This is a genomic window from Streptosporangium sp. NPDC002721 (assembly GCF_042888905.1).
Taxonomy (GTDB): Bacteria; Actinomycetota; Actinomycetes; order Streptosporangiales; family Streptosporangiaceae; genus Streptosporangium.
The window spans coordinates 203,787-260,129 of record NZ_JBIAQI010000003.1; the positions used below are offsets into that span (position 1 = coordinate 203,787).

Below are 56,343 nucleotides of genomic sequence, written 5' to 3' on the forward strand. Positions count from 1 at the left end.
GCCGTGCGGGTGTAGCTGCAGCTCTCTCACTCACCCTCCCCTGCCCCCCCCCCCCCCGCGGGGGCCCCCCCCCCCGGGCGGGGGGGGGGGCCCCACGTCATGAGAAGTCAGGTCAGGCGCAGGGACATCACGAGGTAGCGGAAGGAGGGGGCGGCGTCGCCGGGGACCTCCGTGATGAGGGCCGGGCGGCTCGGCGACTCCATGTTGAGCCGGACGAGCTCGGTCTCGACCCCGCTCAGGCCGTCGAGCAGGAACTGCGACTGGAAGGCGATCTGGATGTCGCCGCCGGACAGCTCGGCGTCGACGACCTCGGTGCCCCGGCCGATGTCACCGCCGCCCGCCTGGATGAGGACCTGCCCCTGGACGAAGGAGAGCCGGATCGCGGTGTTGCGCTCGGCGACCAGTGCCACCCGCTTGATCGCGTCGATGAACGGCGCCACCGGCAGGTCGGCCCGGATCGACCAGTCGTCGGTCAGCCGCGAGCGGTAGTCGATGAACTGCTCGTCGAGCAGGCGGACCGTGGTGGCCCGGCCGACACTCTCGAAACCGGCCACGCCGTCGCCCAGCGCCACCGACACCTCGCCGCCGCGCAGCGACCTGGCCACGTCGACGAGCACCCGCGCGGGCACCATCGCGGCGGCCGTGGCACCGGCCTCCTCGGGACGCCAGCCGAACTCCCTGGCCGCGATGCGGTAGCGGTCGGTGGCGGCCATGGTCACGTCGTCGCCGGAGATGTCGACCCGGATGCCGGTCAGCATGGGCAGGCTCTCGTCGCGGCTGGCCGCCGGGGCCACCTGATTGACCGCGCTCGCGAAGACCACACCGCCGACCGCGCCGACCTTCGGCGGCATCTCGGGGAGGGACGGGAAGTCCTCGACCGGCATGGTCAGCAGGCCGAACTCCGCGCTTCCGCATGTCAGGACCGCCTCGGAACCGCTGGTGAGCACCTCCACCACCTCGCCGGGCAGGCTGCGGGTGATCTCCGCGAGGATCCGGCCCGGGATCAGCACCCGGCCGGGCTCGGCCACGACCGCGTCGACCGAGACGCGGGCGGAGACGTCGTAGTCGAAGGCCGACAGCACGAGGTCTCCGTCGTCGGCCTCCAGGAGCAGCCCGGAGAGCACGGGGATGGCCGGCCGGTTCGGCAGCACCCGGGCCACCCAGGCCACCGCGTCGGCCAGGACATCACGGTTAACCCGGAACTTCACCTGATCATCCCTTCGTCCCGAACGGCACCCCACGCGCGGAAGCCGTACTCCAACAGCACGTTATCCGCTGAGACCGACAGAACCGTTACGCGGCCGGGAAAAGGGCGCGATGAGCGCCAGCCGCGAGCGGCGTCGGGCGCCTGTCAGCCGCGGGCGGCGTTGAGGTAGGTCAGGACGGCGAGCACGCGGCGGTTGTCGTCGTCTGAGGGGGCGAGGTCGAGCTTGCCGAAGATGCTGGCCGTGTGCTTGCCGACCGCGCTCTCGCTGAGGAACAGGCGCTGGGAGATGGCCGCGTTGGAGCGGCCCTCGGCCATCAGCTCCAGCACCTCACGCTCGCGCGGGGTCAGCGCGCCGAGCGGCTGGTGCCGTGCGGTGCTGACCAGCAACTTGGCGATCACCTCGGGGTCCATCGCGGTGCCGCCCCCGGCGACCCGGCGGACCGCGTCGACGAACTGCTCGGCGTTGAAGACCCGGTCCTTGAGGAGATAGCCGATCGCCCCCGTGCCGTCGGCCAGGAGCTCTCGTGCGTACAGCTGCTCGACGTGCTGGGAGAGCACGAGCACCGGGAGGCCGGGAACGGCCCGGCGCGCCGCCAGCGCCGCCTGGAGCCCCTCGTCGGTGAACGTCGGCGGGAGGCGTACGTCGACCACCGCCACGTCGGGCCGCAGGCCGGTCAGCGCCTCCAGCAGCTCGGGCCCCGACTCCACGGCGGCCACCACCTCGAAGCCGTGTGCCTGGAGCAGGTGGACCAGGCCGTCGCGCAGGAGGTACAGGTCTTCGGCGATGACGACTCTCGGGCTCACCGGCCCAACCATAGGCGGGTCGGCAGGACCTCCGCCAGCCGCTGCTGGCGGGCGTGCATGACGGGGATGAGCATGCCCGCGGCGTACATGGACAGGCCCAGGAGGATGTTGAAGACGATCAGCGGCCACTGCAGGAGCTCGGGCAGGTAGAGGGCGAGGAACCAGCTGCGGTTCTCGACGTCGATGATCTTCATGACCATCGTCACCAGTCCCTGCGGGAAGAGCGGGAGCCAGCCGATCCCCCAGCAGATCCCGACGATGGCGGCCTTGCCGCGCGGCAGGGACGGCGTGCAGTCCGGGCTCTTCTCCCTCAGGGCGTTGGGCAGGTCGAACGTGGCGGTGGTCGGCCCGCCCCGCGGGCTGTTGACGGCGAGCACCCCGTCGAAGGCCGCGAGCCTGCGCTCGATACCGTGCAGGCCGCTGCCCAGGGACGGGTCGGCGCCGCCCGAGCCGTCGTCGGTGACCACCACGCGCAGCGCGTGGTCGCTGCTGCTGATGTCGATCCACACCCGCTCGGCGCCGCCGTGGCGGGCCGCGTTGGTGAGGAGCTCGCTGATCGAGAAGTAGGCGGCCGACTCCACGGGCGAGTCGGGGCGGGTGTCCAGGTCCACGGTGACCGTGACCTTCAGCGGGCTGTCCAGCGCCAGGGCGCGCACGGCGTCGCCGAGGCCGCGCTCGGCCAGGACCGGCGGGTGGATGCCCTTGACGAGGTCTCGCAGCTCGACGAGCGCCGTGGAGGATGCCTCCCTGACCTTGCCGAGCAGCGCCTTGGCCGCCGCCGGGTCCCTGTCCATCAGCTCCTCGACCGCGCCGAGCGTCATACCCATCGCGACGAGCCTCGCCTGCGCCCCGTCGTGCAGGTCGCGCTCGATCCGCCGCAGCTCGGAGGCCTGCGAGTCGACCGTCGCCAGGCGCGCCTGGTCGAGGCGCTGGACCCGTGCCGCGAGCACGGACCTGGCCGTGGGGGACAGCAGCAGGTGGTTCCACCACGCGTACGCCCGCAGCAGGCGCGGCGTCGCGGCCAGCGCGGCGGCCGAGGCGCATCCCAGGGCCAGGGACAGCGGCAGCGGGGCGGTGGACCACGCCGCCAGGACGGCGCATCCGGCCAGGGTGAGGGGCAGCAGCGGGAGGGTGAAGACGACCACCGGGTTGAGGAAGAGCCAGAGCCCGTCCCGCCAGGTCGCGGGGTCGCCGACGATCCACTTCCAGCGGTTGTTCCAGTCGGGCCACTTCGGCGTCTTGTAGAGCTGGCGCTCGTGGCGGTACCAGCCGTCGGGCTGGGGCCGGGTCGGCAGCGGCGGGGGCAGGTAGGGCGCCGGCACGGCGGTCCCGAACCACGTGTCGTTCAACCTCCGGGCGAGCCCGGTGCGGTGCCGGATCAGCAGGGCCGTGGGGGGGAACATGAAGACCATCCCCAGGCCGAACGCCAGCACGAACCCGACCAGGGTCACCACCACCAGGACGACGTCCACCAGCGCCGCCGCGCCCAGGGCCAGCGCCCTTCCCACCGCCACCGCGTATGTCCTCATGGCCCAAGTGTCGACGATCCGGCCGGGCGTGCCCAGTGGTGGCGGACGCCGCGGAGGGGTGGAGGTAGCCACACCCCCGCAGGGTGCCTGGCCCGTTCCCGTCGGGGATGTAGACGGATTCTCCGCGTGCGGCGCGGCTCGTAGCGTCGTTGAGCATGAAGGTCATCGAGGTCAGCAACCTCCGCAAGCAGTACCGCGACCAACTGGCGGTGGACGACGTCTCGTTCACCGTCGAAGAGGGCGAGATCTTCGGCGTTCTCGGCCCCAACGGCGCCGGCAAGACGACCACCGTGGAGTGCGTCGCCGGTCTGCGCGTCCCCGACTCCGGCACCGTCAGCGTGCTCGGAGGCCTGCACCGCACCGAGCTCAAGGAGCGGCTGGGAGTCCAGCTGCAGAGCTCCACGCTGCCGGAGAAGCTCAAGGTGTGGGAGGCGCTCGACCTGTACGCCTCCTTCTACCGCAAGCCGGCGAACTGGGTGGAGCTGCTGGAGCGGGTCGGGCTCTCCGACAAGCGCGACACCCCCTACGGCAAGCTCTCCGGCGGCCAGCAGCAGCGGCTCTCGATCGCGCTGGCGCTGATCGGCTCCCCTCGCGTGGCGATCCTGGACGAGCTCACCACCGGCCTGGACCCCCAGGCCCGCCGCGACACCTGGGACCTCATCGAGCGGATCCGCGAGGACGGCGTGACGATCCTGCTCGTCACCCACTTCATGGAGGAGGCCGAGCGGCTCTGCGACCGGCTCGCCCTGATCGACTCCGGCCGGGTGGTCGCGATGGACAGCCCGTCCGGCCTGATCGCCAAGGTCGGCGGGCAGCAGACCATCAGGTTCCGGCCGTCCGGGCCGCTCGACGACTCCCGGCTCAAGGCCCTGCCCGAGGTGACCGGGGTGAGCCGCAGCGGCGGGCAGGTCGCGGTCACCGGTACCGGCAACCTGCTCCTCGCGATCACGACCGTCCTGTCCGCCGCGGGTGTCGTGCCCACCGACCTGCGCGTGGAGCAGGCCACCCTCGACGACGCCTTCCTCAGCCTCACCGGAAAGAAGATCTCATCATGAACAAGATGCTCCTGATCGAGGCCAAGCTCTTCCTGCGGGACCCGGGCGGCCCGATCTTCTCGATAATGCTGCCGCTCGTCCTCCTGCTCGCGCTCGGGCAGATCCCCAGCTACCAGGAGAAGGTCCCGGAGCTGGGCGGGGAACGGGTCATCGACACCCAGCTGCCCGCCATGATGGTGATCCTGGCGGTGGTGACGATGGCGCTGACCGTCCTGCCCGCGACGCTGGTGACCTACCGGGAGAGCGGCGTGCTGCGCCGGATGTCCACCACCCCGGTCAACCCGGTCCGGCTGCTCGTCGCCCAGATCGTCAACAACCTCGCGGTGGCGATCGTCGGCACCCTCCTCCTGGTCGGCCTGGGCTATCTCGTCCTCGGCGCGGTCCCGCCCAGGAGCCCGCTCGCCTTCGCGGGGGTGTTCGTGCTCGGCACGGCCTCGCTGCTGGGCCTGGGGCTGCTGATCGCCGCGGTGGCGCCCAACGCGAAGGTGGCGCCGGGCATCGGCTCGCTGCTGATGTTCCCGCTGATGTTCATGGCAGGGATGTGGATCCCCCGGGACCTCATGCCCGAGCTGGTGCGGCGGATCGGTGACTTCCTGCCGATGGCGCCGTTCGCCGACGCGCTCCGCGACACGTGGGCGGGGCACGCGCCGCAGCCGCTGCACCTGGTGGTGATGGCGGTGACCGTGCTGGTCACGGTCGGACTGGCGGCGCGGGTCTTCCGTTGGGAGTAGCCGGTGCGGCCTCCGATCCGCCGGGGCCCGTCCCTCACGAGGGGCAGGGACGGGCCCCGGCTCTTTCGGCTGTCCGGGGACCGTCCCCGGGCCTCCTCCCGACCCGCATCGCTCCCGCCCGGTTCACCACCTGGCGGGATGTCTGTTTCCCGCCCGGCTCACCACCTGGCGGGATGTCTGTTTCCCGCCCGGCTCACCACCTGAGTACCGGCATCACTCCTGCCCGGTTCACCGCCCGGCCCGAGGTCCGTGGCCCGGCCCGTTCGGCTCTCCCGCTCACACCGGCCCGCTTCGCCCGGTGCGTTCCCGCCCTCCGTCCCGGATGCCCGGCGGCGGGAAGCCTGATATGTCACTCTTGATTGATGCTGATCCTGGCGCACGTGAGTGACGTCCATATCGACGGTTCCCCCCGCAGCATCGACAGGACCCGATCCGTCATGCGGCACCTGGAGAACCTGTCCGGTCCCCTGGACGCGGTCGTGGTGACCGGCGACATCGCCGACAACGGCCTGATCGAGGAGTACGAGATCGCGCGCGAGCTGCTGACCACGCGCTATCCGACGATCATCTGCCCGGGTAACCACGACGCCCGCTCGGCGTTCCGCAAGGCGCTGCTCGACCTCGACGAGGACGGTGACGGGCCGGTCAACCAGGTCCTCAGGCTCGACGGGCTCACCGTCGCGCTGTGCGACTCCAGCGTCCCCGGGCGGCCGGAGGGCTTCCTGGAGGACGAGACGGTCACCTGGCTGAACGGCGTGCTCACCGAGGCCCCGGACACCCCGGCCATCGTCGGCATGCACCACCCGCCGGTGTCGCTGGGCACCCCGTACGTGGACTCGATCCGGCTGCGGAACCCGGAGCGGCTGGAGACGCTCGTGCGGCGGCACCCGCAGGTGGTGGCCGTCATCACCGGTCACGCCCACACCGCGGCGAGCACCACCTTCGCGGGCCTGCCGCTGTCGGTCGCCCCGGGGGTCGTCTCCACGTTGCGGCTCCCCCGCGAGCTCGACGTCCCGGTTCCCGTCGACTACGACCTGCCGCCGCAGATCGCCCTGCACGTCTTCGACGGCGGCCGCCTCGTCACCCACGTCCGCCCGGTCCCGTGACATCGCCGCGGCCCGCCCTCACGGCGTGCCGCGGCCCGGGCGGCACGCCTCGCGAGACCGGTCACCCGAGGTCCGCACGACGACCGATGCCGCTCTCCCGAGGTCCGCACGACGACCGATGCCGCTCTCCCGTACTCCGCACGACGACCGGTCCCGCGCCCCCGTACGACAACCGGTACCGCACCCCCGTTCCCGCTGTGTCCGGCCGGGGACGCCATGGTGGCTCGCCGGTTCGAGGAGTGTTCCATGCCCGGAATTAGACTGATTTTCCTCTTATGAGAAGCTAGTCCGGCTGATAATCGAAAATCCACGCGATCTGGTGAACCCTCCAGGATCCGGCGCCGTACTGCTTGCCGACACCGGAAAAATGTTCGGCGGCCGACCCCCGGAGGGCACAGCGTGATCGTGAACGCCTCGCGGCGGCCCGCTCCAGCGGGCACCGCTGTGATCGCGGAACCGCCACCCGGCATCCGCGCCCACGACGAGGCGGGCGACACCGTCCCGCGCACCGGTCACGACCGCTCGGTGCGAACCGCGGGACGCGCGTGATGACGCGGCAGGGCGCCTGCCCTTCCCCGCCGGCCGATTTTCCCGGAGAGAACCCCGACGTGAACGCCTCTTCCCGGCCCGGTGACCGGCCGAGCCGGTCCCGCCGCCTGCGACCGGTCGACACCCCCGACGACGAGCTGATCGTCGCGGAGCTGTACCGGGCGTACCACCGGCCGCTGCTCTCCTTCGTCGTACGGCTCACCCGTGGCGACGTGCAGTGGGCCGAGGACGTGGTGCAGGAGACCATGGTCCGCGCGTGGCGCAGCGCGGACCGGTTCGACGCCGACGCGTCGTCCCTGATGCCCTGGCTGGCGACGGTCGCCAGGCATATCGTGATCGACGACCGGCGTCGCAGGGACGCGCGTCCCCACGAGGCGGGTGAGGCACCGCTGGAGAGTGTGACCATGCCCGATCAGATGGAAGACCTCTTGCGACAGGTCGTCGTGTCGGACGCGCTCAGCTCGCTGTCCCCCGCCCACCGCGAGATCCTCAACGAGACGGTCCTGCGCGACCGGTCGGTGAACGACGCCGCCGAGGCGCTCGGCATCCCGGTGGGTACGGTGAAGTCGAGGGCGTACTACGCTCTCCGGGCCCTCCGCGTCGCCCTGGAGGAGAGAGGGGTGACGGCATGACCTCGCGGGTGGAGCACACCGACGTGGGCGCGTACGCCCTGGGCATCCTCGAGGAGCCCGACCGGACGGCTTTCGCGGCCCACCTGGCCACGTGCCCGGCCTGCACCGCAGAGCTCCAGGAGCTGTCCGGGGTGGCGGGCGCGCTCGCCGGCATCGCGCCCCTGGGGAACGAGCGCGACGACACCGGCGGCGGCGACCGGGGCCCCGCCGAGGTGGTCAGCCTGCTGCGCCGCCGCAAGGCGGCCGATCGGCGCGCCCGCAGGGGCACGTTCGTGATCGGCGCCGCCGCGGCCGTCACCCTGGTCGCCGGTGGAATCGCGGCGGGCACCGCGATCTCCGGCGAGAGCGGGACCGTCCCCGTCGGCCACTCCGCGCACGGCCCCGCCGAGGACGCCTACCGGTCCGGCACTCCGCTCGCGGGCACGGGCGCCTCCGGTGTCACCGGCGGCCTGGTGCTGGAGACGAAGGGCTGGGGCACCCACGCCGCCCTGGAGCTCAAGGGCGTCAAGGGGCCGCTGGAGTGCGAGCTGATCGCCGTCTCCCCGGCGGGCGAGCGGCGCGTGGTCACCGGATGGGCGGTGCCCGAGAAGGGCTACGGGGTTCCCGGCTCCCCCGAACCGCTCTACGTGCACGGCGGGGTCGCGTGGGAGCCGGCCGGGATAGACCACTTCGAGGTGCGCACGACCGGCGGCGACACGCTGCTCACCGTCATGGTCTGAGCGAGGCATCCTAGCCCTCCCACGGAGCGGGAAAGCCCTTCGGGAGCCGTTTTCCCGTGTGTATTTTTACGTACTTGAAAATTGAACCTTCTGTGGCCGTGGCTCCGTACAACCGGCTGAAGAACACAGCAGCTCCCTCACAGCTACGAGAGGTTCACGATGTCCAAGCGCACCCTCACCGTCTCCGGCGTGGCCGTCACCGCGGCCCTGCTCTCCGCGGCCCTCGCCCCGGTCGCACAGGCGGGCACAGGCACGGTCACGCGGTCCGATACCGCGAGCACAGCGGACGCCTACTTCGCGGGCACCCTGGTCGGGAAGAACGAGGTGCCGGTCAGCGGCGGTCCCGCCGTCGGCGACAAGGACGGCAAGGCCATCGCCATCGTCCGCATCCGCGGCAACGAGGTCTCCTACGCCGTACGGTGGCAGGGGACGGACACCCCCACCGCCTTCCACATCCACCAGGGCAAGGCCGGCAAGAACGGCGACGTGAAGGTCGGCTTCTTCATGGAGGCCCTGCCCGGCGGCAGCAAGGCCATCCTCGGCAGCGTCAGGATCAACGACCGTGGCCTGCTGTCCGGGATCAAGAAGAACCCGAAGAACTGGTACCTCAACCTGCACACCGCCGAGTTCCCGGGTGGCGCGGTGCGCGCCCAGATGCACCGGATCAGCCCGACCAACCTGGCCAACGTGCTGGCCAGCGGCGTCCACCCCATCTACCACTCCAACGCCGACGGCCGCCAGGAGGTCCCGGCCCCCGGCAAGAAGGTCGGCGACCCGAACGGCCGCGCCGAGTGGCTGGTCGGCATCAAGGGCTCCAAGGTCTACTACGCCACCATCTGGGAGAAGCTCGCCGCTCCCACCAACGGGCACATCCACCGTGGCAAGAAGGGCAAGAACGGCGATGTCGTGATCGACTTCTTCGCCGACGCGAACGGCCTGCCCAAGGGCGTCACCGGCATCGCCGGCACCGCGTCGGTGAAGTCCGACATCGCCCGGGGCATCAAGAAGAACCCGAAGAACTGGTACACCAACCTGCACACCACCGAGTTCGGCGGCGGCGCGGTGCGCGGCCAGCTCTACCGGTCCGGCAGCGGCTGGTAAACCGGCGTCCGGGGATCACGCGGCGGCTGTGAACGTCCGGACGCGGAGGGGATCCACGGCGGCCACCGGCCACCCGTGACCCCGGAGACGACGGCGCCCGCCACCTGGAACACCACTCCGGGTGGCGGGCGCCGTCGCGTGTGACGGCCGGGTGGAGGCGTCCGGGCCCGTTCAGAGCGTCTGGACGGGTCTGGGTTCCTCCGCCGCGCGGAGGTCGTAGCGCTCGCGAGCGGCCATGATCTCGGGCACGTGCTCCTCCGACCAGCTCTTGATGCCCTTCATCAGCGTGACCACGCTGTGTCCCAGCGCGCTGAGCTCGTACTCCACCCGGGGCGGAATCGTCGGGTAGACGGTGCGGGTCACCATCCCGTCGCGTTCCATGTTCCGCAAGGTCTGGGTGAGGCTCTTCTGGGTGATCCCGTCCACCCTGCGGCGGAGCACGCCGAACCGGACCGGGCCGTCCCGCAGGGCGTCCACCAGCAGGCAGGTCCACTTGTTGGCGATCGCCTCCAGAACCTTCCGCGAGCCGCACTCCCGCAGGTACGCGTTGGCTGCGCCGTGCTCTCGCAGGCCAGAAGTAGTTTCCATAGGGTACCTATATCTCCAAAAGGTGCCTTCTTCCAGAGAGATACCGGTGTCGCCGACGATTGGTCCCGAAGAGCTTCCCCTCCGAGGAGATCACGATGCGCGTCATCACCCAGTCCGCCGTCGGCGCCCCTTCCGTACTCGGTGTCGCCGAGGTCGACCGGCCGGAACCGGACCACGGGCAGGTCCTGATCAGGGTCGGGGCCGCCGGGGTCAACCCGGTCGACGGGGCGGTCCGCTCCGGCCTCCTCCCGTTGCTCGGCCCGCCGCCCTTCACCCTCGGCTGGGACGTCGCGGGCACGGTCGAGTCCACCGGGCCCGGCGTGTCCGCGTTCGCCCCCGGCGACGAGGTGCTGGGTCTGCTCGCCTTCCCCGGCGCCGGCAACGCCTACGCCGACTACGTGCTCGCCTCACCCAACGAGATCGTCCACAGACCCGCCGCGCTGACCGTGGAGCAGGCGGGAGGGCTCCCGCTGGCCGGGCTGACCGCCTGGCAGGCGCTGGTCGGCATCGCCCGCCTCGCCGAGGGGCAGCGGGTCCTCGTCCACGCCGCCGGAGGCGGGGTCGGCCACCTCGCCGTCCAGCTCGCCGCGTCTCTCGGGGCCCACGTCACCGGTACCGCCCGGAGCGCCAAGCACGACCTCCTGCGCGAGCTCGGCGCGCACACCCTGGTCGACCACACCGCCGCCGACTTCGTCACGGAGACCGAGCCGGTGGACGTGGTGCTCGACCTGGTGGGCGGCGAGTACGGGGAACGTTCCGCCGCGGCGCTCAGGCCCGGCGGCCTGCTCGTCGGGGCGCTGGGAGGCAACCTCGGCATCACGCGAAAACGCGCGGCCGAGCTGGGCGTACGGCTGGCGGTGGTGAGCGTGCGCCCCTCGGCGGCCGACCTGTCGCGGCTGACGGCCCTGGCGGAGGCGGGCCGCCTCAGGGTGCACCTGGACCAGGTGCTGCCGCTGGCCGAGGTGGCCAAGGCACACGAGCTCCTGTCGACCCGCCGCACCACCGGGAAGATCGTTCTGATCCCCTGATCCGCCGGGGCTCCTTGGAAGGCGGGTGCCGGTTCCACCGTGCGGCCTCCTGAGGGATCCTCTTCGAAGGGTCCCCCGGGTCAGGTGGTGTAGGGGCGGGCGGTCCTGCCCTCGCGCAGCGTCCGCGCCCACCAGGTCAGCTGGTCGAGCAGGATCGCGGCCGCGCCGTCACAGCTCTGCGGGCTGGTCGGCGCCCCCTCCTCGTCGAAGTGCTTCCAGGCGCCGTGGAAGCTGACGGTGTCGCGAACGGTGACCGCGTGCAGCTCGGCGAAGACCAGACGGAGCTGCTCGACCGCCCGCAGGCCGCCGGAGATGCCACCGTAGGAGATGAAACCGACCGGCTTGGCGTGCCACTGCCGGTTGTGCCAGTCGATGGCGTTCTTCAACGAGGCGGGGAAGCTGTGGTTGTACTCGGGCGTCACGACGGCGAACGCGTCGGCCCTGGCCAGGCGCGGTGTCAGGACCCCCAGGGCTCGCGACGCCTCCGCGTCCGGCGCGGCCCCGAAACGGGGCAACGCCATCGGCAGGGGAGTCTCGGCCAGGTCGACGACGTCGACGTCCAGGCTCCCGTGCCGGCGGGCCCGGCCCGCGAACCACTCCGCCACGGTCGGGCCGAACCGGCCTTCCCGGACGCTGCCGACGATCACCGCTAGCCGGATCGGCTCTTCGGGCATGACGGTCCTCCGCTGGTCACAGTGGGCTTGTCCGCGCCCTCGCGGCGCCGTGTGAACAGGTTCGTACCTCAACCATGGTTCACGTCAAGCCGGGAGAACACACCTGGGGAAACCGGTGGGGGATCGGTGCCTCGGACCGCCGGGGCGCCCTGGCGGGCGGGCCCGCGTGACGCACCCGACGGCCGGGCACACGGGCCGCGTCGTCGGCCACGACAACGGCGACGCGGGACCCCATGCGTGCGACCTAGTGAGGGGCCATGTCGACGAAACGGCTGTAGTGGCCCTGGAAGGCCACGGTGACCGTGGCGGTGGGGCCGTTACGGTGCTTGGCCACGATCAGGTCGGCCTCGCCCGCCCTGGGCGACTCGCGCTCGTAGGCGTCCTCCCGGTGCAACAGGATGACCATGTCGGCATCCTGCTCGATACTTCCGGATTCGCGCAGGTCGCTGACCATGGGCCGCTTGTCCGTCCGCTGCTCGGGACCACGGTTGAGCTGGGAGATCGCGATCACCGGGACCTCCAGCTCCTTGGCGAGGAGCTTGATGGCCCGGGAGATCTCGGAGACCTCGTTCTGGCGGCTCTCGGTCTTCTTCGGCGAGGACATCAGCTGCAGGTAGTCGATGATGACGAACCGCAGGTCGTTGCGCTGCTTGAGACGGCGGCACTTGGCCCTGATCTCCATCATCGACATGTTGGGCGAGTCGTCGATGAACAGCGGGGCCTCGGCCACCTCGCCCATCCGCCGGGCCAGCTTGGCCCAGTCGTCGTCGGTCATCGTGCCCGATCGCATGGCGTGCAGGGCCACCCGTGCCTCGGCCGACAGCAGACGCATCGTGATCTCATTACGCGACATTTCCAACGAGAACACGACAGTGGTCATACCGTGCTTGATAGCGGCAGATCTCGCGAAATCCAGCCCCAAAGTTGATTTGCCAATGGCGGGACGGGCCGCCACGACGATCATCTGGCCGGGGTGCAGGCCGTTGGTGAGGGAGTCGAGGTCCTGGAAGCCGGTGGGGACCCCGACCATCTGGCCGCTCCGGCCGCCGATGGCCTCCAGCTCGTCGAGGGCTCCCGGCATGATGTCGGCCAGCGGGACGTAGTCCTCGGAGGTGCGGCGCTCGGTGACCTTGTAGATCTCCGCCTGGGCGCGGTCGACGAGGTCGTCGACCTCCTCGTCCTGACCGCCGTAGCCGTAGGAGACGATGCGGGTGCCGGCCTCGATCAGGCGGCGGAGGATGGCCTGCTCGCGGACGATCCTCGCGTAGTAACCGGCGTTGGCCGCGGTCGGGACGACGGCGGTCAGCGTGTGGAGGTAGGCGCCGCCGCCGATCCTGGCGACCTCGCCCCGCTTCTGCAGCTCGTCGAGGATGGTGACGGCGTCGGCGGGGTCGCCACGGCCGTAGAGGTCGGTGATGATGTCGTAGACGATCTGGTGGGCCGGACGGTAGAAGTCGTCGGACCGCAGGATCTCGACCACGTCGGCGATGGCGTCCTTGGACAGCAGCATGCCGCCGAGGACCGACTGCTCGGCCTCGATGTTGTTCGGTGGGGTGCGCTCGAATCTCGGCTCGAAGACCGGCGGCTCCGCGATGCTCACCACACACCCCCTCTTTCGAACACAGTTACGTTATCTCTATTTGTAGCCGATCGGTGTGACAGTTTCGCGGCTCCGCGCCCGGCTGGCAACGCGGCCTGTCGACAGAGGTGTGGATAAGCTGTGCACTTCTTCCCCAGAGGTGTGGGCACCCTGGGGACAGTACTGTGGATAACTCTTGTCCACAACTGTGGATAACCCTCTGACCAGGGAAAACGTCATCCACCGCCTGTGGAGAAAAGAAAGTTGGGGTGACACGCCGAAAGTCGCCCCGGATGGCATGCCCTGACGGGTTCATCCCGCTGGAGATCCATCCAGAGGTAAGAGGCACAATGGACAGGTGCCTCTTACTCCTCGCCCCGGCCGGTCCGGTGGATCCGGCCGGTCCGGTCGGCCAGGTGAATCCGATCAGCCCGGTGAGTCCAGTGGGTCCGTTGGGTCCGGTGGGTCCATTGAATCCGGCCGGTCAGGTGGGTCAGGTGGGTCAGGTGGGTCAGGTGGGTCAGGTGGGTCAGGCCGCGATCATGACAGGCAGATCCTGCGGCTGGCGTTGCCCGCGTTCGGGGCCCTGGTGGCCGAGCCGCTGTTCCTGCTGACCGACACCGTCGTCGTCGGCCGCCTGCCCGCCCCCGCGCTCGGCGCCCTGGGAGTGGCGAGCACGGTGCTGAGCTTCCTGGTGGGACTGTGCGTGTTCCTGGCGTACGGCACGACCGCGGCGGTGGCCAGGCAGATCGGGGCGGGCGAGACCGGGCGGGCGCTCCGGCAGGGGGTGGACGGCCTCTGGCTGGCCGCCGGGGTGGGACTGGCGATCATCGTGGTCGTCTGGCCCCTGGCGCCCACGCTGGTCCACCTGCTCGGTGCCGAGGGCGAACTCGCCCGGCAGGCGGTGACCTACCTGCGGATCAGTCTGCTGGGCGTCCCCGCCATGCTGCTGGTGCTCGCGGGCACGGGCGTGCTGCGCGGCATGCAGGACACCGCGACCCCGCTGCTGGTCTCGGTGGGGGCCTTCGCGCTGAACGCCGTGCTCAACGTGGTGTTCGTCCTGGGGCTGGGCTGGGGCATCGCGGGCTCGGCCTGGGGAACGGTGCTGGCCCAGACGCTCGCCGCCGCCGTCTACCTCCTGCTGATCCTCGTCCGGCACCGCGCGCCGTTCCGCCCCGACCTCGCGGGCGTGCGGGCGGCGGGCTCGGCCGGGATCGCCCTGATCATCCGTACGGCCTGCCTCCAGCTGGTGCTGGCCGTCGCGACCGCCGCGGCCACCCGCATGGGGGAGCAGCAGATCGAGGCGCACACCGTCGCGATCAGGATCTGGACCCTGATGGCGTTCGCCCTGGACGCGATCGCCATCGCCGGGCAGGCGATCACCGGCCGCGCGCTGGGTGCCGGTGACGTGGCGGGAGCCCGCGGCGCGACCTGGAGGATGGTGGTCTGGGGAGTCGGCTCGGGCGTGCTGCTCGGCCTCCTCATCGTGCTGACGAGGCCGTTCGTGCCGGCGCTGTTCGACGCCGGCCCCGTCGTCGCCGCGGAGCTGCTCGACGTGCTCTGGGTGGTGGCCGTCCTGCAGCCCCTCGCCGGGGTGGTGTTCGTGCTGGACGGCGTGCTGATCGGCGCGGGAGACCGGCGCTACCTCGCCTGGGCGGGGGTGTGGACGACGATCGCCTACCTGCCCGCCGCGTTCCTGGTGGACCTGCGGGGCGGCGGCCTGGTGGCGCTCTGGCTGGCGCTCGGGCTGTGGATGGCGGCCCGGCTGGTCACCCTGTCGACGCGGGCGTACGGCAGGGCGTGGCTGGTGGTCGGCAGCTGAAGCGGCCGAGATGGCCAGAACAGCCGGAACGGTCGAAGCGACCGGGCGGACACCGGGGTGGCGGGTGTTCCACCTGTGACGGACGGTGCCCACCGGGCGGGTGATCCCGGCGTGACACTGTGGTGTCCACGACGTGACCGGATAACCCTTGTCCGGCGCAACTCCCCTGCGGCACTGTGAAACGAGTCCAACAATATAGGGTTATCAGCCCACCACGATTGGTCACGTCGTGCCCGAAGGTGCTTCTTCGTCGATCGTTCGCCGCATGCCGCCGGGCCATGCCACCAGCCGTTTGACCGGTGCGCGCCACGGCCTTCCCACGGTCTATCGCGGGGCGGACCTCATCGTCCTCGGCGTCGGTGTCATGATCGGCGCGGGCATCTTCAGCCTCGCCGGCCGCCAGGCGGGGACCATGGCCGGGCCGGGCGTGATCCTCTCCTTCATGATCGCGGGAATCACCAGCCTGCTCGTGGCCTTCTGCTTCGCCGAGCTGTCCTCCGCCATGCCGAGCTCGGGAAGCGCCTACACCTTCGCCTACGTCATCTTCGGCGAGGTCTGGGCCTGGATCGTGGGCTGGGCGCTGGTCCTGGAACTCCTGCTGGCCACGGCCGCGGTGGCCCGTGCCTGGTCCCTGTACGCCGCCCAGATGCTCACCGACCTCGGCGTACGCCTTCCCGAGGTGATCGCGGGCATGGTCGGCCAGACCACGGGCTTCGACCTGTTCACGCTGTTCATCCTGGTGGTCCTCACGGCCGTGGTGGCCCTGGGCGCCCGCGTCGGCCTGCGCACCCTGTGGGTCATCGTGATCGCCAAGTTGCTGGCCGTCGGCGCGGTCATCGTGGTCGGCGCCCTCCACTTCGACCAGCGCAACCTCGCGGCCATCCCGGTGCCGGCGGTGCCCGCGGGCAAGGCCGGGGAAGCCCTGGACTCCCCGCTGCTCGGCCTCCTCCTCGGCCAGACGGGCACGTTCGGCTGGTTCGGCATCTTCGCCTCCTCGGCGGCCATCACCTTCGCGTACATCGGCTTCGACGTCGTGGCCACCGCGGCCGAGGAGTCCGAGGACGCCCCGCGGTCGATCCCGAGGGGCATCATCCGCGGGCTGGTGCTCACCACGGTCATCTACATCGCGGTCGCGGTGATCATGATCGGGATGACCCCGTACGACAAGATCGCCGCGAACGCGCCGCTCGCCAGCGCCTTCCGCGAGGCGGGCGAGGGCTTCATGGTGCACGTCATCAACATCGGGGCGGTGCTCGGCCTCACCACCGTCGTGCTGGTGCTGCTCGTCGGCCTGACCCGCGTGCTGTTCTCCATGGCGCGCGACGGGCTGATCCCGCGCTCGCTCTCCAGGATCAACCGCAGCTACCGCAGCCCGACGAGGGTCACGGTGATCATCGGCTTCCTCGCGATCCTGCTGGCCGAGTTCGTGGACGTGCTGACGCTCGAACCGCTGGTCGTGATCGGTGCCCTGTTCGTGTTCATCGCCGTGGCCGGCGGGGTGGTCAGGATGCGGCAGACGATGCCGGACCTGCCCCGGGGCTTTCGCACCCCGCTGTCTCCCGGCGTGCCGATCGCCTCGATCCTCGCCTGCCTGTGGCTCATGGTGAACCTGCAGCTCATCACCTGGCTGTACTTCATCATCTGGATGGCCTTCGGCGTCCTGGTCTATCTGGTGTACGGGAGGCGCAACAGCGTGCTCGCCGCGGCGGCGCGGCCCGTCCCCGAGCCTCCCGCGCCGCCGCCCCCCGGGCGCTACCCCTTCGGTCCCTCCGGTCCCGGGGACGGGTGGGCGGGCCCGCCAGGGCCGCCCGGCCCTCCGTCCGGCCCTCCCGGCGGCCCCGGCACCGGGTCCGCGGCCGGGTCCCGTGGCAGGCACCGCCGCTGAGACCTCGGCACGCCCGCCGGGAGCGGGAGGAGGTCACAGGCGCCGGGCGTCGATCACGCTCTGCACGAACTCCCTGGTGCGGGGCTCGCGCGGATCGGTGAAGATCTGCTCGGGGGTGCCCCGCTCCAGCAGCACGCCACCGTCGAGGAAGCAGACGGTGTCGGCGATCTCGCGGCAGAAGCCCATCTCGTGGGTGGTGAGGACCATGGTCATGCCGCCCTCCTTGAGCTCCCGGATGATCCCGAGGACCTCCTTGACCAGCGCCGGGTCCAGGGCCGAGGTGACCTCGTCGAGCAGCATCAGGCGGGGCCGGGTGGCGAGGGCCCTGATGATCGCGGCGCGCTGCTGCTGGCCGCCGGAGAGCTGGTCGGGATAGGCGTCCGCCTTGTCCGCCAGGCCGAACCTGGCCAGCAGGTCGCGGGCCTGCTCCTCGGCCTGCTTCGCACCCACCCTGTGCACCTTGCGCGGCGCCAGCGTGATGTTGTCCAGCACGCTCATGTGCGGGAACAGGTTGAACGCCTGGAAGACGATGCCCATGCGCTTGCGCACGTCGTCGGGGTCGGTCCTGGCGTCGGTGATCTCCACGCCGTCCAGGGTGATCGTGCCGTCGTCGGCTGTCTCCAGCAGGTTGACGCAGCGCAGCAGGGTGGACTTCCCGGAGCCGGAGGCGCCGATCAGGCAGACCACCTCGTGCGGCTCGACCTCCAGGTCGATGCCGCGCAGCACGCTGTGGCCGCGGTAGTTCTTCCACAGGCCCTCGATGGACAGCAGGCTCATGCTCTCTCCTCCCGTGCCGCCGCCGTCTCACCGGGCGGCGGGACGCTGCCGCCGTACGCCCCGGTCCGCCCGCTCACTGGCCCCGCCGCCGCTGCGAGCGGGCCGCCAGGTAGTCGGTGAAGCGGGCCATGGGGATGGTGAGCAGGATGAACAGCAGCGCCGCCGCCAGGTAGGGGGTGTAGTTGAAGGTGCTGGCGACGTGGATCTGCGCCTGCCGCAGCGCCTCCAGGGGACCGATCGTGGCGACGAGCGCGGTGTCCTTCTGCAGCGAGACGAAGTCGTTGAGCAGCGGCGGCACCACCCTGCGCACGGCCTGCGGCACCACCACGTGGCGCATGGTCTGGCCGTGGCTCAGCCCGAGGGACCGGGCCGCGGCCCGCTGGCTGGGGTGCACCGACTCGATGCCGGCCCGGAAGACCTCCGCCACGTACGCGCCGTACGAGAGGGTGAGCGCGATGATGCCCAGCGTCGCGAGGTCCGTCGGCGTGCCCTGCAGGCCGAGCGCGGGCAGCCCGAAGCCGACGAGATAGATGACGAGGATCGTGGGCACGCCCCGGAAGACGTCGGTGTAGATCACCGCCAGGGCGCGCAGCGGGAAGAACACCGGCGCCGTGAGGTTGCGGGCCAGCGCGACGAGCATTCCCACCACGAGGATGAGCGGCTCGGCGATCAGAAAGATCTTGATGTTGAGCAGGAACCCGTCCAGCACGTCCGGCAGGGCCTCGACGAACTGGTCGAGGTCGAAGAACGTGTCGCGCACCCGGGGCCAGCCGGGCGAGGCGGTGAAGAGCCAGAGCAGCAGGACGATCACGAGGATCGTCGAGACCGTCGCGACGGAGCCCGAACGGACCGACGACCTCCTGCGCAGCCGCTCCCGCTCGACCTGCCGCTCGCTCTTCTCCCAGCCGGCCGGGACCCGCAGGCGCTCGTCGTCCCTCATCGGGCGCCGCCGTGGCGCGGACCGTACGCGCTCCACGCCCGCGACGAGACATCGGCTGTGACCGCGGTTCCGGGCGTGGACGACGTCGGAGGGTGGTGCCCCAGGGTCACTTCAGCTCCGGTGCGCCCGCGGCGGAGCCGAGCCACTCGGTCTCGATCTTCGCCAGCTCACCGGAGGCGGTCAGCTTGTCGATGGCCTCGTCGACGCAGCTCACCAGCGGGCTGCCCTTCTCGAAGACCGCGCCGAAGACCTCGGGCTCCCCGGAGGCCGTGCCGAACTGGCCGACGATCTTGGAGTTCTCGACCTGGGCCGCGGTCACGTAGAAGGCGGTGGGCAGGTCCACCACCACGGCGTCGACCTGCTTGTTCTTCAGCGCGTTGACGGCGTCGATCTGCTCGTTGTAGACGTTGGGCTCGGACGACGGCTTGATGACGTCCTTGACCGCCTGCAGCGAGGTGGTGCCGATCTGCACGCCGATCTTGGCGTCCTTCAGGCCCGCCAGGTCGGTGGCGGAGGCGACCTTGGAGCCGTCCAGCGCGACCACGGCCTGCTTGACCGTGTAGTAGCCCTTGCTGAAGTCGACGACCTTGGCCCGGTCGGGGGTCACCGAGACCTGGTTGACGTCGAAGTCGAACTGCTTGGCGCCCGGCGCGAACGCGGAGTCGAACTTCACCGTGGCCCAGGTGACGTTGTCCCTGGTGAAGCCCAGCTGGCCCGCGATCGCGTAGGCGACCGCGCTCTCGAAGCCCTTGCCGTTGGCCGGGTCGTCGTCGCTGAACCACGGGTCGAAGGCGGGCTTGTCGGTGCCGATGGTCAGCTTGCCGGGGGTCTTCAGCGCGAGGCCGTCCTTGGTGCAGGCACCGGGAGCCGTGGAGGCGCTTGAGGACGTGGGGCTCGCCTGGGTCGTCGTTTCCGAGGCCGGCGCACAGGCTACCGCGGTCGCCGCGAGGGCACCGAGCGCGAACAGCGTCGAGGGACGGACCATGACAAAACCTCCAGGGCGAAGCAACGGTTCCCGAATTGTATGTACTCGCAGTGACCTGGGGTAACGGGGTATCAGAATATGAAATTTCCCCGGCGGAAAAGAGGGTTTTTCACCGGTTTCCAGACCCGGCCTGAGACCGGGCAGGACGGTCCCCGCCGGCCTCCCGAACTCATGGGCCCGGAAAGGACGAGGGCCCCTCCCCGAGCGGGGAGGGGCCCTCGTCACATGGGGCCTGTCAGGCCGCGACGACCTCGACATCGAGGGACGCGGAGACCTCCGGGTGCAGCTTGACGCTGACCCGGTGGGAACCGAGGCTCTTGATCGCGGAGGCGATCTCGATGCGACGGCGGTCGAGCAGGGGGCCACCGGCGGCCTTGACGGCGTCGGCGACGTCACCCGTGGTGATGGAGCCGAAGAGGCGGCCGGACTCGCCGGCCTTCGTCTTCAGGACCACCTTCAGGGCCTGCAGCTGGCCGGCGACTTCCTTGGCGGTGCCGAGGTCGCGAATCTCGCGGGCGTCACGGGCCTTCTTGATCGAGGAGATCTGCTTCTCGCCGCCGCGCGTCCAGAGGATCGCGAAGCCGCGGGGAAGCAGGTAGTTGCGGCCGTAGCCACTCTTGACCTCGACGATGTCGCCGGGGGCGCCGAGGCCGGTGACCTCACTGGTGAGAATGAGCTTCATCTGTCCGGACCTCCTTAGCGCGCGGTGCTCATGTACGGCAGGAGCGCCATCTCACGAGCGTTCTTGATAGCGGTCGCCACGTCACGCTGGTGCTGGGTGCAGTTGCCCGTCACCCGGCGGGCACGGATCTTGCCGCGGTCGGAGATGAACTTCCGAAGCAGCGCCGTGTCCTTGTAGTCGACGTAGGAGATCTTGTCGTGGCAGAACAGGCAAACCTTCTTCTTGGGCTTGCGCAGTGCCGGCTTGGCCATCGTGGTGCTCCTTTCAGAGCCCCGCCGTCAGGCGGGAATGGTCGTCGCGGATATGGACTGGGATTTCGGACGCGATCGCGGCCGTCCCGGAGGAGCGTCCCTAGAAGGGCGGTTCGTCGCTGAAGTCGCCGCCGCCGAAACCGCCGCCACCCTGCTGCTGCTGACCGCCGCCGCCCCCGTAGTTGTTGCCACCGCCGCCGCCGAAGCCGCCACCTTGCGGTGCGGCCGGCGCCGCGGAGGCCCACGGGTCGTTGGCGGGGCCGCCACCGAAGCCGCCGCCGCCACCGCCCTGACGGGCGGTCTTGTTGACCTTGGCGGTCGCGTTTCTCAGGGAGGGGCCGACCTCGTCGACCTCGACCTCGTAGACGGTGCGCTTCTCGTTTTCCTTGGTCTCGTAAGACCTCTGGCGGAGCCGTCCCTGAACGATGACCCGCATGCCGCGCTGGAGGCTCTCGGCGGCGTTCTCTGCCGCCTGCCTCCACACGTTGCAGGTCAGGAACAGGCCTTCGCCGTCTTTCCACTCGTTGGTCGTCTTGTCGAGGAACCTCGGAGTGGACGCGATGCGAAACCGGGCCACCGCTTGCCCCGTGGGGGTGAAGCGCAGCTCCGGATCGTCGACGAGGTTGCCGACGATGGTGATCGTGGTGTCGCCTGCTGCCATGGCTAGCGCTGCCCTTCCTGCGGCCTTCGCTGGTTATCGGCTCAGAGTACGGCTGCCGTCCGACAAAAAGCCGGAGATTAGTGCACGTCCGGGCGCAGGACCTTGGTGCGCAGGATTCCCTCGTTGAGGTTCATCTGCCGGTCGAGCTCCTTGACCGTGGCGGGCTCGGCGCTCAGGTCGATGACGGCGTAGATGCCCTCGGGCTTCTTCGCGATGTCGTAGGACAGCCTGCGGCGACCCCACACGTCGACCTTCTCCACGGTGCCGCCGTCGTTGCGGACGACCGTGAGGAACTGGTCGAGGGAAGGGGCGACCGTACGCTCATCGAGCGAGGGGTCAAGAATGACCATCACTTCGTAACGGCGCATGCTGACTTCCAACCTCCTCTGGACTGTTGCGGTCACGACACCGTGCCGTGACAGGAGGACGCTGACGTACTTCACCCCGGGTTCCCATTTCGGCGCTCGGGGTGGAGGGTGGGCCATGACACACCCATTCGACGTAGCCGTGCCAGCCTACCAGTCCGGCAAGGGTTGGGCCGTCACCTCGCCGGGCACGTCCCCATCAGGGGAAACAGGGGAGAGGGGGCGGTGAGGATGTCACCCGCGTCCGGGAAGGGGCGAAGCGTGCCCTCCCGGTTCAGGCTGAACAGCGACGGGCGGCGCCACCCCCTGGAGAACGTGCTGAGCGTCTGCACGATCGTCTGCGGGCTGATCGCCTTCGTGGCAGGGCTCATCCCCTCCGCGCACTCCGTCGCGTCGTTCCTGGGGGTGCTGGGGTTCATCGGCGGGCTCTACTCCCAGTACGTCTCCGCGACGACCTCTGAACGCGCGCTGAACATCGTGGGCATCGTGGCCTCGTTCGTCGGTGTGGCCTTCGGCATCCGCCACGGGGGTTTCCTCCCGTAGGGTCCCGAACCTGCCGAGGGCCACACCGGCGGGGGCCCGGCCGCGCGGGCCGGGAGGGCCGGGCCGGAAGAACCGGGCCGGCGAGCGGTACGCGGACGGGCGACGGCTAACCGGCCAGGCGCAGGTCGACGCCCAGCAGGATGAGGAACCACAGGAAGACCGCGAGCAGTGCCTCGGCGATGTCCTTCAGGAGTGCGGGGGTGATGTAGTCGTACACCCAGGCGACGTAGATGCCGATCAGGATGTAGATGAGGCCGATGAGACTGATCCCTCTGCGATAGCGAGCAGCCACTTGGAACTCCTTGGGGTTGGCCCGTGGGGGCGGGCGGTGGGGCGCGACCTGCGACTGCCCCGGCCCTCGGCGTTGAAACGGCTACTCTCGGATACATGCCGCTTATCGGAGCTCATGTCGACCAGGACGACCCGCTGGCGCATGCCAGGGCGCGCAACGCCGAGGTCGTGCAGTTCTTCCTCGGTGACCCCAAGGGGTGGAAGGCCCCGGTCATCGGCGAGAAGACGCGGGAGATCAAGAACTCGGACGTGGAGGTCTACGTCCACGCCCCCTACGTGATCAACGTGGCGACGGCCAACAACCGGGTCCGCATCCCCAGCCGCAAGCTGCTGGGCGCGCACCTCGCGGCGGCGGCCGAGCTGGGCGCCCGGGGCCTGATCGTCCACGGCGGGCACGTCGGCGCCGGGGACGACCCGCAGAAGGGCTTCGACAACTGGCGCAAGGTGTTCGAGCGCCTGGAGGAGCACGAGGTCCCCGTGCTCATCGAGAACACCGCGGGCGGCGGCAACGCGATGGCGCGCAAGCTGGAGCGCGTCGCCCGGCTGTGGGACGCGCTCGACGGCTTCGACGTGGGCTTCTGCCTCGACACCTGCCATGCCCACGCGGGCGGCGAGGACCTGGCGGACGTGGTCGAGCGGGTCATGGCGATCACCGGCAGGATCGACCTGATCCACTGCAACGACTCTCGCGACGCCTTCGACTCCGGCGCCGACCGGCACGCGAGCCTCGGCGCGGGCCAGATCGACCCCGAGCTCATCCTGGGGGTCTGCCGGAGCGCGAACGCCCCGATCGTGGTGGAGACCCCCTTCGACGGCCAGGCCGAGGACATCGCCTTCCTCAGGACGAAGCTCTAGGACGAAGCCCTGGGACGAGGCTCCAGAGGGCGCAGGGCTCCAGGGCGTGTCCACAGCCTGTGGATAACTTCATGGGATTACTTTTCCCGAAGAGTGGGTAAGGAGCGATCCCCGCCGTTCAGCCCACCCAGGCGCCGTCGGCGAAGATCAACACGTTGAGCGCCATCAACGGGCCCACCACCAGGGCGTAGACGACGATGATCCATCTTCGCCACGGCGCCGGCCCGCTACTCACCTTGGCGATCAGGATGAAGAGCGGCCACCACAGCAGCGCCGAGCGCGGGACCGACAGATAGTAGGCGGAGCACAGCAGGGCGCCCACCTGGAGCCCCACGTAGACGAACTCGCTCCATCTCCGTAGATAGAGCAGGACCAGCACGAGCACCACCCCGACGATCGCTCCCGCGATCTCCAGCCGGAACGCCCAGCCGGACCGCCCGTCGCCCGCGGCCGCGCCCAAGGTCGTGATCAGCGACTCCCAGGGCCACACCATGTGGCGCCCCCAGCCGGCCTCCTGCGCGGTCTTCCAGGCCAGCCAGTCACCCGTACGGGAGTACTGGTAGGCGGAGTAGAGCCCCAGCGGCACGAACGGGAGCAGCAGCCACCCCGCCCGCCGCAGGGGCTGCCTGCGGACGAGGAACTCCACGATCAGCGCGACGGCGAGGAACAGGCCGGTGATGCGCACGCAGGAGGCGCCCGCCGCCAGGGCCGCGGCGAGCGGCCAGCGGCCCTGGCGCGCCGCCAGCCAGGCGGGGACGGCGAAGGCGAGGAAGAGCGACTCGCTGTAGCCCGCGAACAGGAACACCGCCATCGGCCAGAGCAGCAGCGCCAGCACCGCGCGCCGGCCGGTTCCCTCCGGCCCCTCGAACTCGGCCAGCCTGGCGAGCGCCGCCATCGCGACGGCACCGGCCACCAGGGAGATCAGCAGGCCGGCGAGCGTCCAGTCGTCGATCACGAGATGCACCGCGCGGAGCATCAGCGGCATCCCGGGGAAGAAGGCGGGCAGCCCCTTGTCGGGTTCGCTGCCCGGGACGCCGTCGTAGCCGTGCTCGGCGATGACGATGAGGAGGTTCGCGTCCCAGTTGCGCCAGCGCTCCAGGAACGGCTTCGGTACGGCGTCCCCCTCCATCAGCGCCTGGGCCCCGACGACGACCAGGACGACGATTCCCAGGCGGGAGGCCAGCCAGAGCAGCAGCCCCTCCGTCGCGGTGTCGCGCGGAGGGGTCTCGCGCGGGGGAGCGGGAGCAGTGGTCACAAGCTCGGATTGTCCCGGATCATCTCGGCGGACCGCCAGACTCGGACGCTCGCTGAACAGACCCACCCTGTCTCCTGCCATCTCGACGAACGCCCCCGGCCCGACCCCCGCCACCGCGGCGAACCCACCGGACGCTCAGTCCCGCCATCTCGGCGAACCCACCGGACGCCCGGCCTCGCACCTCGCGCCTCGGCGAACCCGCCGGACGCTCACCCCTGTCACTTCGACGGCCCCCCCGCCGGACGCCCGCGTCCGGCGAACGGTCCCGTCCCCGGCGCTAGGCGAGCGCGAGCCGGAAGCGGTCGGGTGCCCCGTCGAATACGCCACCCGCCTGGTCGTCGGTCCCGTCCTGGCGGATCACGTCCTTGTCCGGGACGAAGATGTCCCGTACGACGAACGCCATCATGATCAGGATGGTGATCGCGCGGCCCCACACGGCGGTGAAGTAGGTGTCACCCGCGATGCCCAGCGCCTCGTTGCCCGGCTGGATGCCGACGAGATAGAGCCAGATCGCGAAGAAGTACCAGCACTCGGCGAGCTGCCAGAGCGCGATCGGCTTCCAGCCCGGCCTGGCCAGCACCGCGAAGGGGATCAGCCAGAGCACGTACTGCGGCGACCACACCTTGTTGGTCAGCATGAACGCCGCCAGGGTGAGGAAGCACAGCTGCATCAGGCGGGGACGCGTCCTGGCCGTCAGGGTGATCACGGCGATCGCCAGGCAGAACGCGGCGAGCGAGACGATGCCCAGTTTGTCGAGGAGCTCGGAGTCGCCCAGGATCGGCCACTGCTTCTGGTTGAAGAAGTACCAGATGGAGCCCCAGTCGGCCGGGCGCTCCTGGCTGAAGACGTAGAACCTCTTCCAGCCGTCGAAGGCGAAGACCATGATCGGCACGTTGACGACGAGCCAGGCGCCCGCGACGCCGCCGATCGTCTTGAGGAACGGCATCCATTTGCCGGTGCGCAGCGTCAACAGGAACAGCGGGCCGAGGAACATCAGCGGGTAGAACTTGGTGGCGATCGCCAGGCCGAGCAGGATGCCCGCGAGCCACTGCCTCCGCTTCGACCAGGCCAGCAGCGCGCCCAGCGCGAGGGCGTTCGCCGCCAGGTCCCAGTTGATGTACGCGGTGAGGATCAGCGCGGGGGCCAGGGCGTACCAGAGCGCGTCCCAGCGCCTGGCGGGACCGGCCAGCGTGGCCATCAGCAGCACGCCGACGACCAGGCAGAGCGCCATGAGGATGACGGTGAGGTCGTAGAACGCCGTCCCCTGGTCGCTCATCGGGGTGACGATCCGGCGGAAGAACTCCATGATCCCGCCGATGCCGACGGGGTACTCGACCGGATAGTCGAAATAGGGGATCTTGCCCTCGTTGAGCTTCTCGTTCCACCACAGGGGATAGATGTCGGTGTAACAGAAGTTCGTGAACTGCAGGGTCCCGTGGTTCCACGCCCCGTCGACGCGGCACGGCCACTTCCAGAACCAGGCCAGGACCGCCCCCAGCCCCGCGAACAGGGCCAGGGGCACGTACGGGATGGCCCGGGTGCCGAACTCGGGCAGCGGGCTCCGCGGCGACAGGAGGTTCTTCATCAGGGACGTCGTCCGCTCGCCGAGGGTGTCGGGACCACGGCCGCGGTCGACGAGCCGGGTGCGACGCCCAGCGCGCCGCCGTTCTGCCCCAGATCACCGTTCGGCAGCTCGTTGTCCGGGCTGTCGTTGCCGACGTCGCACGAGCCGTCCCAGGGCAGGCACTCGCGGCCCTCGGGCTCGCCCTGCTCGCCGCCGTCGTTGTCGTTCGGCCAGCCGCCGTCGTCGCCGTTCTCGGGGAAGGGGTTGTCGTCCTCCACCGTCATCGTCGGGGTGGGCGTCGGCGTGGGCGTGACCAGGTTGTTCCGCGTGCCGGTGTTGGCCCTCGGCGGGAACTGCAGGACCTCGTCCTTGGCGGTCACGGCCTGCATGTAGTCGTGCCAGATCTGGGTCGGAGTGCCGCCACCGCCGATGAACTCGGGCATGGGCTGCTCCTTCCAGAGGATCTGCTCGTCCTTGAGCTTCCTGTTCGGCAAGCCGTACTTGTCGACCTTGAGCTTGCGCGTCCCGGCCCTGTTGTAGGGCACGTCGTTGGACATGCCGACCGCGGTGACGATCTGCGGGGTGAAGCCGACGAACCAGGCGTCCTTGTAGCCGTTGTTCGTGCCGGTCTTGCCGGCCACCGGCCGCGTGCCGAGGTTGGCGGCGCCGCCGGTGCCGCTCCTGACGACCTGCTGCAGCGCGACGGTCGTGTCGGCCGCGGTCTCGGGGGTGATGACCTGCTTCTCGATGATCTGCTCGGGGAGCACGAGGCCGCCGTCGACCGTGGTCACCTTGGTGACGGTGTGCCAGTCGTAGTGCTTGCCCTCGTTGGCGAAGATCCCGTAACCGGCGGCCTGCTCGACCGCGGTGACCGAGGCGCTGCCGATGGTGACCTGGTACTTCTGCTCCTCGACCGCGTAGTCGACCGCGTTCTTGCGCTTGTAAAGGGGGTTGTGCTTGGTGGTCTCGCCCACCCCCGCCTCCTTGGCGATCCTCGCCACCTCCTCGAGGGTCACCTCCTCGCCCATCTGCACGAAGACGGTGTTGACCGAGCTGGCCATGGCCCTGACCATGTCGATCGGCCCGAACGCCTGGTTCCCCGAGTTGCTGATCGGGGTGGTGCCAGGCATCTTGATCGTCTTCATGCCGTCGACGAGGCTGTCGAGCGACTTGTCGTTCTCCAGCCAGGCCGCGAGCACGTAGGGCTTGAACGCCGACGCCGCCTGCTTGGTGGAGTCGAAGGCGCGGTTGTTGAAGTCGTTGACGAAGTCGTCGCCGCTGTAGAAGGCGAGCACCCGGCCGTTCTTCGGGTCCACCGAGGCGAGCCTGGCGTGGATGGTCCGGTCCAGCCCCGCGGTGCGGGCCTTCACCGCCTTCTGCGCCTCCTTCATCATCTTCTCGTCGAAGGTGGTGTAGACCTTGTAGCCGTCGGTCTTCAACTCCTCCTCGGTGATGTGCCGCTCCTCGAGCTCCCGGAGGACGATGTTGATCATGTAGCCCTTGAGGCCCTTGTTGGTGTTCCCGACCGAGATCTCTTTGAACTTCAGGTCGTCGAAGGAGCTTCCCGCGTACTTGCCGTACGCGGCGGGGTTCATCTCCGCCATGTTCTTGAGCGCGGCGCCGAACCGCCACTTGATCGCGGAGTAGTCGCCCTTCTTCTCCTGGACGTCGAAGGCGCTCGGGTTCTGGACCCGGGCGGCCAGGTAGGCGCCCTCCGGCACGGTCAGCTGGCCGACGTTCTTGCCGAAGAACGTCTTCGCGGCCGCCTGGATGCCGTGCGCGCCACGACCGAAGTAGATGAGGTTGAAGTACTCCTCCAGGATCTCGTCCTTGGTCTTCTCCTTGCTCAGCTTGACCGAGACGAAGATCTCCTTGATCTTGCGCTGGATCGAGACCTCCTGGCTGAGGCCCTCGTAGTAACCGCGCGCCATCTGCTGGGTGATGGTCGAGGCGCCCTGGAGCTGGGTACCGCTCACGGTGCTCCAGACCGAGCGGGCCATGCCCGCGAGGTCGATGCCGCTGTCGGTGCGGAAGGTCTGGTTCTCCAGGGCGATCACCGCGTCCTGGACGTGCATGGGGATCTGCTTGAGCTTCACCGGGACGCGCTGGACGCCGAGCCGCGCGATCGGGGTCTTCTTGTCGCGGTAGTAGATCACGCTGCCCCGGTCGTCCGCGCTGGCCTGCGTGGCCGAGGGGATGGGGGTGTTGGCGTAGGCGACCGCGATCATGCCGAAGACGCCGGCGCTGAGCACCACGAAGCTGGCCATGACGATCTTCCAGTTGGGCAGGAAGCGCGTCCACCTCCTGGCCTTGGGCTCGTCGTCATCGGGGCCGTCTCCCCCGGGCCCCCCTGGGCCCTCAGGGCCTCCCGGTCCGCCCGGGACGGGACCGCCCGCGCCGCGCCCGCGGCGCCTGCGCCCGCCCTCGCCCGGCCTCGGACCGGCGGAACGCCCGCCGCCCGCCTGGGCGGCGAGCATCGACTGGGTGTCCTCGAAGGCGGCCTCGGCGCGGCGGCCAGTCGGGTCGGTGTCGCGGCGGCGCGCCTCGCCGGGGGCGCCGGGACCGCCGGAGCCGCCGGGACCGCGCTGGGGCGCTCCACCGGGAGCGCCGGGGCCGCCCGGGCCACCGGGGCCGCGCGGAGGCATGCCGCCGGGGGCGCCCGCGTCGCGCCGGGGCGGTCCGCCGGGCTGCTGGGACGCGCCGCCGGAGTAGGGCATCCCGCCCTGCTGGGGCATCATCGCCGTCCGGGGATCGGCTCCCGCCCGCGGCGGTGGTCCGGCCTGCGGTGCGTGCTGGGAAGAATCCCAGCTCGCTCCAGTTTGGGGGTTTTGCGGAGGGGGAACTGCACGGGGAGCGGCTCCTGGGCCTGAGCGACGGCGCCGCCCCTGACGAGCCGACCCGTCGGCGCCTTCCTGGCGCCCGTCCGACTCCGGGTCATTGCTGTGGCTGTAACTCACGCGTCCTCGTTCGGTCATCGGGGTCTACGACGGCGTGCAGGCGGGCGAGACTACCTCCTGGTCGCCGGAGATCTCGCCGCCTTGGCTCACTGGTAGCCGGCCTATCCGGGTGGATCTCCGTTACCGGGGACGAACGAGATCGTCAGGTGGTTCGGGCAACAACCTTGGCAGACCTCTCCCACGCTGACGCGGGATTCCCGGTATTGAAAAGCGGTCCACGCCGTGCGGGGGCCGTGTCCCACCACCGCCTGCTGTGACCACATACGCGCCAGACTACGGCTTTTTGCGGTTTGCTCCCAACCTCTTGGGAAAGTCGCTGATTGCAGCCTTATGTTGAATGGACGTATCCTGTCGATGTATCGGTTCGATACATCGACGCGAGAGGTGGTGGTTTCCAGTGGCCGGCGGACGAGGCGGCGTGCTGGAGCTGGCCGTGCTCGGGTCGTTGCACGAGACCCCGCTACACGGCTATGAGCTGCGCAAACGGCTCAACGCCCTGCTCGGCATGTTCCGGGCGTTCTCCTACGGCTCCCTCTATCCGTGCCTCCGTCAGTTGCTCACCGACGGGCTGATCGTCGAAGACGGCGACGCCGCCGCGGCCACCACGGCCGCCGACAGCGCCATCGTGCTCCCCGGCCGCCGTTCGAAGATCGTCTACAAGCTGACAGCGGAGGGCAAGGAACGCCTGCAGGCACTCCTCACCCAGGCGGGCCCTTCCGCCTGGGAGGACGAGAGCTTCGGCGTCCACTTCGCCTTCTTCAGGCACACCGAGGCCGAGGTGCGCCTGCGCATCCTCGAAGGTCGCCGCAGCCGGCTCGAGGAGCGTCTGGACGCCGTGCGCACGGCACTCGCCCGTACGCGCGAACGGCTGGACAGCTACACCCTCGAGCTCCAGCGTCACGGTCTGGAGTCGGTCGAACGCGAAGTGCGCTGGTTGAATGAGCTGATCGCCACCGAACGGCGAGCGTCGCCGCCGGAGGGGGAACGCCGGCCCGCGCGAGATGAGACGTCCCGGGCGCCCGCGCCCGGGGCGGGCACGACGGGGCGGCACGCCACCCCGGAAGAGAACTGACCACTGAAGACAACAAAGGGGAGCGAGTGCCATGGGTTCGGTGCGCGTAGCCATTGTCGGTGTAGGCAACTGTGCCACGTCGCTCATTCAGGGCGTGCACTACTACCGGGACGCCGACCCCGGTGCCCGGGTGCCGGGCCTGATGCACGTCAAGTTCGGCGACTACCACGTCGGTGACGTGGAGTTCGTCGCGGCGTTCGACGTGGACGCCAAGAAGGTCGGGCGCGACCTGTCCGAGGCGATCGTGGCCTCGGAGAACAACACGATCAAGATCTGCGACGTGCCGCCGCTCGGCGTCACGGTGCAGCGCGGCCCCACCTACGACGGTCTGGGCGAGTACTACCGGGAGATGGTGGAGGAGTCCGACGAGGCGCCGGTCGACGTCGTCCAGGTCCTCAAGGACAGCAGGGTCGACGTGCTCGTCTCCTACCTGCCGGTGGGCTCGGAGGAGGCCGACCGCTTCTACGCCCAGTGCGCCCTCGACGCGAAGGTCGCGTTCGTCAACGCGCTGCCGGTGTTCATCGCCTCCGACCCCACGTGGGCCCAGAAGTTCGTCGACGCCGGCGTCCCGATCGTCGGTGACGACATCAAGTCGCAGGTCGGCGCGACCATCACGCACCGCGTGATGGCCAAGCTGTTCGAGGACCGCGGTGTCGAGCTGCTCCGCACGTACCAGCTGAACTTCGGCGGCAACATGGACTTCATGAACATGCTGGAGCGCAAGCGCCTGCAGTCCAAGAAGATCTCCAAGACCCAGTCGGTCACCTCGCAGATCCCGCACGAGATGCAGAAGGCCGACGTGCACATCGGCCCGTCGGACCACGTGCCGTGGCTCGACGACCGCAAGTGGGCGTACGTGCGCCTGGAGGGCAGGTCCTTCGGCGACACTCCCCTCAACCTGGAGTACAAGCTGGAGGTCTGGGACTCCCCCAACTCCGCCGGCATCATCATCGACGCGGTGCGCGCCGCCAAGATCGCCCTTGACCGGGGCATCTCCGGCCCGATCCTGTCCGCCTCCTCGTACTTCATGAAGTCGCCGCCGGAGCAGTACTCCGACGACGAGGCGCGTGAGTACGTGGAGAGGTTCATCCGCGGCGAGGTCGAGCGCTGACCTTCCGTCGTCGAGCGGCAAGACCCCCTCGGCCCGGGGCGAACAAGGCCGACAAGAAGGGAGTACCGCCGGTCAGACGACCGGCGGTACTCCCTTCTTGCGTGTCCCGCCATCCACAGGAAGATGAGCGCGTCCACGTCGTCGGCCGGATGCGGGTGAAGGCGTCGATGTGGCGCCGGATCGTTCAACCGAGGAACGGCTGAACGCGAGACTCGTCGAGAGCGTGACCGATGCGCAGTCGCTGCGTGGGGTGCATGTCGAGTGCGTCGAGTTCCGCGGGAGACACCCACCGTACTTCGCTCGCCTCGTCCGTCGCGTGAGCCGTGCCCGACACCGGCCGGGCGCGGAGGCAGACGTTGAACTGCTGGCGGACCTCGCCGTCGCTGTAGGCGATCACGTGCTGGGGGTCGCTGTAAATACCGACGACGCCGGTGATTTCCACGGTCACGCCGGTCTCCTCGCGGACCTCGCGGGCCACGGCGTCGGCGATGGTCTCACCCAGGTCCATCACTCCGCCGGGCAGGGCCCACAGCCCGCTGTCGCGCCGGCGGTGCAAAAGAACACGCCCCGAGTCGTCGATCACTACCGCGGAACCTCCGGGCACGACGGAGTTCGGCGCGGGGGCGTTGGGATCGTTGTAGTAGTCGGTTCGGGTCATGCCCGATCGCCTACCCGGCGGTCACAGTGTCCAGTCGTACGCCGCCGCGCTGTACGAGGGCACGCGTAAACGACACAGGGGCGCACGTCGTGTGCCTCACAAGGAAGGCATCAGTCCGGGATGGTGAAGGCGTACGACCATACGAACCGGCTCGCCGCGTGCACGCCCCGGGCGTACTCGACCACCTGGCCGTCGGCTGTGCGAGTCACCCGGCGCACCTCGACGACAGGTTCGCCTGACGGAAGATCGAGAAGTAGTGTCTCGTCGGCCGTGGGCATTCGAGCATGGAGTTCTTCGGCGATCTCATGGGGCGAGAGGCCCTTGTCGGCCAGCACCCGGAACCCGCCGCCTTGCCCGGCGATTCCCGGTGAAGGGTCGACCAGGGGCGTGCCTTCGACGTCGCCGGGACGGTAGTAGGAGGTCATCGTATGAGTGGGGACGTTGTCGCGGGTCATGACGCGGGCCCGCTCGTACACGGAAGATCCGACCTCGACGCCGAGCGCGGCGGCGGTCAGCTCGTCGGCGGCGACCAGGGAGACATCTTGCGTCTGATGTCCCTGCTGCTGGGCCGATTCGCTTTCCGAATGCTCGGTGGCGAACACCTCGACCGTGGTCCGCTCCCAGCGATGCCGGGCGTAACGGTCCGGTCCGAGGCGGCGAATCGGATGTGACTCGCGTACATAGGCACCCGAGCCGTGCCGGGTGACCACCAATCCTTCTGTCTTGAGCAGGATCAACGCCTTGCTCGCCGTGTTGCGGGACACGCTGTGGCGATCGGCGAGATCACGAACGGATGGCAGCTTCGCACCTGCGGGCAAGCGGCCAGCAGTGATGTCGGCCCGTAGTTCGGCCGCTATGCGACGTGCAGGCGAATGCTGATCTATGTGCATAAGAAACACCCTACCTAAGTGTCGTACGCCATTTCCTTGACGGCCGTCGTGACCTCCCTTAACGTCTAGTGTCCTACGACACTTTCAAAGCGGACCCGCCCGGCGCTTGCGACGTCCGGACGGGCCCTTGATCAGGAGGTGGTCCTGACCCATGAGCAACCCTAATGCCGTCCTCGATCGGCCAACAGCGAGAGAAGTCTCCTGCGACTGCTTCACCGTGACCCCGCCCATGCCGATGGGCTGTGCCGACTGCAGGCACGCGCCCTACGCGCACGGCTGCCCCGGCCAGGTCGCCGACCACGAGTACGCGCCGCCGACCGACGCGCTGATGGCCGAGCGCCTCGACACGCGCCGCCGTCTCGGCCTCGGCCGGACCCTGCCGACCTTCGAGCCCGCCCGCGAGATCCCGGCGCAGCCGATTCCGCTCGTGCCCGCACCCCGCCAGGCCGAGCCCGAGGCGACGCCGACGCGCACCCGGCCCGCCGGACGCACCGACACCCGCCGCCCAGCGACGTCAGCCCCCCGCCCGTACCGGCCGGTCGAGACGCGGGAGAACCGCGCGATCCGCCTGGCGCTCGCCCGCGACCCCCTCTCCCGCCGCCGGGCCCGCACCACAGCCCGCGCGTACGAGCACGGCGCACCGCCTCCAGGCACCGCCCTCTCGAACGCCCGGCCGCCACTCTCCCTCCTCGACCACCGGACCCTCCGGCCGGGGCCCGCCGCCGCCCCCGGCCGGGGCCGCTCCCCGGACGCCCCTCCGGCGCGACGGCACGAGCCCTGGCGGGAGGTCGCGGCATGAACGCGATCCCACCGCGGGGCGACCCCATGAGCGGGCGCGGCGGCGTGTCTCCTTCCCGAACACGCGCCGCCGCGCCGTCGACCGACACCGAGAGCCGAGCCGTCGCGCGGGCCACGGAGCTGACCCTCGTGCTCAGCGAGGTGTACGGCATCTCGGCCGACGTCCACACGCTGCGCTCCGGCAACGCCGTCGTGTCCCTCTATCGCGGGCTCCTGGCCTACACCGACGGTGAGAGGTTCTGGTGGACCGGCCCCGGGCCCAGCGACTCCGGCGCACCCGTGCTCAGCTCCGAGCTGACGCTGCCCGCCGCCGCCGAACAACTCGCCGGGCACCACGCGATCCTGCGCGGCAGGAGCCTCACCGCCGTGCCGCCGCTCGCCGACGAACTCATGACCGATCACGCCGGGCCGGTCTGAGGAGCTCCGGATGCCGACCACCCCCGACGCCCTGAGCGGTGATCTGGAGGCCCGCGATGAATGGACCTGCCCCGGCATCAGTCCGCATCCCGTACGCGTCGCCCCGGGCCGCCGGGCACTCGACTGGGAGGCGTTGGCGCCGGGACCGTACCGCGTGCTGGAGCACACGTGCGCCTGCCGGGCGGTCTACTTCGAGCTGATCGCCTGCGGCGGCACCTACCTGATCCACAGGGTGATCCAGGGCAGGCCGACAGAGCACGCCTTCGCCGGGCGGTGGACGCACCGCGAGGCCCGCGAGATGTGGCTCCAGCTGCTGATCGGGCAGGCGCGGTAGCCGACGTCCGGACACGCGGAAAGGCGCCGGACCGGGGGCTCGCCGTGGAACGGCCGGCGGTGTGAGAGACCCTCACACCGCCGGGACGGGAGAACGTCGCGTCAGCAGCGGGCGGCGGGTGGGAGGTCGGCCGGGTCGGCGGCCCGCCAGGTGAGCGGGTCGGCGCCGAGCTCGACCAGCTGGGGGACCTGTTCGCGGCACCAGGGGGAGATCGCCAGGCGGTCGCCGAGCACCCCGTCGGTGAACTCCTTCCACGGCATCCAGCGGACGTCGTCGACCTCGTCGGCGTTGGGCACCGCCTCCGCGGTCACGAGCACCCGGTAGACCGGGCACAGCTCCCGCTCGACGGTGCCGTTGTCCATGACCGCGCGGTAGGAGAAGCGGGGCAGGAGGAGGTCGACCTGGCCGGCCGCGAGGCCCAGCTCGTGGGAGAGCCTGCGGGTCACCGCCCCGGGAAGCGGCTCGCCGGGCAGGGGGTGGCCGCAACAGCTGTTGGTCCACACCCCCGGCCAGGTGATCTTGTGCAGTGCGCGGCGGGAGAGGAGGACCCGTCCCTGCTCGTCGAACACGTAACTGGAGAAGGCCAGGTGGAGGGGCGTGTCGAGACCGTGCACCGTGGCCTTGGCCGCCGTGCCGATCGCGTTTCCCTCGGTGTCGACGAGCACAACGTGTTCATCAGGTGTCACTCGACCGAGGGTACGTGATCATGTCGGTTTACCGCGCCCCCTAAGCGATACGTAGGCAAAGGTGCGAAATGTCCATTTGGCTAATCAGGGATGTACCCGATGCCCGCCCGTGGCGGTCGCACATAGGCTGAGCGCGTGTCATTCATCTCCGATCTACGCGTGGTCCTGGAAGGTCGGGACTTCCGGAGGCTGTACGCGACCCGCCTGGTCTCGCAGTTCTCCGACGGGATCTTCCAGTTCGCCGTGGCCGGGTTCGCGTTCTTCAGCCCGGAGAAGAGCACGAGCGCGGTGGAGATCGCCGCCGGGCTGGCCGTGCTGCTGCTCCCGTACTCGATCCTGGGCCCCTTCGTCGGGGTGTTCATCGACCGCTGGTCGCGGCGGCAGATCCTGGTGATCGCGCCGCTGGTCCGCGGGGCGCTGCTGCTCGCCGCGGCGGCGCTCGTCGCCGCGGACGCCCCCGACGGGATCTTCTACGCCGCCGCGCTCGGCGTGCTCGGGGTGAACCGCTTCTTCCTCGCCGCGCTGGGGGCCTCGCTCCCGCACGTCGTGCCGTCCGACCGGCTGATGGTGGCCAACGCCGTCACCCCGACCTCGGGCACCGTGCTCACCTTCGTGGGCATCGGCGCGGGCTACCTGCTCCGGGCTGTCTTCGGCTCCGACCACCGGGGCACGGCGGTGCTGCTGGTCGTCTCCGGTCTCGTCTTCGGGCTCAGCGCGCTCATCTCCGTGACCATGGGCAGGCGGCTGCTCGGCCCCGCCTACGACCCCGCCCGGCCGCAGGCCCGCGAGGCCGTGCGCCACGTGCTGACCGGCCTGGCCGACGGCGCCCGGCACCTCGCCCGGCACCGGGCCGCCGCCGCGGCGATGGGCGCGATGGCGACCCACCGGTTCATGTACGGCATGTGCACGGCCATGCTCGTGCTGCTGTCGCGCTACTACTTCGCCGAGAACGCCGAGGACGCGCTGAACGCGGTCTCCATCGTGGTCGCCACCTCGGGGGTCGGCTACTTCCTGGCCATCCTGGTCACGCCGTGGGCCACCGAGCGCTTCGGCATCGAGCGGTGGGTCCCGGCCATGCTGGTCACCGCCGGGGTGCTGACGCTCGCGCTCTGCGCGCCGTTCCAGCAGTGGGGGTTCGCGGTCGCGGGCCTCGTCCTCGGCATCGCCGGGCAGAGCATCAAGATCTGCGCCGACACCGCCGTCCAGCGGGACCTCCAGGACGCCTACCTGGGCCGGGCCTTCTCCATCTACGACATGCTCTTCAACGGCAGCTACGTGCTGGCCGCGGCCCTGGCCGCGGCGCTGCTCCCGCCGGACGGCAGGTCGCTGCTCGTGCTGGCGGTCATCACCGCCGGGTACGTCGCGGGCGCGGTGGTCTACCGGATCGTCACGCCGCCCCGGGTGATCGAGCCGCTGCCGTCGTCCCCGTCGTGGCCCTCACAGTGACCGGGCCTTCCCGGTCGCTGTGATCACCGCGGCGACCGGGCCGGGCCGTCCCGGCCACCGTCGTCACCGTCGCGGCCCGGTCACAGTGGCCGGGCCGTCACCGTCGCGCGGCCCTCACAGTGACCGGGCCGCCGCCGTCATCGCCGTCGTGACCTTCTCCAGGTCGTCGTCGCCGATCGGGTAGGGCGGCATCGCGTAGATCAGCCGTCCGAACGGGCGGAGCCAGACGCCGTGCCGCATGACGAGGTCCTGGACGGCGGGCACGTCGACGGGCTCGCGGGTCTCGATCACCCCGATCGCGCCGAGGACCCGCACGTCCCGCACCCCGGGAGCCTCCGAGGCCCCGGCCAGGCCCGCGAGGAGGCCCGCCTCGATGCGGCCGACCTCCTCGCGCCACGGGCGCTCCCGCAGGAGCTCCAGGGAGGCGTTCGCGACGGCCGCCGCCAGCGGGTTGCCCATGAACGTCGGCCCGTGCATCAGCACCCCGACGCCCTCGGCCACCCGCTCGGTGCACAGCGTCGCGGCCATCGACATGTATCCGCCGGTCAGGGCCTTGCCCAGGCACATGATGTCGGGCCTGACCCCGGCGTGGTCGCAGCCGAACAGCTCGCCGGTCCTGCCGAACCCGGTGGCGATCTCGTCGGCGATCAGCAGGACGCCGTGCTCGTCGGCCAGCTCGCGGAGCAGCCGCAGGTAGGCCGGGTGGTAGAAGTGCATGCCGCCCGCCCCCTGGACGACCGGCTCCACGATGATCGCGGCCAGCTCGCCGGCGTGCCGGGCCACCAGGTCCGCCAGCCGGGCCGCGTAGCCCTCGTCGTACTCGCGCGGCGGCCGGTCGGCGAACACGTGCTCGGGCAGCACGCCGGAGAACAGATGGTGCATGCCGTTGACCGGGTCGCAGACCGACATCGCCCCGAAGGTGTCGCCGTGGTAGCCGCCCCTCACCGTGAGCAGCCGCCCCCTGCCGGTGAGCTGGAACGCCATCTTGATCGCGACCTCGACGGCGACCGACCCCGAGTCGGCGAGGAACACCTTCGGCAGCCCGGTCATCGCGGCGAGCGTGGCGGCCAGCCGCACGGCGGGCTCGTGGGTGAGCCCGCCGAACATGACGTGCGCCATGTCCTCCAGCTGGTCCCGCAGCGCCCGGTTGAGCCGGGGGTGGTTGTAGCCGTGGATAGCCGCCCACCAGGACGACATGCCGTCGACCAGCTCGCGGCCGTCGGCGAGCGTCAGCCGCACCCCGTCCGCGCGGGAGACCACGTGCGGCGCCACCGGCTGGGGAGTGGCCGCGTAGGGGTGCCACACGTGCTCGCGGTCGAGCAGCGCGATCTCCGCGCCCCCGGCCGCGCCCGTGTGTCCGGCCGCCTCCCCGCCCCCGGCGGTCCCGTCAGGACCGCCGAGATCAGGAGGGCCGCTCAGGGTCCACCTCACCACCGGTGTCGCCCGCGCCCTCCACCCCGTTCGCCCGTGCCCACTCGCGAAGGGCGTCCGCGGCGGCCTCCTTGCCGAGGACGCCCCGGTCGAGGCGCATCTCCAGCAGGAACTTGTAGGCGCGGCCCACGACCGGGCCCGGCGGGACGCCGAGGAGCTCCTGGATCTCGTTGCCGTCGAGCTCGGGGCGGATCTTGCCGAGCTCCTCCTCCTCGGCCAGCCGGGCGATGCGCTCCTCCAGCTGGTCGTAGGTCTGCGACAGGGCCTGGGCCTTGCGCCGGTTGCGGGTGGTGCAGTCGGCGCGGGTCAGCTTGTGCAGGCGCTCCAGCAGGTGCCCGGCGTCGCGGACGTAGCGGCGCACGGCCGAGTCGGTCCACTCGCCCGTGCCGTACCCGTGGAAGCGCAGGTGCAGCTCCACCAGGCGGGAGACGTCGGCCACCACGTCCTTGGGGAACTTCAGCTCCGCCATGCGCTTCTTGGCGAGCTGGGCGCCGACCACCTCGTGGTGGTGGAAGGAGACCCGGCCGCCGGACTCGTGGCGGCGGGTCTTCGGCTTGCCCACGTCGTGCAGGAGGGCGGCCCAGCGCAGGATCCGGTCGGGGCCGCTCTCCTCCAGGTCGATCGCCTGCTCCAGCACGATCAGCGAGTGCTCGTAGACGTCCTTGTGGCGATGGTGCTCGTCGATCTCCAGCCGGAGCTTGGGCACCTCGGGCAGCACGTGGTCGGCGAGCCCGGACTCGACGAGGAGCCGCAGGCCCTCGCGGGGGTGGTCGCCGCCGATGAGCTTGTCCAGCTCGTCGCGGATGCGCTCGGCGGAGACGATGTCGATCCGGTCGGCCATCGCGCCCATCGCGGCGAGCGCCGCCGGGTCGACGGTGAAGCCGAGCTGGCTGGCGAACCTGGCGGCGCGGAGCATCCGCAGGGGGTCGTCGCCGAAGGAGCGCTCGGGGGGGCCCGGGGTGCGCAGCACCCTGGCGTGCAGGTCGTCGAGGCCGCCGTGCGGATCGACGAACTCGCGGGACGGCAGGCGCAGCGCCATCGCGTTGACCGCGAAGTCGCGCCGGGCCAGGTCGCCCTCCAGCGTGTCGCCGTAGGCCACGTCGGGCTTGCGCGACTTGGGGTCGTACGACTCGCTGCGGTAGGTGGTGACCTCCAGGAGCCACCCGCCCTTGCGCACGCCGACGGTGCCGAAGTCGATGCCGATCGTCCAGACGGAGTCGGCCCAGTCGCGGACGAGCTCCAGGACCGTCTCGGGCCTCGCGTCCGTGGTCAGGTCGAGATCGTTGCCGATCCGGCCCAGGAAGACGTCGCGTACGGAGCCGCCGACGAGGGCGATCTGGTACCCCCTGGCGGCGAAGAGCTCGCCGAGCTCGTCCGCCACGGGTGCGATCTTCCGGAACAGCTCGCTCATGCCGTGGCGCTGGCTCTGGGTCAGATTTGAAAGGGACAAGCCGGGTAGGTCCTTCGGTTACGGAACATGTTCCCCTGCGGGGATACACCTGAAGCGATCACCAGGTTACGGTCGGTCAGGGAACCTCGGGGACTGTGCGTCGAGGCAAGGAGCACACACATGAAGGATGCGCTCGCGATCCACCGCTGGCTCCTCGCACACCAGGTCCATCATGAGATCGTACGCCTTCCGCGCGCGATGACATGCTCGGACGAACTCCCCGAGGTGCTGTCGGCGAGTCCCGAGATCTGCCTGGGAGTCACGGTCCTGGAGGTCACGACGCTGATCGGCCGCGAGCCCGTGGCGGTCCTCACCTCCGTCGGCTCCCCGCCGCGCCCGGGCGTGGTCGGCGGCATCCTGAAGGCCCGGCGGGTCCGGCAGGCCTCGGCCTTCACCGTCAACTCCGCCACCGACTACGCCTCGGGCCTGGTCTGCCCGCTGCTGCTGCCCGCCACGCTCACCGTGCTGGTGGACGAGCGGCTCACCCGCACCGCCACACCCGTTTACGTGCCCACCGGGGAGCGTCGTACGGCACTCCTGATACGTGCCGACCATCTGCTCACACTGGTATCGGGAAGGGTCGTCGACCTGACCCGGCACGGCTCCCGCAGAGAACCGGCGACCTTTCCCCTCGCCGGTTAGGCCATAGCATTACCGGCGTGCGCCGTACTCGACCCCTGGCCGGCACGTGATCCACAAGGCCGCGACCCTCGCCCTCCTCGCCACCACGCTGCTCGTTCCCGCGGCCGTGGTCGCTCCGGGTACGGCGAACGCCCGGACGACCCCGGTCCCGGCCTCGGCGAACCGGGCGGGCCTCCAGGTCGTGCTGGAGGCGATCGGCCCCGACGCCCCCCGTGACCCGACCACCGAGATCAAGCTGTCCGGCTCCCTCGTCAACTCCGGCACCGAGCCCCTGAACGGCCTGCGCATCCAGATGCGCTACTCGTCCCAGCCGTTCGCCCGGCGCGCCGACATGGAGGCCTACCGGGCGGGGCAGACCCTCCCGGGCTCGTGGCGCTCGCAGACCTTCGTCCAGGCGCCGATCGCGCCCTCGGGCAAGCTGCCGTGGGAGTTCGCCTTCACGCCGCAGGATCTGAGCTTCTCCGCCTTCGGCGTCTACCCGGTCATGGTCGAGGTGCTCGACTCCTTCCAGCAGACGGTCGGGAACCTGCGCACCACGGTGACGTACATGCCCAGGGAGACCAGGGTGGCCCGCACCCGGCTCGCCACGGTGCTGCCCATCGTCGACCAGCCGCGCCGGGCCGGCGACTCCACGTTCGTCGACGAGGGCCTGCCCGCGGCCATGGCCCCCGGCAAGCGTCTGGGCGACCTGCTCAAGATCGCCCAGGACACGTCGTCGGCCAAGGGACTCACCTGGATCGTCGACCCCGCCCTGCTCGACGACGCGCGGGCCATGGGCGAGCCGCACGCGGTCAGGTCCAAGGACCGCGCCCAGCAGCGCCCCGCGACCCCCGAGACCGCCCAGTGGCTGAGCGACTTCCGCGAGGCCGTCGCCGACCACCCGGTGGTGGCCACCCCGTACGGCGACCCCGACGTGGCGGCCCTCGCCCACAACGGCGTCGACGACGCCACCCGGACCGGGATCGCCGCGGCCGCGATCGTCGCCAGGCAGGCCCTCGGCCGCGACGTGATCACAAACGTGAACTGGCCGGTGGGCGGCCTGATCGACTACGACGGGCTGGACCTGCTGGCCACCGGCGGCGTCGACACCGTGCTGCTGGACGAGCTGAACCTGCCGCCGGCGACTCCCCCGGTCACCACCCCCGACGCCTCGGCGACCCTGGAGAGCGTGAACGGCCCGCTCACCGCCCTGGTCGCCGACGCGGCGCTGAGCGAGACGGTCGGCGCCGACACCTCCGCCCCCGGCGCGGCGCTGGCGAACCGCCAGCGGTTCATCGCGGAGACGGCGATGATCAGCTCGGAGCCCGGCGCCCCGGCCAGGACGGTGATCGCCGTCCCGCACCGCCGCTGGGACCCCGACCCCGAGTACGTCACCGACCTGATCGAGACGGCCGCCGACCTGCCCTGGCTGGCACCCGTCACCCTCGACGCCATCAAGCGCGGCAAGGGCGTCCCGGTCCCGCGGGCCGGCCTGACCTACACCGAGCAGGCCAGGAAGCCGGAGCTCTCCAAGCAGTACCTCACGGGCGTCAAGAGGGTCGGCGCCCGCGCGGACCTGACCTCCGCGATCACCATCGCCCAGGACCTCGACGTCTTCGACCTGGCGCTGCTGCGCCTGACCTCCTCCGCCTGGCGGGGCAGGACCGGCGCCGCCGCGCCGTACGTCCAGCAGGTCGCCGAGGCGATCGACGGCCGGATCGCGATGGTCAACATCACCGGCAGCGAGCAGTCGCGGCTGCGCACCCTGGCGGGCAGCAACGGCGACGTGCCGATCAGCGTGCGCAACGGGCTGAGCGGCGACGAAAGCAAGATCGCGGTCCGGCTCAGGGTGACCTCCGACCAGCCCGACCTGCTCAAGATCGAGCCGTACGACGACAAGCTGGAGATCTTCGGCGGCCAGAACCAGACCATCCGGATCCCGATGACCTCCACGGAGAGCGGCCAGTCGACCGTGACGGTCCAGCTCACCACGGAGGACGGCCGCAAGTACGGCAAGCCGATCGAGCTGACCGTGCGGACCACCGGCTACACAGGGGTCGCGCTGGTGATCGTGGGCGCGGCGCTCGTGGTGATGCTGGCGGCCGTCGTCCTGCGCGTCCTGCGCCGCCGGGGAGGCCGCCGTCCCGCCGCCGCCCCGCCGCCGAGGCGCGAGCGCGAGCCCGCGGGCACCGAGTCGTGAGCGCCCGGCGCTCCGAGCACCTAGCGAAGGAAAGCGCATGAGCAGGGTCCTGCGCGCGAGCGCGATCATGGCGGCGGGGACGATGGTCTCCCGCGTCACCGGCTTCGTCCGGACGGCGGTGCTCGCGGCGGCCATCGGCACCTTCGCGCTGGGCGACGCCTACAACGTGGCCTACACGATCCCGCTCATCCTGTTCGACCTGCTCATCGGCGGGATCCTGAGCAGCGTCGTGGTCCCGATGATCGTCAGGCGGCAGAGGTCCGACCCCGACGGCGGCCGGGCCTACGAGCAGCGTCTGATGACCCTGGGGGTCGTCGCGCTGACGCTGATGGCGCTGGTCGCGGTGGCGCTGGCCGGGCCGCTGATCGGCCTCTACAGCACCGGCTGGGACCCCAGGCAGACCGAGGTTGCGGTCCAGCTGGCCCGGTTCATCCTGCCCATGATCGCCTTCTTCGGGGTCGGCGCGATCGCGGGCGCGATCCTCAACACCCGCGACAGGTTCGCCGCGCCCATGTGGGCACCGGTGCTGAACAACATCGTGATGATCGGCGTCGCGGTCGTCTACTACGTGAAGCTGGGCAGGGCGGGGGCGGACGTCACCACGGTCACCGACGCCGACCTGGCGCTGCTCGGGCTCGGCACCACCGCCGGCATCGTGGCGCAGTGCCTGGTGCTGGTCGTCGCGCTGCACCGGGTCGGCTTCCGCTTCCGGCCCCGGTTCGACCTGCGCAACGCCGGCCTCGGCGAGATGGGCCGGATGGCGTCCTGGACCCTCGCCTACGTCGGGATCAGCCAGCTGGGCTTCCTGATCACCACCAACTTCGCGACCGGCGCGGGCGAGCGGGCGCCCGGGGCGGGGATCGCCGCCTACTCCTACGCCTACCAGTTCTTCCAGCTCCCGTACGGGATCATCGCGGTGTCGGTGATCACCGCGATGCTGCCCCGGATGAGCCGGGGGGTGGCCGACGGGCAGCTCGACACGGTCCGCGAGGAGTTCGCGTCGGGGGTGCGGCTGGTGTCGGTGCTGCTGGTGCCCACCGGGCTGCTGCTGATGGTGCTGGGCCCCGCGGTGACCGTGCTGATCTTCTCGTGGGGCAACATGACCGTCGACTCGGCGGTCTACATCGGCAACGTGCTGCAGGTCTTCGGGCTGGCGCTGGTGCCGTTCTCGATCTTCCAGCTGCTGCTGCGCGTCTTCTACTCCTTCGGCGACACCCGCACCCCGGTGTTCCTCGCCCTCGGCAACGTGGCGGTGAACGCCACGCTCAGCCTCGTGGCCTACCACACCCTGCCTCCCCGGTACATCGTGATGGGCCTGGCCTTCGCGTTCACCGCCGCCTACGTGGCCGGCGCCGCGACCGCCTGGGTCCTGGCGGCGCGCCGCGTGGGGGGCCTGGCGGGGCGCAGGGTGGCCGCGGGGCTGTCCCGGATGTACCTGGCGGCCCTCCCTGCCGCGGCGCTCGCGCTCGGCGTGCTGTGGCTCACGCAGGAGCTCACCGGGTTGGACGCGCTGAGCGCGGCCGTCATGCTGGCGGCGGGCGGCGGACTCGGTATGGTTCTTTACTTGGCGATCGCCCACCGGATGCGCATCCCCGAGGTGAGTTCGATCGTTGGAATGGTGGCAGGACGGGTAGGCCGGTAACCCAAAGACTTGTCTCAAACGTCTGACAAGAGGAACACGGGCGGAACCGGCGCGGGACTACCATGGTGCGACGCGTGTGGTGACATGCGGCTAATGGAAGCAGGAGGGCGTGGGCGGATCCACCCAGCATCGTGTGATGTGTCGTGATGGGCTGACCGGGCATGGTGCTGTCGTGTTCTCAGGTACGGGGTCCTCGTGAGTTCCCCCGCCGTCGAGCCCGGCACCAAGCTGGCCGAGCGTTTCCGGCTTGAGGACCGCGTCCACGAGTCGGGCGGTGCCACGCTGTGGAAGGCCATCGACGAGGTGCTCGCCAGGCCCGTCGCCGTCCACACCTTCGACCCCGACTTCCCCCGGCTGAACGAGGTCGTCACGGCGGCCAGGGTGGCCAGCCGGCTGACCGACCCCCGCCTCACCCAGGTCTTCGACGCGACCGAGGACGACGGCCACTCCTACGTCGTCAGCGAGTGGGTGAGCGGCGAGTCCTTCGGCGACATGATCGCGGGTGGCCCGCTCGACCCCGAGCGGGCCGCCGCGATGGTCGCCGAGGCCGCGGAGGCGCTGGCCCACGCCCACGAGGCGAGCCTCGCCCACCTCTGCCTCACCCCCGATCACCTGGTCTGGACGGCGGGCGGCACGGTCAAGCTGCTCGGCCTGGGAGTCGACGCCGTCCTGGACGACGTGACGAGCGACGACCCCGCCCGCGAGGACGCGGAAGGTCTCGGCCGCCTGCTGTACGCCGGGCTGACCGGTCACTGGCCGGGCGACGAACGAAACAGCGGCGGCCTGCCCGTCGCGCCCATGGGCGACGGGCACTTCTGCACGCCGCGCCAGGTCACCGCGGGCGTCCCCGGCTACCTGGACGCCATCGTCTGCCGGGCGCTGCTGCCGGAGACCAGGCGCGGGCTCGAACCGCTCACCACGCCCGCCGAGGTCGCCGAGGCCCTCGCCTCGGTGTCGCGGCCCAGTCCCCTGCCGATGCCGACGCCGATGCCCATGACGACGCTGCCGGTGGCGGCCTCCCGTTCCGAGGGCATCGACACCGCGGCTCCCCAGCGCCACACGCCCCCGCCCCAGCACCACCACCATCAGACCCAGCACCGCCCGATGCCCCGCCAGTCGGGCGGCATGGTCAACAAGGTCGCCATGACCGTCGTCGTGCTGCTGGTGATGGTGGCCGTCGGCCTGGGCGCCTGGACCCTCGGCCGCAGCATCGGCAACGCCGGCACCCCGGCCCCCGGCGAGGAGAGCACCACGCCCACGCCGACCGCGGCCGCCGGCACCCGGGAGGTGAAGCCCTCCTCGGTCACCGGCTTCGACCCGCTGGGCGACAACGAGGAGCGCGGCGAGCTGGCCGTCTACGCGACCGACGGCAAGGAGTCCACCGACTGGCACTCCGAGTCGTACGACTCGGCCGACTTCGGCCGGCTCAAGGCCGGGGTGGGCCTGCTGCTGGACATGGGCGAGAGCGTCCCGGTCAAGCAGGCGACGGTCAACTTCGGCGGCACCTCCGGCGGCACCGTGGAGCTCCGGGTCGGCGACTCCCCCCAGCTGGACGATCTGTCCGTCCTGCAGAAGATCAACGGAGTCTCCGGCAAGAAGACGTTCACCGCGGAGGCCCCGAAGAAGGGTCGCTACGTGCTCGTCTGGTTCACCAAGATGCCCACCTACCAGGGGAAGTACCGCGGCCAGGTGCTGGACATGAAGGTCCTCGCGGCCAAGTGACACCGCTCCGATTTGATCTGTTTTACGTGGCTTCTTGCAGATCATCGGAGAATCCGTGGCACCATCTATCCCGTAGAGGTGTTCTCCCCGGATCGGTATAGCAGGACTCTCCTTGTGAATTCCCCACCCGAGACCCCGCCAGCGGCGGACGAGCAGACGGCGAAGGCCCCCGTGCCCGACGCCGAGCTGCTCACCCGGCACATCGCCGGGGATCCGCACGCCTTCAGTGAAATAGTCAAGCGACATCGAGACCGCATGTGGGCGGTCGCCCTGCGCACGCTGGGCGATCCCGACGAGGCGGCCGACGCCGTTCAGGACGCCTTCGTCTCGGCCTACCGCAAGGCCGGGAGCTTCCGCGGCGAGGCCGCGGTGACCACGTGGCTGCATCGCATCGTGGTCAACGCCTGCCTCGACCGCATGCGCAGGAAATCGGTGCGCCCGGTGGCCGACGACGAGCTCGTCGAGGCCGCGGAGCGCGAGACCCCGGTGCTCGACCAGACGGCCGAGCGCGAGGTGTCCATGGAGGTGTCGGCGGCCCTGAAGCTGCTGCCCTCCGACCAGCGCGCCGCGCTGGTCCTGGTGGACATGATGGGCTACTCGGTCGAGGACGCGGCCCAGGTACTGGAGGTGCCGAGCGGCACGGTGAAGAGCCGGTGCGCTCGCGGAAGGGCGAAACTCGCCCCGATTCTTTCCCATTTGCGGAACCGATCAGACCTGTCTCGCGTCTCATCCGCGAAGGGAGCAGAACTTCGTGACGGGTGATACGCACTACGACCTGGAGATCTTGGCCGAACTGGCCGAGGGGCTCCTCGACGCCGCCACGGCCATGCGGGTACGCGAGCATCTCGCGATCTGCGATCCCTGTGGTGAGAGCCTCGCCGACCTCGCGGCAGTTCGCGAGGTGCTGGCGGCGACTCCGACACCGGCGATGCCGATGGGAGTCGCGCTGAGGATCGACCGCGCGCTGGCCGCCGAGGCAGACAGCTTCCGTGGAGGTGGAGTGGGCCTGGTGGAAGCACCGGCCTGGGACGACATAATGCGCGACGCGCCGTGGGAGACGTCCTCTCCCGCAGAACCGGCGCCATGGGAGACGACCCCGCGGAGGGCTCCGATCCCGGAGCGGGAGCCAGAGCTTGAGCCGGTGCGGCTGGGGGTCGTCGGCGACGACGGCACCGTGGTCCCGGTGGTTCCGGCCAGGCGCCGCGGCGCGAACCGACGACGGCGGTGGGCGATGCCCGCCGCGGCGGCGGGCGTGGCCGCGGCGGTGATCGGCGCGACGGTGCTGGCGACCGGGACGCTGACGGCGTCCGGTCCCGACCGCGGGCCGTCGATCGCTCAGCCCCCGCCGGTGGACACGATCCAGTACACGCTGACCGACAGCAACTACAACTACACCGACGCCGAGCTCCGCGGCTCGCTGCTCGACTACATCGGTCCCGGGACCATCACCAACACCATCGAGAACTCGGGGCTCGACAAGTGTGTCCGCCAGGTCTCGTCGGAGGTCGGCCTGTCGCCCTTCGCCGTGGACCAGGGGTTCTACAACGGCCAGGAGGCCAACATCCTGCTGTTCTGGCAGGACCAGGCCAAGAACACGGTGCGCGTCCACGTGGTGGGCCCGCAGTGTGACGACGTGCGCAAGCCGGGCCTCGCACGCTGGAAGTGACCGGGAGCGCCCCGGGTGACCTTGACGGGCCACCCGGGGCGTCCTCGGCGAAGCCCCCGGGATGACCGGTGAAGGTGTCCCGGGGTGATCCGTGGCGGGTAATCCGCTGCAAAAAGCCTCATCGCCGCCGTGGGTGCCCGGCATGGATTCGTCCGTGCCGGGCTTTCCGGTTCCACCGGGGGTCCGTCACCGCGCCGGGCGGGAATCACCGGCGCCTAGGATCTGTTGACGCCGGTGGCATCGACAAAGGGAGAGGCGCGAGCACTGATGGACGTCCGGAATGTGATCATCATCGGGTCGGGTCCCGCAGGTTACACGGCGGCCGTGTACTCCGCGCGTGCCGAGCTGAAGCCGCTGGTCTTCGAGGGGTCGGTCACCGCCGGTGGCGCCCTGATGAACACCACCGAGGTCGAGAACTTCCCCGGCTTCCCCGGCGGCATCATGGGCCCGGACCTGATGGACGGGATGCGCAAGCAGGCCGAGCGGTTCGGTGCCGAGCTGGTCGCCGACGACGTGGTCGAGGTCGACCTGGCCGCCACCCCGAAGGTCGTCAAGACCGCCACCGACACCTACTACGCCACGTCCGTCATCCTGTCGATGGGTTCGGGCTACCGCGAGCTGGGCGTGCCCAACGAGAAGCGCCTGTCGGGCCACGGGGTCTCGTGGTGCGCCACCTGTGACGGGTTCTTCTTCCGCGGCCAGGACATCGTGGTCGTCGGCGGCGGTGACACCGCGATGGAGGAGGCGACCTTCCTGACCCGGTTCGCCGCCTCGGTGACGGTGGTGCACCGCCGTGGCGAGCTGCGCGCGAGCAAGATCATGCAGGATCGGGCGTTCGCGAACGAGAAGATCCGCTTCCTGTGGGACAGCGAGGTCGTCGACGTGCTGGGCGAGACCAAGGTGAGCGGGGTGCGGGTGCGCAACCTCAAGACCGGCGCCGAGGCGGAGCTCGCGGCCACCGGCCTGTTCATCGCGATCGGGCACGACCCGCGCACCGAGCTGGTCAAGGGCCAGATCGACCTGGACGACGAGGGCTACATCAAGGTCGACGCGCCCTCCACGCGCACGAACCTGGAGGGCGTCTTCGCCGCGGGCGACGTCGTCGACCACACCTACCGGCAGGCGATCACCGCCGCCGGCACCGGTTGCGCCGCCTCGCTCGACTCCGAGCGCTGGCTGGCCGAGCACCACGGCGCGTGACAACGGGGTGTGACGGGGTGCCTCGCGGGGGCGCGGGACGGCACCGCGCGCACCGGTCACCCATCGGCAACGCCATCAGGAACAGCCCCCGGACAAGAGGGCAAGAGGGAAAGCAGGAATCTTGGGCACCATCAAGCACGTGACCGACGCCAGCTTCGAGGCGGACGTCCTCAAGAGCGACAAGCCCGTGATCGTCGACTTCTGGGCCGAGTGGTGCGGCCCGTGCCGCCAGGTCGCGCCCATCCTGGAGGAGATCGCCGACGAGAACGCCAAGAGCATCACCGTCGTCAAGCTGAATGTCGACGAGAATCCGGCAACGGCGACAAACTACGGCGTACTCCAGATTCCTACCCTGAACGTCTATAAGAACGGAGAGGTTGTGAAGCAGATCATCGGCGCCAAGCCGAAGGCCATGCTGCTTCGCGAGCTCGAGGGCATCATCTAGGCCCCCTGCGGCCGGCCGCCCCCCACGGCGTCCGCCCGTATCACCCGCTTCCGAGCGGCACACCCACCCACTGAAAGCCCCCCGTCTCACCGCGGGGGGCTTTCAACATGTTCGAGGTCTTCTCGGACGTGCCCGTGGAGGCTTGAAAGGCCGCAGCCGATGATCGCCGCCCCGAGCCGGGCCGGTCGCGCACCGTGCGGGCGCGCCCGCGAGGCCCTCGCGAGGGGGCCAACGGATCTCGTCGGCCCCAGGGGGTGTCGTACGGGCTCCAGAGGGCCTCAGACGGGTCGCAGCGCCCTCTCGGGACTCATCGACCCGAGCAGCCTCTCCAGTGCCACCTCGACGTCCTCACGCCACGAGACGGCGTTCTTGAGCTCCAGGCGGAGGCGGGGGAAGCGCAGGTGCGGGCGGACCGTCTTGAAGCCCACGGAGAGCAGGTAGTCGGCGGGCATCAGGCACGCGCCCGGCTGCTCCCACTTCAGGTCGCCGAACGCCTCGATCGCCCGCACGCCGCGCCGGGTCAGGTCCTTGGCCACGCCCTGGACCAGCATCCGGCCCAGGCCGCCCCCGGAGAACTCCGGGATGATGTGCGCGGTCATCAGCAGCACCGCGTCGGCGCTGACCGGGGAGGTCGGGAAGGCCACCGAGCGGGGCACGTAGTGCGGCGGCGCGTACAGCACAAAGCCGGCCGCCACCCCGTCCACATAGACGATCTTGCCGCAGCTTCCCCACTCCAGCAGGGTGGAGGAGATCCAGGCCTCCTTCTCCAGCCCCGGGTCCCCGGCCTTCACGGCCCGGTCCGCGTTGAGGGGATCGAGCTCCCAGAAGACGCACCGGCGGCAGCGGCGCGGCAGGTCGTCGAGATTGTCGAGGGTGACGTTTGCCAGCCGACGCGACACCTGTTGGCCCCAATCCTGGCGAGACGAGTGCAAGCCATGGCGAAAAACGCGCGAAAACGGCGTCTCCAGCTGGCATCGTAGCCCAGTAAGGGTCTTGGTTTCAGGAGGTCCCGTTCCCACACGCAGGCGACCGCAGCCCCTGACGTAACCTGGTTTCTCTAGTATGAGCGCCTGGCGCTCCACACAATCTAGGAGGTGGACCGTGCCCCAGCACAACGATCACGGTCAGGCCATCGCCCCCACCCAGGGGTCGCGCATCGACGCCTATGTCGATCGTTACGCGGCACGGGCAACCGGGATGGTCGCCTCCGAGGTCCGAGCTCTCTTCTCCGTCGCGTCGAGGCCCGAGGTGGTCTCGCTCGCCGGCGGCATGCCGTACGTCACCGCGCTGCCCCTGGACGTGGTGGGGGAGCTGGTCGCCGACCTGGTCGCCAGGCGCGGCCCGGTCGCGCTCCAGTACGGCTCGGGGCAGGGCGACCCGCACCTGCGCGAGCAGATCTGCGACGTCATGCGGATGGAGGGCATCGAGGCCAACCCCGACGACGTCGTCGTGACCGTCGGCTCCCAGCAGGCCCTCGACCTGATCACCCGCATCTTCATCGACCCCGGTGACGTCGTGCTCGCCGAGGGGCCCTCCTACGTCGGGGCCCTCGGCACGTTCTCCGCCTACCAGGCCAGGGTCATCCACGTCGCGATGGACAACGAGGGGATCATCCCCGAGTCGCTGGCCCAGACCATCTACGCCCTCAAGAGCGCGGGCAACCGGATCAAGTTCCTCTACACGATCCCCACCTTCCAGAACCCCGCCGGGGTGACGCTCAGCGTCGCGCGCAGGCGGCAGGTCCTGGAGATCTGCCAGCGGGCCGACGTGCTGATCGTCGAGGACAACCCGTACGGCATGCTCGGCTTCGACGGCGAGCCCATGCGGACGCTGCGCGCCGACAACGCCGACGGGATCGTCTACCTCGGCTCGTTCTCCAAGACCCTGGCCCCCGGCTTCCGGGTCGGCTGGGCCCTCGCCCCGCACGCCATCCGCGAGAAGCTGGTGCTGGCGATGGAGTCCGCGGTGCTGTCGCACTCCTCCTTCACGCAGCTGGCCGTCGGCCAGTATCTCGCCACCCAGCCCTGGCGCGAGCAGATCAAGACGTTCGGCGAGCTCTACCGCGAGCGCCGCGACACCATGCTCGCCTCGCTGGAGGCCCTGATGCCCGACGGCGTCACCTGGACCCGCCCCGGTGGCGGGTTCTTCGTCTGGGCCACCCTCCCCGAGGGGCTCGACTCCAAGGCGCTCCTGCCGCGCGCGGTCGCGGAGCGGGTGGCCTTCGTGCCGGGCACCGGTTTCTTCGCCGACGGGGGCGGCGCGCGGCACATGCGGCTCTCCTACTGCTACCCCGAGCCCGACCGCATCCGCGAGGGCGTCCGCCGCCTGGCCGGGGTGATCGGGCAGGAGCTCCGCGTCCGCGACACCTTCGGGACCGGCTCGCCCTCCGAGCGCGCCGGGATCGACACTCCGGGCCCCGACCTCGCGTAACCTCGCCGTCCGGGGGCGTTCCGCGTCGCGGGACGCCTCCGGGATGAGCTCCTCCCCGCCGGTACCGTACGGTGACTTCCTGCGCCGGTGCGCGATGATCGATCCGGTTCGCCGGGACAGCCGGGCCGCGTGTGACGAGAGCGACAGGACAGGCTCCGGAGCGGGCCTTGACGAGAGGTATGTCGGATGAGTGACCTGGGCCATGTGCTCGTCCTGGCGGGCGGGCTCTCCTACGAGCGGGAGGTCTCGCTTCGTTCGGGCCGGCGGGTGAGCGAGGTGCTGCGAGGCGTGGGCATCTCCGTGGAGACCCGCGACACCGACGCGTCACTGGTTCCCGCCGTGCTCGCGGACCCGCCGGACGCGGTCTTCGTCACCCTGCACGGCGGGGCGGGCGAGGACGGCGCCATCCGCTCGGTCCTGGAACTCCTCTCCGTCCCGTACGTCGGCGCCGACCCCGACGCCTGCCGGGTCGCCTACGACAAGCCCACCGCCAAGACCGTCGTCCGCTCCTTCGGGCTGCGCACCCCCGAGTCGGTGACGCTGCCCAAGGAGACCTTCCACGACCTGGGCGCCGCCGCGGTGCTGGCCCGCATCGTGGAGCGCCTCGGCCTTCCCCTGTTCGTCAAGCCGTCCCGCGGCGGCTCGGCGCTCGGCGCGTCGATCGTCCGCAGCGCCGAGGAGTTCCCCGCCGCCATGGTCGGCTGCTTCGCCTACGGCGACACCGCGCTGATCGAGCGCTGCGTCGAGGGGGTCGAGGTCGCCGTCTCCGTGGTCGACCTCGGGAGCGGGCCGGTGGCCCTGCCCCCGGTGGAGATCGTCGCCAACGAGGGCGTGTACGACTACGCGGCCCGCTACACCGCCGGGCACACCGAGTTCTTCGCCCCGGCGCGCCTGTCGCCCGAGGCGTCGGCGGCCTGCGCCACGATGGCCGTGACCGCGCACACCGCCCTCGGCCTCAGGGACGTCTCCCGCACCGACCTGATCGTCGACGCGGACGGCCTGCCCCACTTCCTCGAGGTGAACGTCGCCCCCGGCATGACGGAGACGTCCCTCCTCCCCATGGCCGCGGAGGCCGCGGGGGACGACCTCGGCACCCTCTGCCGCGTCCTCCTGGAGCAGGCCGCCGCCCGCGGCGCCTGACACCTCGCCCGGCTCCCCCGCGTTCCCCACGCTCTCGCGCCCGGTGGCCCGGTGGCGACCCGGTGGCCCGGTGGCAGCCCGGTGGCGGCCCGGTGGCCCGGTGGCAGCCCGGTTGGTGAGCCCGCCACCGGGCCGCCGGGCGAGCCAGGCCGGTGGGCGGCCCGGTGCCGTCCCCGCAGCCCGACGGCAGCCCGACGGCAGCCCGGCGACGGGCCGGTCGGCGGCGGTCCGGTCGGCACGGGCGGCGGTCATTCCCGGTGGCGAACCGAACCGGCGGGCACAATGACGGCCCGAACCCGGGAAGCGGGGTGAGCCTGGTCGGTGGGCGGGCCGGGCCTCCCCCTACGCTGGCCGTGTGCTGACCTCGACCCCATTCCCCAAGAGCTTCGCCAGCGACAACCACGCGGGCGTGCACCCTGCGGTTCTCACCGCCATCCTCGAAGCGAACACCGGAGACGCCCCCGCCTACGGCGGAGACGGCTGGACCACCGCGGCGGAGGACGCCTTCCGCGCCGAGTTCGGCGCAAGTGCCACCGCCTACCCGATGTTCAACGGCACCGGCGCCAACGTGGTGGGCCTCGGCCTCGTGCTGCGGGCGTACGACGCGGTGCTCTGCCCGGCCACCGCCCACATCAGCACCAGCGAGTGCGGTGCCGCGGAGCGCGTGCTGGGCGCCAAGCTGATCCCCCTCCCCACGGAGGACGGCAAGATCTCCGTGGACGACGTCCGCGGCCAGCTGTCCGCGCTGGGGGACGAGCACCACTCACAACCCAGGGTCGTCTCCATCTCCCAGGTGACCGAGTGCGGCACCTGCTATACCGCCGACGAGATCGCCGAGCTCGCGGAGTTCGCGCACGCGCACGGCCTCTTCCTGCACATGGACGGCGCCCGGCTGGCCAACGCGGCGGCCGAGCTCGGCTGCTCGCTCCGCTCCCTCACCACGGACGCGGGCGTGGACCTGCTCAGCTTCGGGGGCACCAAGAACGGCGCCATGGGCGCCGAGGCGCTCGTGATCCTCCGCCCGGAGCTGGCCTCCCCGGCACTGTTCCTGCGCAAGCAGGGGATGCAGCTCGCCTCCAAGATGCGCTTCGTCTCCGCCCAGCTGACCGCCCTGCTCACCGACGGCCTCTGGCGTGAGAACGCCGCCCACGCCAACGCCATGGCCCACCGCCTGGCCGACGGCATCGCGGACCTCCCTGGCGTCTCCCTGCGCTACCCCGTACAGTCCAACGCCGTCTTCCCCGCCCTCCCCGAGAAGGCCGTCGCGGAACTGCAGCAGCGCTATCTCTTCCACGTCTGGGACGCGGCCGAGAACGTGGTCCGCTGGGTGACCGCCTTCGACACCACCCCCGAGCACGTCGATGCCTTCATCTCCGACATCCGCCTCGTCGTCCAGGAGACCGCCGGCTCCTGAACGGCATCCGTTTCACGTGAAACAGTGCCCCCTCGGGGACGACGACTGTTTCACGTGAAACACCGCCTGCCATCCCCGAGCCGTCCTTCTTTCACCCCCATCCAGCTTCTTTCGCCACCTCCCGCCGCACGCCGAGCCCCCGGCGTTCCATGGGTAAGGACCTCACCCCCCTCCTGCCTGCTCCCGCCCCGGCGTTCCACCAAGGTCCGATCCATGGGTCTCACCGGTTCATGTTTCACGTGAAACGACACCGCTTCCGCGATGGTGACAGTGAGGCCGTCCGGCGAGCTGGCCATGGAAGGCGGCCGGCCCCGACCCGGGCGCACTCCTCCATCTTCGCCTGTGCCGGTCACCCCGAAGCGGAACGTACGGCTCTGAAACCGCGCATACGCACGCGTGAGACGCCCCAAAGGGCCGAGGGAGCCGCCGTTCATCGCAACCCTGTACGGCGACCACAGGACGGTGAACGGGAAGCGGGAGGCGCCAGGTCTCGGAAGGCGAGAGGTGAGGGAAGGCCCGCGAATGTGCGGAACAGTCAAGGCGGGTGCACAGGAAGGAGGGGAGCCGAAAGGGCGAAGTGAAGCCGGAGTGTTACGGAGTACCGGCTGAGGTGGCCTGGAGGGCGAGAGAGCGGGGGGCCGAGGAGCCCACGGCCGAGAAAAGAGGAACGCACCGCCGGGGAGAAGAGGAACGCACGGGCGGGGAGAAGAGGAACGCACCGGCGGGGAGAAGGGGAACGCACGGGCGGGGAGAAGAGGAACGCACGGGCGGGGAGAAGAGGAACGCACGGGCGGGGAGAACGCGAACGGCCTCCTTGTTTCACGTGAAACAAGGAGGCCGTTCAGCGTCGAGGAACCGTCCGGGAAGGCCGGCCGCCGGGGGTCATCCCGGAAGGCAGCCATCCCGGAAGGGCCCCCGGGGGAGATCCACCGGCCCGGTGAGATCGCCACGAGCTCGCCTGCCCGAGACTCCCGAACCCCCGGAAGCCTCGGAAGCCCCAGGGCCGCTGAAGCCTCCTGAGCCGGTGTGGATCATCCTTCCATCGCCTGGAGCGATCCCGGAGCCATCGTGCCGATGATGCGCTCCAGATCGTCGATGGTCGCGAACTCCACCACGATGCGCCCCTTGCGGCGGCCGAAGTCGACCTTCACCCGGGTCTCGAAGCGGTCGGAGAGACGGTCGGCCAGCTGCCGGAGGGCTGGCTCCTCGTCGGGCTTCACCCGGGGGGTGCGCGGGGCCAGGGCCGGGGCGGCCTTGGCGTCGCCCACCGCGACGATCTCCTCGACCGCGCGGACCGAGAGCAGTTCGGCCGAGATCCGGTTGGCGAGATGCTCCTGGGCGACGGGGTCGTCCAGGCGCAGCAGGGCCTTGGCGTGGCCCGCGCTGATCGTTCCGGCGGCGACCTTGCGCTGCACCCCGGGCGGCAGCTTCAGCAGGCGCACCGTGTTGGTCACGTGCGAGCGGGAACGTCCGATCCGGGCGGCGAGCTGCTCGTGGGTCGCGCCGAAGTCGCTGAGCAGCTGCTGGTAGGCAGCCGCCTCCTCCAGGGCGTTGAGCTGCTCGCGCTGGAGGTTCTCGATGAGCGCGTCGAGGAGGAGCTTGTCCTCCTGCGTCTCCCGCACGATCGCGGGGATCTCGGAGAGCCCGGCGAGCTTGGAGGCGCGCAGGCGGCGCTCACCCATGATCAGCTCGTAGCGTCCCTCGCCCGTGGCGCGCACCACGATCGGCTGGAGCAGGCCGACCTCGCCGATCGAGACGGCCAGATCCTTCAGGGCATCGTCGTCGAAGATGTCGCGGGGCTGGCGCGGGTTGGGCGCGATGTCCTCGACGGGGATCTCGAGGAAGTAGGCGCCCGCGACCGGCGCGGGGCCGGGCTGCTCGGGCACCACGGGCTCGGGGGCGACCATGGTCACGGTCATCGACGCGGGCGGCTCCGCGACGACGGCCGGGCCCGTGGGGATGAGCGCCCCCAGCCCCCTGCCCAGCCCTCTCGGCTGCTTACTCACTGCCCCTCCCGAGACTCAAGGTGTCGCCCGTGGCCGCCGGCCACGGGGTTCCCGGTGCTCATACGGCCGCGCCGCGATAGGCGATCTCGCGGGCGGCGTCCATGTAGGCCATCGCGCCGCTGGAGCCCGGGTCGTACGTCATGACCGACTGACCGTAACTCGGCGCCTCGGAGACGCGCACGCTCCGGGGGATCAGCGTGCTCAGCACCGTCGCGCCGAAGTGGGAGCGGACCTCGTCCGCCACCTGGGAGGCGAGGCGGGTGCGCCCGTCGTACATCGTCATGAGGATGGTGGAGAGATCGAGCGTGGGGTTCAGGTGGGCCCGGACCAGATCCACGTTCCTCAGCAGCTGGCCGAGCCCCTCCAGCGCGTAGTACTCGCACTGGATGGGGATCAGCAGCTCGTTCGCGGCCATCAGCGCGTTGACCG

54 protein-coding genes (1 of these 54 cut by a window edge) are annotated in these 56,343 nt (G+C 70.5%); 29 read left to right on the forward strand and 25 right to left on the reverse strand.

Annotated elements, in window-relative coordinates:
- Positions 1-107: 107 nt before the first annotated feature.
- The 3 genes from dnaN to ACFYWM_RS05055 form a co-directional block, all read right to left on the reverse strand.
- The gene (gene dnaN, locus ACFYWM_RS05045) at positions 108-1,208 is read right to left on the reverse strand and encodes a DNA polymerase III subunit beta (protein ID WP_389908717.1); all 1,101 of its coding nucleotides are present in this window, start codon (positions 1,206-1,208) and stop codon (positions 108-110) included.
- A gap of 143 nt (positions 1,209-1,351) precedes the next feature.
- Positions 1,352-2,023, reverse strand: coding sequence for a response regulator (locus ACFYWM_RS05050; RefSeq protein ID WP_389908719.1), 672 nt, complete (start codon positions 2,021-2,023; stop codon positions 1,352-1,354).
- Positions 2,008-3,540, reverse strand: coding sequence for a sensor histidine kinase (locus ACFYWM_RS05055; protein ID WP_389908723.1), 1,533 nt, complete (start codon positions 3,538-3,540; stop codon positions 2,008-2,010). Before ACFYWM_RS05055 ends, ACFYWM_RS05050 begins: the two co-directional genes overlap by 16 nt.
- Before the next feature lie 155 nt (positions 3,541-3,695).
- Between ACFYWM_RS05055 and ACFYWM_RS05060 the strand changes: the two genes are divergently transcribed.
- The 7 genes from ACFYWM_RS05060 to ACFYWM_RS05090 all read left to right on the forward strand — a co-directional run bounded on the left by ACFYWM_RS05060 (position 3,696) and on the right by ACFYWM_RS05090 (position 9,433).
- Positions 3,696-4,595: an ABC transporter ATP-binding protein gene (locus ACFYWM_RS05060; RefSeq protein ID WP_389908726.1), complete on the forward strand. Its 900-nt coding sequence runs from the start codon at positions 3,696-3,698 to the stop codon at positions 4,593-4,595.
- Complete coding sequence (locus tag ACFYWM_RS05065) at positions 4,592-5,326, forward strand: ABC transporter permease (protein WP_389908729.1); 735 nt, start codon at positions 4,592-4,594, stop codon at positions 5,324-5,326. Before ACFYWM_RS05060 ends, ACFYWM_RS05065 begins: the two co-directional genes overlap by 4 nt.
- A 380-nt stretch (positions 5,327-5,706) precedes the next feature.
- Entirely contained in the window at positions 5,707-6,432 is a 726-nt protein-coding gene (locus tag ACFYWM_RS05070; RefSeq protein ID WP_389908732.1) for a phosphodiesterase, read from the forward strand.
- Between the two features lie 399 nt (positions 6,433-6,831).
- A complete protein-coding gene (locus ACFYWM_RS05075; RefSeq protein WP_389908735.1) occupies positions 6,832-6,981 on the forward strand; it encodes a hypothetical protein in 150 nt (49 codons plus the stop codon).
- Between the two features lie 140 nt (positions 6,982-7,121).
- Positions 7,122-7,613 carry a sigma-70 family RNA polymerase sigma factor gene (locus ACFYWM_RS05080; RefSeq protein ID WP_389909314.1) on the forward strand — a complete coding sequence of 164 codons (492 nt, stop codon included), beginning with the start codon at positions 7,122-7,124 and terminating at the stop codon, positions 7,611-7,613.
- Positions 7,610-8,332 carry an anti-sigma factor family protein gene (locus ACFYWM_RS05085; RefSeq protein WP_389908738.1) on the forward strand — a complete coding sequence of 241 codons (723 nt, stop codon included), beginning with the start codon at positions 7,610-7,612 and terminating at the stop codon, positions 8,330-8,332. Before ACFYWM_RS05080 ends, ACFYWM_RS05085 begins: the two co-directional genes overlap by 4 nt.
- Before the next feature lie 159 nt (positions 8,333-8,491).
- Complete coding sequence (locus ACFYWM_RS05090) at positions 8,492-9,433, forward strand: CHRD domain-containing protein (RefSeq protein WP_389908742.1); 942 nt, start codon at positions 8,492-8,494, stop codon at positions 9,431-9,433.
- 171 nt (positions 9,434-9,604) lie between these two features.
- Here ACFYWM_RS05090 and ACFYWM_RS05095 read toward each other — a convergent pair whose 3' ends face one another.
- Positions 9,605-10,021: a winged helix-turn-helix transcriptional regulator gene (locus tag ACFYWM_RS05095; RefSeq protein ID WP_389908745.1), complete on the reverse strand. Its 417-nt coding sequence runs from the start codon at positions 10,019-10,021 to the stop codon at positions 9,605-9,607.
- Positions 10,022-10,116: 95 nt separating this feature from the next.
- Between ACFYWM_RS05095 and ACFYWM_RS05100 the strand changes: the two genes are divergently transcribed.
- On the forward strand, positions 10,117-11,049 hold the full coding sequence (locus tag ACFYWM_RS05100) for an NADP-dependent oxidoreductase (RefSeq protein WP_389908748.1): 933 nt from the start codon (positions 10,117-10,119) through the stop codon (positions 11,047-11,049).
- An 80-nt stretch (positions 11,050-11,129) separates the two neighbouring features.
- Here the strand turns inward: ACFYWM_RS05100 and ACFYWM_RS05105 are convergent, their stop codons facing one another.
- Both ACFYWM_RS05105 and dnaB read right to left on the reverse strand, forming a co-directional pair.
- On the reverse strand, positions 11,130-11,723 hold the full coding sequence (locus tag ACFYWM_RS05105) for an NADPH-dependent FMN reductase (RefSeq protein WP_389908752.1): 594 nt from the start codon (positions 11,721-11,723) through the stop codon (positions 11,130-11,132).
- 244 nt (positions 11,724-11,967) lie between these two features.
- Positions 11,968-13,323, reverse strand: a complete 1,356-nt coding sequence (gene dnaB / locus ACFYWM_RS05110) for a replicative DNA helicase (RefSeq protein WP_389908755.1) — start codon at positions 13,321-13,323, stop codon at positions 11,968-11,970.
- A 547-nt stretch (positions 13,324-13,870) separates the two neighbouring features.
- Between dnaB and ACFYWM_RS05115 the strand changes: the two genes are divergently transcribed.
- Both ACFYWM_RS05115 and ACFYWM_RS05120 read left to right on the forward strand, forming a co-directional pair.
- Positions 13,871-15,124, forward strand: coding sequence for an MATE family efflux transporter (locus tag ACFYWM_RS05115; protein ID WP_389908757.1), 1,254 nt, complete (start codon positions 13,871-13,873; stop codon positions 15,122-15,124).
- A gap of 265 nt (positions 15,125-15,389) precedes the next feature.
- The gene (locus ACFYWM_RS05120; RefSeq protein WP_389908760.1) at positions 15,390-17,009 is read left to right on the forward strand and encodes an APC family permease; all 1,620 of its coding nucleotides are present in this window, start codon (positions 15,390-15,392) and stop codon (positions 17,007-17,009) included.
- Positions 17,010-17,042: 33 nt separating this feature from the next.
- Here ACFYWM_RS05120 and ACFYWM_RS05125 read toward each other — a convergent pair whose 3' ends face one another.
- The 7 genes from ACFYWM_RS05125 to rpsF all read right to left on the reverse strand — a co-directional run bounded on the left by ACFYWM_RS05125 (position 17,043) and on the right by rpsF (position 21,673).
- The gene (locus tag ACFYWM_RS05125; protein ID WP_389908763.1) at positions 17,043-17,786 is read right to left on the reverse strand and encodes an amino acid ABC transporter ATP-binding protein; all 744 of its coding nucleotides are present in this window, start codon (positions 17,784-17,786) and stop codon (positions 17,043-17,045) included.
- A gap of 73 nt (positions 17,787-17,859) precedes the next feature.
- A complete protein-coding gene (locus ACFYWM_RS05130; RefSeq protein ID WP_389908766.1) occupies positions 17,860-18,726 on the reverse strand; it encodes an amino acid ABC transporter permease in 867 nt (288 codons plus the stop codon).
- A 106-nt stretch (positions 18,727-18,832) separates the two neighbouring features.
- The gene (locus tag ACFYWM_RS05135) at positions 18,833-19,711 is read right to left on the reverse strand and encodes an ABC transporter substrate-binding protein (protein ID WP_389908769.1); all 879 of its coding nucleotides are present in this window, start codon (positions 19,709-19,711) and stop codon (positions 18,833-18,835) included.
- 235 nt (positions 19,712-19,946) lie between these two features.
- Positions 19,947-20,393: a 50S ribosomal protein L9 gene (rplI, locus tag ACFYWM_RS05140; protein WP_389908772.1), complete on the reverse strand. Its 447-nt coding sequence runs from the start codon at positions 20,391-20,393 to the stop codon at positions 19,947-19,949.
- A gap of 14 nt (positions 20,394-20,407) precedes the next feature.
- A complete protein-coding gene (gene rpsR / locus ACFYWM_RS05145) occupies positions 20,408-20,644 on the reverse strand; it encodes a 30S ribosomal protein S18 (RefSeq protein WP_012895699.1) in 237 nt (78 codons plus the stop codon).
- 100 nt (positions 20,645-20,744) lie between these two features.
- Positions 20,745-21,305, reverse strand: a complete 561-nt coding sequence (locus ACFYWM_RS05150; protein ID WP_389908775.1) for a single-stranded DNA-binding protein — start codon at positions 21,303-21,305, stop codon at positions 20,745-20,747.
- Positions 21,306-21,382: 77 nt separating this feature from the next.
- The gene (gene rpsF / locus ACFYWM_RS05155) at positions 21,383-21,673 is read right to left on the reverse strand and encodes a 30S ribosomal protein S6 (protein WP_030919721.1); all 291 of its coding nucleotides are present in this window, start codon (positions 21,671-21,673) and stop codon (positions 21,383-21,385) included.
- 258 nt (positions 21,674-21,931) lie between these two features.
- Between rpsF and ACFYWM_RS05160 the strand changes: the two genes are divergently transcribed.
- The gene (locus ACFYWM_RS05160; protein WP_389908778.1) at positions 21,932-22,213 is read left to right on the forward strand and encodes a hypothetical protein; all 282 of its coding nucleotides are present in this window, start codon (positions 21,932-21,934) and stop codon (positions 22,211-22,213) included.
- Positions 22,214-22,319: 106 nt separating this feature from the next.
- On the opposite strand, the gene ACFYWM_RS05165 is transcribed toward ACFYWM_RS05160, so the two are convergent.
- Complete coding sequence (locus tag ACFYWM_RS05165; protein ID WP_329088054.1) at positions 22,320-22,505, reverse strand: hypothetical protein; 186 nt, start codon at positions 22,503-22,505, stop codon at positions 22,320-22,322.
- Between the two features lie 95 nt (positions 22,506-22,600).
- Here ACFYWM_RS05165 and ACFYWM_RS05170 point away from each other — a divergent pair, with 95 nt between their 5' ends.
- Positions 22,601-23,359: a deoxyribonuclease IV gene (locus tag ACFYWM_RS05170; RefSeq protein ID WP_389908783.1), complete on the forward strand. Its 759-nt coding sequence runs from the start codon at positions 22,601-22,603 to the stop codon at positions 23,357-23,359.
- Between the two features lie 118 nt (positions 23,360-23,477).
- On the opposite strand, the gene ACFYWM_RS05175 is transcribed toward ACFYWM_RS05170, so the two are convergent.
- From ACFYWM_RS05175 to ACFYWM_RS05185, 3 genes are all read right to left on the reverse strand, one after another.
- Positions 23,478-24,614, reverse strand: coding sequence for a hypothetical protein (locus ACFYWM_RS05175; protein WP_389908786.1), 1,137 nt, complete (start codon positions 24,612-24,614; stop codon positions 23,478-23,480).
- Between the two features lie 277 nt (positions 24,615-24,891).
- On the reverse strand, positions 24,892-26,199 hold the full coding sequence (locus ACFYWM_RS05180) for a glycosyltransferase family 87 protein (RefSeq protein WP_389908789.1): 1,308 nt from the start codon (positions 26,197-26,199) through the stop codon (positions 24,892-24,894).
- On the reverse strand, positions 26,199-28,913 hold the full coding sequence (locus ACFYWM_RS05185; protein ID WP_389908792.1) for a transglycosylase domain-containing protein: 2,715 nt from the start codon (positions 28,911-28,913) through the stop codon (positions 26,199-26,201). Before ACFYWM_RS05185 ends, ACFYWM_RS05180 begins: the two co-directional genes overlap by 1 nt.
- A 619-nt stretch (positions 28,914-29,532) precedes the next feature.
- Here ACFYWM_RS05185 and ACFYWM_RS05190 point away from each other — a divergent pair.
- Complete coding sequence (locus ACFYWM_RS05190) at positions 29,533-30,207, forward strand: helix-turn-helix transcriptional regulator (RefSeq protein ID WP_389908796.1); 675 nt, start codon at positions 29,533-29,535, stop codon at positions 30,205-30,207.
- A 31-nt stretch (positions 30,208-30,238) separates the two neighbouring features.
- The gene (locus ACFYWM_RS05195) at positions 30,239-31,318 is read left to right on the forward strand and encodes an inositol-3-phosphate synthase (protein WP_389908799.1); all 1,080 of its coding nucleotides are present in this window, start codon (positions 30,239-30,241) and stop codon (positions 31,316-31,318) included.
- A 184-nt stretch (positions 31,319-31,502) separates the two neighbouring features.
- On the opposite strand, the gene ACFYWM_RS05200 is transcribed toward ACFYWM_RS05195, so the two are convergent.
- Positions 31,503-31,976: an NUDIX domain-containing protein gene (locus tag ACFYWM_RS05200; protein ID WP_389908802.1), complete on the reverse strand. Its 474-nt coding sequence runs from the start codon at positions 31,974-31,976 to the stop codon at positions 31,503-31,505.
- A gap of 110 nt (positions 31,977-32,086) precedes the next feature.
- Positions 32,087-32,866: a GntR family transcriptional regulator gene (locus ACFYWM_RS05205; RefSeq protein WP_389908805.1), complete on the reverse strand. Its 780-nt coding sequence runs from the start codon at positions 32,864-32,866 to the stop codon at positions 32,087-32,089.
- 151 nt (positions 32,867-33,017) lie between these two features.
- Between ACFYWM_RS05205 and ACFYWM_RS05210 the strand changes: the two genes are divergently transcribed.
- Genes ACFYWM_RS05210 through ACFYWM_RS05220 form a run of 3 tightly spaced genes read left to right on the forward strand, consistent with a single transcriptional unit; the run spans position 33,018 to position 34,415 of the window.
- Positions 33,018-33,665, forward strand: a complete 648-nt coding sequence (locus ACFYWM_RS05210; RefSeq protein WP_389908808.1) for a hypothetical protein — start codon at positions 33,018-33,020, stop codon at positions 33,663-33,665.
- The gene (locus ACFYWM_RS05215) at positions 33,662-34,081 is read left to right on the forward strand and encodes a hypothetical protein (RefSeq protein ID WP_389908811.1); all 420 of its coding nucleotides are present in this window, start codon (positions 33,662-33,664) and stop codon (positions 34,079-34,081) included. The genes ACFYWM_RS05210 and ACFYWM_RS05215 overlap by 4 nt, the downstream gene beginning before the upstream one ends.
- 10 nt (positions 34,082-34,091) lie before the next feature.
- Complete coding sequence (locus ACFYWM_RS05220; protein WP_389908813.1) at positions 34,092-34,415, forward strand: hypothetical protein; 324 nt, start codon at positions 34,092-34,094, stop codon at positions 34,413-34,415.
- Between the two features lie 101 nt (positions 34,416-34,516).
- Here ACFYWM_RS05220 and idi read toward each other — a convergent pair whose 3' ends face one another.
- Positions 34,517-35,101 carry an isopentenyl-diphosphate Delta-isomerase gene (gene idi / locus ACFYWM_RS05225; protein WP_389908816.1) on the reverse strand — a complete coding sequence of 195 codons (585 nt, stop codon included), beginning with the start codon at positions 35,099-35,101 and terminating at the stop codon, positions 34,517-34,519.
- A 135-nt stretch (positions 35,102-35,236) separates the two neighbouring features.
- On the opposite strand from idi, the gene ACFYWM_RS05230 reads away from it, so the two are divergent.
- Positions 35,237-36,547 (forward strand): MFS transporter, encoded by a 1,311-nt coding sequence (locus ACFYWM_RS05230; RefSeq protein ID WP_389908820.1) that lies wholly within the window; start codon positions 35,237-35,239, stop codon positions 36,545-36,547.
- Between the two features lie 114 nt (positions 36,548-36,661).
- On the opposite strand, the gene ACFYWM_RS05235 is transcribed toward ACFYWM_RS05230, so the two are convergent.
- On the reverse strand, positions 36,662-37,876 hold the full coding sequence (locus tag ACFYWM_RS05235) for an adenosylmethionine--8-amino-7-oxononanoate transaminase (RefSeq protein WP_389909317.1): 1,215 nt from the start codon (positions 37,874-37,876) through the stop codon (positions 36,662-36,664).
- A 73-nt stretch (positions 37,877-37,949) separates the two neighbouring features.
- The gene (locus ACFYWM_RS05240; protein ID WP_389909320.1) at positions 37,950-39,389 is read right to left on the reverse strand and encodes a CCA tRNA nucleotidyltransferase; all 1,440 of its coding nucleotides are present in this window, start codon (positions 39,387-39,389) and stop codon (positions 37,950-37,952) included.
- Positions 39,390-39,548: 159 nt separating this feature from the next.
- Here ACFYWM_RS05240 and ACFYWM_RS05245 point away from each other — a divergent pair, with 159 nt between their 5' ends.
- From ACFYWM_RS05245 to trxA, 8 genes are all read left to right on the forward strand, one after another.
- The gene (locus ACFYWM_RS05245) at positions 39,549-40,070 is read left to right on the forward strand and encodes an aminoacyl-tRNA deacylase (protein ID WP_389908823.1); all 522 of its coding nucleotides are present in this window, start codon (positions 39,549-39,551) and stop codon (positions 40,068-40,070) included.
- A 46-nt stretch (positions 40,071-40,116) separates the two neighbouring features.
- A complete protein-coding gene (locus tag ACFYWM_RS05250; RefSeq protein WP_389908825.1) occupies positions 40,117-42,249 on the forward strand; it encodes a DUF6049 family protein in 2,133 nt (710 codons plus the stop codon).
- 37 nt (positions 42,250-42,286) lie between these two features.
- Positions 42,287-43,891: a murein biosynthesis integral membrane protein MurJ gene (murJ, locus tag ACFYWM_RS05255; protein ID WP_389908828.1), complete on the forward strand. Its 1,605-nt coding sequence runs from the start codon at positions 42,287-42,289 to the stop codon at positions 43,889-43,891.
- Positions 43,892-44,086: 195 nt separating this feature from the next.
- Complete coding sequence (locus ACFYWM_RS05260; protein WP_389908831.1) at positions 44,087-45,613, forward strand: protein kinase family protein; 1,527 nt, start codon at positions 44,087-44,089, stop codon at positions 45,611-45,613.
- Between the two features lie 114 nt (positions 45,614-45,727).
- Positions 45,728-46,375: an RNA polymerase sigma factor SigM gene (sigM, locus tag ACFYWM_RS05265; RefSeq protein ID WP_389908834.1), complete on the forward strand. Its 648-nt coding sequence runs from the start codon at positions 45,728-45,730 to the stop codon at positions 46,373-46,375.
- Positions 46,365-47,279, forward strand: a complete 915-nt coding sequence (locus ACFYWM_RS05270) for an anti-sigma factor family protein (RefSeq protein WP_389908837.1) — start codon at positions 46,365-46,367, stop codon at positions 47,277-47,279. Before sigM ends, ACFYWM_RS05270 begins: the two co-directional genes overlap by 11 nt.
- A 264-nt stretch (positions 47,280-47,543) precedes the next feature.
- Positions 47,544-48,479: a thioredoxin-disulfide reductase gene (gene trxB / locus ACFYWM_RS05275; RefSeq protein ID WP_389909323.1), complete on the forward strand. Its 936-nt coding sequence runs from the start codon at positions 47,544-47,546 to the stop codon at positions 48,477-48,479.
- Between the two features lie 118 nt (positions 48,480-48,597).
- The gene (gene trxA, locus ACFYWM_RS05280; protein ID WP_389909326.1) at positions 48,598-48,924 is read left to right on the forward strand and encodes a thioredoxin; all 327 of its coding nucleotides are present in this window, start codon (positions 48,598-48,600) and stop codon (positions 48,922-48,924) included.
- A 278-nt stretch (positions 48,925-49,202) separates the two neighbouring features.
- On the opposite strand, the gene ACFYWM_RS05285 is transcribed toward trxA, so the two are convergent.
- Positions 49,203-49,823: a GNAT family N-acetyltransferase gene (locus ACFYWM_RS05285; protein ID WP_389908840.1), complete on the reverse strand. Its 621-nt coding sequence runs from the start codon at positions 49,821-49,823 to the stop codon at positions 49,203-49,205.
- 298 nt (positions 49,824-50,121) lie between these two features.
- On the opposite strand from ACFYWM_RS05285, the gene ACFYWM_RS05290 reads away from it, so the two are divergent.
- From ACFYWM_RS05290 to ACFYWM_RS05300, 3 genes are all read left to right on the forward strand, one after another.
- On the forward strand, positions 50,122-51,354 hold the full coding sequence (locus tag ACFYWM_RS05290; RefSeq protein WP_389909329.1) for a PLP-dependent aminotransferase family protein: 1,233 nt from the start codon (positions 50,122-50,124) through the stop codon (positions 51,352-51,354).
- Between the two features lie 186 nt (positions 51,355-51,540).
- Positions 51,541-52,494, forward strand: a complete 954-nt coding sequence (locus tag ACFYWM_RS05295) for a D-alanine--D-alanine ligase (RefSeq protein WP_389908842.1) — start codon at positions 51,541-51,543, stop codon at positions 52,492-52,494.
- Between the two features lie 355 nt (positions 52,495-52,849).
- The gene (locus ACFYWM_RS05300) at positions 52,850-53,908 is read left to right on the forward strand and encodes a threonine aldolase family protein (protein WP_389908845.1); all 1,059 of its coding nucleotides are present in this window, start codon (positions 52,850-52,852) and stop codon (positions 53,906-53,908) included.
- A gap of 1,031 nt (positions 53,909-54,939) precedes the next feature.
- Here the strand turns inward: ACFYWM_RS05300 and ACFYWM_RS05305 are convergent.
- Positions 54,940-55,914, reverse strand: a complete 975-nt coding sequence (locus ACFYWM_RS05305) for a ParB/RepB/Spo0J family partition protein (protein ID WP_389908848.1) — start codon at positions 55,912-55,914, stop codon at positions 54,940-54,942.
- Positions 55,915-55,972: 58 nt separating this feature from the next.
- On the reverse strand, positions 55,973-56,343 hold the final stretch of the coding sequence (locus ACFYWM_RS05310) for a ParA family protein (protein ID WP_389908851.1). Its footprint extends 556 nt past the window's final position; 371 of the gene's 927 nt are visible here — the last part of the coding sequence; its start codon lies beyond the right edge, outside the window; its stop codon occupies positions 55,973-55,975.

What these genes read in the sequence shown, in the direction of transcription:
- ACFYWM_RS05050 (WP_389908719.1), bottom strand. Translation starts at nt 2,023, where the DNA reads ATGGTTGGGCCGGTGAGCCCGAGAGTCGTCATCGCCGAAGACCTGTAC.
- ACFYWM_RS05055 (WP_389908723.1), bottom strand. Translation starts at nt 3,540, where the DNA reads ATGAGGACATACGCGGTGGCGGTGGGAAGGGCGCTGGCCCTGGGCGCG.
- ACFYWM_RS05060 (WP_389908726.1), top strand. Translation starts at nt 3,696, where the DNA reads ATGAAGGTCATCGAGGTCAGCAACCTCCGCAAGCAGTACCGCGACCAA.
- ACFYWM_RS05065 (WP_389908729.1), top strand. Translation starts at nt 4,592, where the DNA reads ATGAACAAGATGCTCCTGATCGAGGCCAAGCTCTTCCTGCGGGACCCG.
- ACFYWM_RS05085 (WP_389908738.1), top strand. Translation starts at nt 7,610, where the DNA reads ATGACCTCGCGGGTGGAGCACACCGACGTGGGCGCGTACGCCCTGGGC.
- ACFYWM_RS05090 (WP_389908742.1), top strand. Translation starts at nt 8,492, where the DNA reads ATGTCCAAGCGCACCCTCACCGTCTCCGGCGTGGCCGTCACCGCGGCC.
- ACFYWM_RS05095 (WP_389908745.1), bottom strand. Translation starts at nt 10,021, where the DNA reads ATGGAAACTACTTCTGGCCTGCGAGAGCACGGCGCAGCCAACGCGTAC.
- ACFYWM_RS05100 (WP_389908748.1), top strand. Translation starts at nt 10,117, where the DNA reads ATGCGCGTCATCACCCAGTCCGCCGTCGGCGCCCCTTCCGTACTCGGT.
- ACFYWM_RS05105 (WP_389908752.1), bottom strand. Translation starts at nt 11,723, where the DNA reads ATGCCCGAAGAGCCGATCCGGCTAGCGGTGATCGTCGGCAGCGTCCGG.
- ACFYWM_RS05120 (WP_389908760.1), top strand. Translation starts at nt 15,390, where the DNA reads ATGCCGCCGGGCCATGCCACCAGCCGTTTGACCGGTGCGCGCCACGGC.
- ACFYWM_RS05125 (WP_389908763.1), bottom strand. Translation starts at nt 17,786, where the DNA reads ATGAGCCTGCTGTCCATCGAGGGCCTGTGGAAGAACTACCGCGGCCAC.
- ACFYWM_RS05130 (WP_389908766.1), bottom strand. Translation starts at nt 18,726, where the DNA reads ATGAGGGACGACGAGCGCCTGCGGGTCCCGGCCGGCTGGGAGAAGAGC.
- ACFYWM_RS05135 (WP_389908769.1), bottom strand. Translation starts at nt 19,711, where the DNA reads ATGGTCCGTCCCTCGACGCTGTTCGCGCTCGGTGCCCTCGCGGCGACC.
- rplI (WP_389908772.1), bottom strand. Translation starts at nt 20,393, where the DNA reads ATGAAGCTCATTCTCACCAGTGAGGTCACCGGCCTCGGCGCCCCCGGC.
- rpsR (WP_012895699.1), bottom strand. Translation starts at nt 20,644, where the DNA reads ATGGCCAAGCCGGCACTGCGCAAGCCCAAGAAGAAGGTTTGCCTGTTC.
- ACFYWM_RS05150 (WP_389908775.1), bottom strand. Translation starts at nt 21,305, where the DNA reads ATGGCAGCAGGCGACACCACGATCACCATCGTCGGCAACCTCGTCGAC.
- rpsF (WP_030919721.1), bottom strand. Translation starts at nt 21,673, where the DNA reads ATGCGCCGTTACGAAGTGATGGTCATTCTTGACCCCTCGCTCGATGAG.
- ACFYWM_RS05170 (WP_389908783.1), top strand. Translation starts at nt 22,601, where the DNA reads ATGCCGCTTATCGGAGCTCATGTCGACCAGGACGACCCGCTGGCGCAT.
- ACFYWM_RS05180 (WP_389908789.1), bottom strand. Translation starts at nt 26,199, where the DNA reads ATGAAGAACCTCCTGTCGCCGCGGAGCCCGCTGCCCGAGTTCGGCACC.
- ACFYWM_RS05185 (WP_389908792.1), bottom strand. Translation starts at nt 28,913, where the DNA reads ATGCCCCAGCAGGGCGGGATGCCCTACTCCGGCGGCGCGTCCCAGCAG.
- ACFYWM_RS05195 (WP_389908799.1), top strand. Translation starts at nt 30,239, where the DNA reads ATGGGTTCGGTGCGCGTAGCCATTGTCGGTGTAGGCAACTGTGCCACG.
- ACFYWM_RS05200 (WP_389908802.1), bottom strand. Translation starts at nt 31,976, where the DNA reads ATGACCCGAACCGACTACTACAACGATCCCAACGCCCCCGCGCCGAAC.
- ACFYWM_RS05205 (WP_389908805.1), bottom strand. Translation starts at nt 32,866, where the DNA reads ATGCACATAGATCAGCATTCGCCTGCACGTCGCATAGCGGCCGAACTA.
- ACFYWM_RS05210 (WP_389908808.1), top strand. Translation starts at nt 33,018, where the DNA reads ATGAGCAACCCTAATGCCGTCCTCGATCGGCCAACAGCGAGAGAAGTC.
- ACFYWM_RS05215 (WP_389908811.1), top strand. Translation starts at nt 33,662, where the DNA reads ATGAACGCGATCCCACCGCGGGGCGACCCCATGAGCGGGCGCGGCGGC.
- ACFYWM_RS05220 (WP_389908813.1), top strand. Translation starts at nt 34,092, where the DNA reads ATGCCGACCACCCCCGACGCCCTGAGCGGTGATCTGGAGGCCCGCGAT.
- ACFYWM_RS05240 (WP_389909320.1), bottom strand. Translation starts at nt 39,389, where the DNA reads ATGAGCGAGCTGTTCCGGAAGATCGCACCCGTGGCGGACGAGCTCGGC.
- ACFYWM_RS05245 (WP_389908823.1), top strand. Translation starts at nt 39,549, where the DNA reads ATGAAGGATGCGCTCGCGATCCACCGCTGGCTCCTCGCACACCAGGTC.
- murJ (WP_389908828.1), top strand. Translation starts at nt 42,287, where the DNA reads ATGAGCAGGGTCCTGCGCGCGAGCGCGATCATGGCGGCGGGGACGATG.
- ACFYWM_RS05290 (WP_389909329.1), top strand. Translation starts at nt 50,122, where the DNA reads ATGGTCGCCTCCGAGGTCCGAGCTCTCTTCTCCGTCGCGTCGAGGCCC.
- ACFYWM_RS05295 (WP_389908842.1), top strand. Translation starts at nt 51,541, where the DNA reads ATGAGTGACCTGGGCCATGTGCTCGTCCTGGCGGGCGGGCTCTCCTAC.